The 42,283-nt window shown below is 33.9% G+C and carries 32 protein-coding genes (1 of these 32 running past the window's edge); 22 read left to right on the plus strand and 10 right to left on the minus strand.

Annotation, left to right across the window (positions count from 1 at the left end):
• The 6 genes in view from IPZ78_RS09085 to IPZ78_RS09110 are tightly spaced (at most 46 nt apart) and all read left to right on the plus strand, a layout consistent with a single transcriptional unit that may run on beyond the window.
• Positions 1-768: the 3' portion of an MFS transporter gene (locus tag IPZ78_RS09085; RefSeq protein ID WP_225552903.1), read on the plus strand. The gene continues 459 nt to the left of window position 1, outside the view; only the last 768 of its 1,227 coding nucleotides appear in the window; its start codon lies beyond the left edge, outside the window; its stop codon occupies positions 766-768.
• Positions 752-2,824, plus strand: a complete 2,073-nt coding sequence (locus IPZ78_RS09090) for a GDSL-type esterase/lipase family protein (protein ID WP_225552905.1) — start codon at positions 752-754, stop codon at positions 2,822-2,824. The genes IPZ78_RS09085 and IPZ78_RS09090 overlap by 17 nt, the downstream gene beginning before the upstream one ends.
• A 1-nt stretch (position 2,825) precedes the next feature.
• A complete protein-coding gene (locus IPZ78_RS09095; protein WP_225552907.1) occupies positions 2,826-4,070 on the plus strand; it encodes an AGE family epimerase/isomerase in 1,245 nt (414 codons plus the stop codon).
• Positions 4,006-5,961, plus strand: coding sequence for a family 20 glycosylhydrolase (locus tag IPZ78_RS09100; protein ID WP_225552909.1), 1,956 nt, complete (start codon positions 4,006-4,008; stop codon positions 5,959-5,961). The genes IPZ78_RS09095 and IPZ78_RS09100 overlap by 65 nt, the downstream gene beginning before the upstream one ends.
• 30 nt (positions 5,962-5,991) lie before the next feature.
• Positions 5,992-7,152 (plus strand): sialidase family protein, encoded by a 1,161-nt coding sequence (locus IPZ78_RS09105; RefSeq protein WP_225552910.1) that lies wholly within the window; start codon positions 5,992-5,994, stop codon positions 7,150-7,152.
• Positions 7,153-7,198: 46 nt separating this feature from the next.
• The gene (locus tag IPZ78_RS09110; RefSeq protein WP_225552912.1) at positions 7,199-8,029 is read left to right on the plus strand and encodes an energy transducer TonB; all 831 of its coding nucleotides are present in this window, start codon (positions 7,199-7,201) and stop codon (positions 8,027-8,029) included.
• Positions 8,030-8,077: 48 nt separating this feature from the next.
• Here the strand turns inward: IPZ78_RS09110 and IPZ78_RS09115 are convergent, their stop codons facing one another.
• Positions 8,078-9,469, minus strand: coding sequence for an arginine decarboxylase (locus IPZ78_RS09115; RefSeq protein ID WP_225552914.1), 1,392 nt, complete (start codon positions 9,467-9,469; stop codon positions 8,078-8,080).
• Positions 9,470-9,577: 108 nt separating this feature from the next.
• Between IPZ78_RS09115 and argS the strand changes: the two genes are divergently transcribed.
• The 8 genes from argS (at position 9,578) to IPZ78_RS09155 (ending at position 19,792) form a co-directional block, all read left to right on the plus strand.
• Positions 9,578-11,362, plus strand: a complete 1,785-nt coding sequence (gene argS, locus IPZ78_RS09120) for an arginine--tRNA ligase (RefSeq protein ID WP_225552916.1) — start codon at positions 9,578-9,580, stop codon at positions 11,360-11,362.
• A gap of 112 nt (positions 11,363-11,474) precedes the next feature.
• Positions 11,475-12,557 (plus strand): Gfo/Idh/MocA family oxidoreductase, encoded by a 1,083-nt coding sequence (locus tag IPZ78_RS09125; RefSeq protein ID WP_225552918.1) that lies wholly within the window; start codon positions 11,475-11,477, stop codon positions 12,555-12,557.
• Positions 12,558-12,617: 60 nt separating this feature from the next.
• Positions 12,618-13,856, plus strand: coding sequence for a BaiN/RdsA family NAD(P)/FAD-dependent oxidoreductase (locus IPZ78_RS09130; RefSeq protein WP_317197576.1), 1,239 nt, complete (start codon positions 12,618-12,620; stop codon positions 13,854-13,856).
• A gap of 281 nt (positions 13,857-14,137) precedes the next feature.
• Entirely contained in the window at positions 14,138-14,548 is a 411-nt protein-coding gene (locus tag IPZ78_RS09135; protein ID WP_225552921.1) for a response regulator, read from the plus strand.
• 68 nt (positions 14,549-14,616) lie between these two features.
• Positions 14,617-15,429, plus strand: coding sequence for a hypothetical protein (locus IPZ78_RS09140; RefSeq protein WP_225552923.1), 813 nt, complete (start codon positions 14,617-14,619; stop codon positions 15,427-15,429).
• Positions 15,430-15,444: 15 nt separating this feature from the next.
• Entirely contained in the window at positions 15,445-16,533 is a 1,089-nt protein-coding gene (locus IPZ78_RS09145) for a ThiF family adenylyltransferase (RefSeq protein WP_225552925.1), read from the plus strand.
• A 15-nt stretch (positions 16,534-16,548) separates the two neighbouring features.
• Positions 16,549-18,708 carry a sensor histidine kinase gene (locus IPZ78_RS09150; RefSeq protein ID WP_225552926.1) on the plus strand — a complete coding sequence of 720 codons (2,160 nt, stop codon included), beginning with the start codon at positions 16,549-16,551 and terminating at the stop codon, positions 18,706-18,708.
• Between the two features lies 1 nt (position 18,709).
• Positions 18,710-19,792, plus strand: coding sequence for a sensor histidine kinase (locus tag IPZ78_RS09155; RefSeq protein WP_225552928.1), 1,083 nt, complete (start codon positions 18,710-18,712; stop codon positions 19,790-19,792).
• Between the two features lie 5 nt (positions 19,793-19,797).
• Here IPZ78_RS09155 and IPZ78_RS09160 read toward each other — a convergent pair whose 3' ends face one another.
• From IPZ78_RS09160 to IPZ78_RS09180, 5 genes are all read right to left on the minus strand, one after another.
• Positions 19,798-20,256 (minus strand): response regulator, encoded by a 459-nt coding sequence (locus IPZ78_RS09160; RefSeq protein WP_225552930.1) that lies wholly within the window; start codon positions 20,254-20,256, stop codon positions 19,798-19,800.
• A gap of 395 nt (positions 20,257-20,651) precedes the next feature.
• Complete coding sequence (locus tag IPZ78_RS09165; RefSeq protein WP_225552932.1) at positions 20,652-21,173, minus strand: MCP four helix bundle domain-containing protein; 522 nt, start codon at positions 21,171-21,173, stop codon at positions 20,652-20,654.
• Between the two features lie 252 nt (positions 21,174-21,425).
• Positions 21,426-21,983 carry a DUF4256 domain-containing protein gene (locus IPZ78_RS09170; protein WP_225552933.1) on the minus strand — a complete coding sequence of 186 codons (558 nt, stop codon included), beginning with the start codon at positions 21,981-21,983 and terminating at the stop codon, positions 21,426-21,428.
• Positions 21,984-22,008: 25 nt separating this feature from the next.
• Entirely contained in the window at positions 22,009-22,716 is a 708-nt protein-coding gene (locus IPZ78_RS09175) for a class I SAM-dependent methyltransferase (protein WP_225552935.1), read from the minus strand.
• Between the two features lie 4 nt (positions 22,717-22,720).
• The gene (locus IPZ78_RS09180; RefSeq protein ID WP_225552937.1) at positions 22,721-23,152 is read right to left on the minus strand and encodes a hypothetical protein; all 432 of its coding nucleotides are present in this window, start codon (positions 23,150-23,152) and stop codon (positions 22,721-22,723) included.
• 345 nt (positions 23,153-23,497) lie between these two features.
• Here IPZ78_RS09180 and IPZ78_RS09185 point away from each other — a divergent pair, with 345 nt between their 5' ends.
• The 5 genes from IPZ78_RS09185 to IPZ78_RS09205 are packed head-to-tail and all read left to right on the plus strand — an operon-like array spanning position 23,498 to position 32,280.
• On the plus strand, positions 23,498-26,902 hold the full coding sequence (locus tag IPZ78_RS09185; protein WP_225552939.1) for a SusC/RagA family TonB-linked outer membrane protein: 3,405 nt from the start codon (positions 23,498-23,500) through the stop codon (positions 26,900-26,902).
• 4 nt (positions 26,903-26,906) lie between these two features.
• Complete coding sequence (locus IPZ78_RS09190; RefSeq protein WP_225552941.1) at positions 26,907-28,478, plus strand: SusD/RagB family nutrient-binding outer membrane lipoprotein; 1,572 nt, start codon at positions 26,907-26,909, stop codon at positions 28,476-28,478.
• Positions 28,479-28,498: 20 nt separating this feature from the next.
• The gene (locus IPZ78_RS09195; protein ID WP_225552942.1) at positions 28,499-29,599 is read left to right on the plus strand and encodes a glycoside hydrolase family 18; all 1,101 of its coding nucleotides are present in this window, start codon (positions 28,499-28,501) and stop codon (positions 29,597-29,599) included.
• Between the two features lie 24 nt (positions 29,600-29,623).
• The gene (locus tag IPZ78_RS09200; protein ID WP_225552944.1) at positions 29,624-30,817 is read left to right on the plus strand and encodes a DUF1735 and LamG domain-containing protein; all 1,194 of its coding nucleotides are present in this window, start codon (positions 29,624-29,626) and stop codon (positions 30,815-30,817) included.
• 14 nt (positions 30,818-30,831) lie between these two features.
• Positions 30,832-32,280 (plus strand): BT_3987 domain-containing protein, encoded by a 1,449-nt coding sequence (locus IPZ78_RS09205; RefSeq protein ID WP_225552945.1) that lies wholly within the window; start codon positions 30,832-30,834, stop codon positions 32,278-32,280.
• Positions 32,281-32,347: 67 nt separating this feature from the next.
• On the opposite strand, the gene IPZ78_RS09210 is transcribed toward IPZ78_RS09205, so the two are convergent.
• From IPZ78_RS09210 to IPZ78_RS09220, 3 genes are read right to left on the minus strand one after another with little or no spacing between them, the layout of a single operon-like run.
• On the minus strand, positions 32,348-32,725 hold the full coding sequence (locus IPZ78_RS09210) for a DUF423 domain-containing protein (RefSeq protein ID WP_225552947.1): 378 nt from the start codon (positions 32,723-32,725) through the stop codon (positions 32,348-32,350).
• 1 nt (position 32,726) lies between these two features.
• Positions 32,727-33,491, minus strand: a complete 765-nt coding sequence (locus tag IPZ78_RS09215; protein ID WP_225552948.1) for a thioredoxin domain-containing protein — start codon at positions 33,489-33,491, stop codon at positions 32,727-32,729.
• On the minus strand, positions 33,457-35,619 hold the full coding sequence (locus IPZ78_RS09220; protein ID WP_225552950.1) for a S46 family peptidase: 2,163 nt from the start codon (positions 35,617-35,619) through the stop codon (positions 33,457-33,459). The genes IPZ78_RS09215 and IPZ78_RS09220 overlap by 35 nt, the downstream gene beginning before the upstream one ends.
• Positions 35,620-35,749: 130 nt before the next feature.
• Between IPZ78_RS09220 and IPZ78_RS09225 the strand changes: the two genes are divergently transcribed.
• Positions 35,750-36,691: a hydrogen peroxide-inducible genes activator gene (locus tag IPZ78_RS09225; protein ID WP_225552952.1), complete on the plus strand. Its 942-nt coding sequence runs from the start codon at positions 35,750-35,752 to the stop codon at positions 36,689-36,691.
• 8 nt (positions 36,692-36,699) lie between these two features.
• Positions 36,700-38,487: a chloride channel protein gene (locus IPZ78_RS09230; protein ID WP_225552954.1), complete on the plus strand. Its 1,788-nt coding sequence runs from the start codon at positions 36,700-36,702 to the stop codon at positions 38,485-38,487.
• 13 nt (positions 38,488-38,500) lie between these two features.
• Here IPZ78_RS09230 and IPZ78_RS09235 read toward each other — a convergent pair whose 3' ends face one another.
• On the minus strand, positions 38,501-39,091 hold the full coding sequence (locus IPZ78_RS09235; protein WP_225552956.1) for a riboflavin synthase: 591 nt from the start codon (positions 39,089-39,091) through the stop codon (positions 38,501-38,503).
• A 491-nt stretch (positions 39,092-39,582) separates the two neighbouring features.
• On the opposite strand from IPZ78_RS09235, the gene IPZ78_RS09240 reads away from it, so the two are divergent.
• Positions 39,583-41,427: a glycoside hydrolase family 2 protein gene (locus IPZ78_RS09240; RefSeq protein ID WP_225552958.1), complete on the plus strand. Its 1,845-nt coding sequence runs from the start codon at positions 39,583-39,585 to the stop codon at positions 41,425-41,427.
• The last annotated feature ends 856 nt before the right edge of the window (positions 41,428-42,283 follow it).

Raw genomic sequence — 42,283 nt, forward strand, 5'->3', positions numbered from 1 at the left:
TTCGGAGCTACAGTTGCATCGAGTTACTCTTGGCAAAATACATTTATTCTATTCGGATTAATAGGGATAGTGTATGCGTTAATCTTGATTTTTACACTTTTTGAAACGGAATCACGTGTAAAACCAATTGAAGATGTAGGAGAAAAAACTTCTGTATTAAAGGGTATACCTATCTTATTTAGCAACATTGCTTTTTGGGTTATCCTCTTATACTTCGCTGTACCAAGTCTCCCAGGATGGGCTACTAAGAATTGGTTACCTACATTATTTGCGGACAATTTAAATATCCCGATGGAGAAAGCTGGTCCCTTGTCGACTATAACCATTGCATTCTCATCTTTTATAGGTGTAATCTTTGGCGGTATACTATCCGATAAATGGGTGCAAAAAAATATTAGAGGCCGTATATACACCAGTGCGATAGGTTTGGCGCTAACTATTCCAGCAGTTTTTCTAATAGGCTATGGTACGACGATTTGGGCTATTGTGGGAGCAGGATTAATGTTTGGATTTGGATTCGGCATGTTTGATGCCAACAATATGCCTATACTATGTCAATTTGTGTCTGCAAAATATCGTGCTACCGCATATGGTATTATGAACATGGTTGGAGTATTTGCAGGGGCATATATAACCAATTTATTGGGTGCATCTGCAGATGAAGGCAGTCTCGGTTCTGATTTTGCGATGTTGGCTATCATTGTGTTGGTGGTTTTGATTATTCAATTGTCTGTTTTAAGACCTAAACATAATGAACAGCCTGTCTAAAATTGTATTAATTATAGTTAGCTTAATTGCTATTGCTTTTCAATCTTTTGCGCAGAAGAGGATAGCTTGTATTGGTGATTCTGTGACCGAAGGTTATGGAATTAGTGATTCCAGTCAAAGCTACCCTGCTCAATTGCAAAAGCTTTTAGGTACAGAATTTAAAATAGGTAATTTTGGGCATTCTGGCTCGACTCTCTTACGAAACGGGCATAATCCTTACCACAAAACCAAAGCATATAAAGAGGCTTTATTATTTAAACCTAATGCAATTGTAATCGCTTTAGGGCTGAATGATACGGATCCTAGAAATTGGCCAAACTTTAAAAATGAATTTTTAGGTGACTATAGCCAATTGATAAATGATTTCAAGAAAGTAAATCCAAAGGTTGAAGTATTCATCTGTACAATGACACCGATCTTCAGTGGGCATAGAAGATTTTTATCTGGAACGCGTGAATGGTTTGACCAAATTCAATCTTTAATTCCAGAAATTGCAAAAGTACATGGAGCAACGGTAATTGATAATCATTCGATGCTGGCCCCACGTATTGATTTATTTGCTGATTATCTGCATCCAAATAGTAGAGGTGCAGAATTGATAGCTCATAATGTGGCAATATATTTAAAACCAATCGTACAACCTCTTTCTGTAGATGAGACCTTTGGAAATGATATGGTTTTACAGCGTGGAGTTACAAATAAATTAATGGGCAAATCTTCATCAAATGAAAAGGTGTCTGTAGTATTCAAAAACAAAACTTATTCTACGACTGCAGCTCGAAATGGGAATTGGGAAATTGATATTCCTACGCAGGCTGCAGGAGGTCCATATCGTTTAGATATTTCTTCAAAAGACTCAAAAATAACTTTAACTAATGTATTGTTTGGTGATGTTTACTTGTCATCAGGTCAGTCCAATATGGCTTTTAAATTTCGTGATGCTTTAGATTCAGATTTGTTGTTAGATCAAGTTGATTCGTTTGATAAAATACGCGTTTTCAAGAATAAAAATTTAGCTGAAACTTCAAATGTACAATGGGATGAATCTACGTTGAATAAAGTAAATGAGTTGCAATATTTCTCTGGTAAATGGCAAAAAACAAGTAGAGAGACGATTGCGGAATTTTCAGCTATAGCTTATATGACTGCTGTAGAACTTTACAAATCTCAACATGTTCCAATAGGTATTATTGATATTTCAGTAGGGGGTTCTAATACTGAATCATGGATTTCAAGATACGTTTTGGAACATGATAATTTGCTGGCTACATACATTCATAATTGGAAATCTTCGGATTTCATACAAGACTTTTGTCGCGAACGCGGAACAAAAAATATTGAACTAGCAAAAGTAAAACATCAGCGTCATCCGTATGATCCAGCTTACAATTTTGAAGCGGGTATTTCCAAATGGACAAATACAAAACTTAAGGGTGTACTGTGGTATCAAGGAGAGAGTAATGCGCACAATATTGAGCATCACGAATACCTTTTCAAGAAAATGATTATTTCTTGGCGTCAGGCTTTTAAGAATGAAAATTTACCCTTTTATTTTGTTCAATTATCTGGTATAAATAGACCTTCATGGGGAGATTTCAGAGATTCGCAGCGAAAACTTTCGAATACAATTAAGAATACTTTCATGGCTGTTTCATCCGATGTTGGGCATCCTACAGATGTGCATCCGAAGGATAAATTTGTAATTGGTAAAAGATTGGCAAATTTAATTAGACAGCACATGTATCATGAAGATTTGATGGCTGATTCGCCACAACCAGTATCTTATAAAAAAATAAATGGCGAAATAAGAGTTGAGTTTAGTCATTGTAAAGAACTAAAAATCAAAGATTCTCATTCAATAAAAGATTTGCAAGTCGTAACGACCAATGGTCAAATCTTGAAGAATATAGAAGCAAGAATTGATAAAAATTTATTAATCATACCTACCCAACAGGAAATTAGAAGTGTACAGTATGGCTATACACCATTTACGAATGGGAATTTAATAAGTGATACAGATGTACCTGTATCCACATTTAACTTGAAAATAAATTAGCATGAAATATACGGATGAACATTTACGGGATTTGGCAAAATTTTACCAAACCCATTTATTAGAAGATACAGTCCCTTTTTGGTTTCCACGCTCCTATGATTTGGCGAATGGGGGCTATCTACTTATGCGTGACGCCGATGGGACTTTAATCGATACAGACAAAGCTGTATGGATTCAAGGACGTGCATGTTGGTTGCTCTCGACATTATACAATACTATAGAGCCCAAAAAGGAATGGTTGGATGGTGCTAAACTTGGTTATGATTTTTTAAAAAATAAGTGTTTTGACGCTAAAGGTAAAATGTATTTCCATGTAGATCAAGAAGGAAATCCAATACGAATGCGTCGTTATTTCTTTTCAGAAACATTTGCTGTCATTGCATTCGCAGCATATGCTAAAGCATCGGGTGATGTGGAAGCTGGAAAGTTAGCTCGAGAAATTTTTGGAACTTGTTTAGAATATCTATATGGTGAAAAAGAAGTAGAACCAAAATTTGAGTCAACTAGGCCATCTCAAGGAATTGGAATTCCGATGATCATGATGAATACAGCACAGCAATTGAGAGAAACTATAGGTGATGAACGATGTGATGAAACCATTACTCATTGTATTAATATCATTGAAAAAAACTTTGTGAAGGATGATATTCGCTGCGTGATGGAACAAGTAGCCTTAGATGGATCTATTATCGATCACATTGATGGTCGTACGCTGAACCCAGGGCATGCTATAGAGGGGGCATGGTTTATTCTTCACGAAGCAAACCACCGAGATAATGATCCTAAATTAATTGACCTAGGCTGCCGTATGTTAGATTATATGTGGGAAAGAGGCTGGGACAAGGAGCATGGAGGAATATTGTATTTTAAAGATGTATATGATAAACCTGTACAAGAGTATTGGCAGGATATGAAATTTTGGTGGCCACAAAATGAAACCATTATTGCGACTTTGCTGGCTTTTGAATTGACAAAGAATGAAAAGTATGCTAGCATGCATGACAAAATTCATCAATATGCATATTCTCATTTTCATGATAAAGAAAATGGTGAGTGGTATGGCTATTTGCATCGTGATGGTACCATTGCGCAAACTGCTAAAGGTAATTTATTTAAAGGACCATTTCACTTGCCTCGTCAAGAATGGTATTGTTATACTTTGTTAAAGAAATATTTAGATAATGGGAATAATAGTGAAGTCGGTAGTACTACTTGCGGTTTGGATATCCACTATAACTATAGCTAATGCGCAAAATAATCTTATTCCAACACCCTCGCAATTGGTTCTGGGTAATGGTAATTTAGATTTAAGTCAGGGTATTTTTATTAAAATCACTAATAAATCGCTAAAGCATGAATACGGTTTGTTAACTGATATTTTCAAATCTTGGGGTGTTGGATCTGTTAAAGAAACACGAGCTAAGCTAATCCCGACAGTAATTTTAAGTGTTCAACCTAATTTTCAAGGTAAAGATGAAGCTTACAATTTATTAATAAACAGTAATGAAATAAATATTACTGCACGAACTAATAAGGGCCTTTTTTACGGTCTTCAAACGCTAAAACAATTTACAGTAAAAGACAAACAGATTCAATATGCTAGTATTCAAGATGAGCCTGCGTTTTCCTGGCGCGCTTATCTTATCGATGTTGGACGTAATTTTCAATCTGTCGATATGATCAAAGAGCAAATCGATGTCATGGCGCAATACAAATTGAATGTGTTGCATTTTCATTTCACAGAAGATATTGCATGGCGATTGCAAAGTGATAAATATCCTGGATTGACAGATGCATCAGTAATGACGCGCTGGAAAGGAGATTATTATACAAAGAATGATTTGAAGGATTTAATCCAATATTGTAAAGAGCGTCACATCACATTCTTGCCTGAGATTGATATGCCTGGGCATAGTGCTGCTTTCAAAAGGTTCTTTGGTGTAGATATGCAATCAGATTCTGGAATGATGTACATCAAAGAATTGTTATCGGAATTTAGACAAAATTTTCCTGAATTGGATATATTTCATATCGGTGGTGATGAAGTGAAAATCACTAATAAAAACTTCATGCCAGAGATAACTAAATTTGTGGAAGGACTAGGCTACAAAAAAACAATTGGTTGGGATCCAGGTAGCAATTTGGAACCACAAACTATTCGCCAAATGTGGATGGGAGGACCTAAGTTGATAGAAGAAAAAGGGAATTTTGTTTACATAGAATCGAAACATCTGTACATCAATCATATGGATCCGTTGGAGACGGTAACGACACTTTTTCATCGTAAAATAGGTGAAGTGGATAATGAACATAAAAATTTGATAGGCGCTACATTGTGCTCATGGCCAGATAGAGCTGTAGGTAAGTCTATAGATATGTTTTCTCATAGCGCGATATATCCAGCAATACTGACTTTTGCCGAACGTATTTGGCAAGGTGGTGGGCGTGCAGGTTGGGTCGCGAATATCGTTTCGGAAGATGAAGAGAATTATAACGATTTTGTTGCCTTTGAGCAGCGACTTCTTAATCATAAGAAATTGTATTTTGCAGACAAGCCATTTCCATATGTTTCACAATTGGGAACAAAATGGGAATTGATAGGTCCATTTGAAAATATGGGTGATGTAAATAAAAGTTTTGAAATCGAAAAAAATCCTTTTGCGCAGCTAGAGATTTCAAAAATTGTAGAAGGAGGAACCGTTGTTTTGAAGCATTGGTTTGGAGATATCATCGAGGGAGCAATAAAGAACCCAACAAAAAATACAACCTATTACGCGAGAACAAAGATATGGTCAGATACCGATGCGGTAAAACCGTTCTGGGTTGACTTTAATAATTTGTCCAGATCGTATTTGACAGATACTCCAGAATTAGATACTTGGGATAACAAGGGCAGCCAAGCTTATGTGAATGGTGTCCGTATTGTACCCCCTAATTGGAAAAATGCAGGTCAACAAGGTCAATCACAAGTTCCTTTAGTAGACGAGGGTTACTCTTATCGAGCGCCTACCATGATTAAGCTCAAAAAGGGTTGGAACGAAGTGTTATTAAAACTTCCAGTAGCTGAATTTAGAGGTAGGACTTGGGAGAATCCATCGAAATGGATATTTACATTTGTGCCTGTTGCAGAGAATTGAGAGAAATAAAATACAAATATTATAAATACTATGAAGAAACTATTTTTAAGCCTATGTGCAATTACTGCTTCTTTTGTCCTGATCGCTCAAGAAGTTACGGTATTCAAATCTGGGGAGGATGGATATGCTAGTTATCGAATTCCAGCAATAGTAAAAGGTAAATCTGGGGATTTAATTGCTTTTTCAGAAGGTCGTGTAGATCATGCAGGTGATTTTGGAAATGTAGACATCGTTTACAAAGTCAGTAAAGATGGTGGTAAGACTTGGGGAGCATTGCAAGTAGCTGTTGATTATGACAAATTACAAGCTGGTAATCCAGCGCCTGTTGTGGATTTGTTGGATCCGGCATATCCGCAGGGTAGACTATTTTTATTTTACAATACGGGAAATGACCATGAAGGGGATGTACGTAAAGGAAAAGGTTTACGTGAGGTTTGGTACATTGCATCTGTAGATGGTGGAAAGACGTGGTCAGAATCTGTAAATATTACGACGCAAGCACATCGACCAAAGCAACCACAAATAAATCCAGCTTATAATTTTCAAGAAGATTGGCGGACTTATGCTAATACACCAGGTCATGGTTTTCAGTTTGTGTCTGGACCTAATAAAGGAAGAATTTATATAGCAGGTAATCACAATGCAGGTGATCCTCAACCGAAGAATAAAGATTGGAATGCGCATGCATATTATTCTGACGATCATGGAAAGACATTTAAATTAAGTGAAAAAGTGCCTTATCCTGGAACAAATGAGTCTTTAGCGGCTCAAATTGGAGATAATTCGGTTTATATGACATCCAGAAACCAACAATTAACACCAAAGCAACGTGTAATCTCAGTTTCTCACGATGGCGGTCAGACCTGGGTATCATCAGCTCCAGATGCTAATCTTCCTGATCCAATTAATCAAGGCGCTGTTCTTTCTTGGAAAAAAGGTAAAAAGTTTGTTTTGGCACATATCAATGCGGCAGATCAAAATAAAAGAGATAATTTAACTCTTCGTTTATCCAAAGATCAAGGAAAGACCTGGTATTTTAATAAAGTAATAGCAAAAAGTCCTGAAGGCTACAAAGGTGGTGCTTGGTCAGCATACAGCGATATCGTATTGTTGAAGAAAAACTCAATCGGTGTATTGTATGAGAAAGATGGGTATAATGAGATTGTATTTGTACCTATAGCGATTAAATAAATTGCATATATTTATATAAGAATCTATTACTTAATATAATTGTTTTATGAGAATTATTGCAATGTTATTTTTGCTTATTAATACAAGTGTTTCCTATGGGCAAGAAATTAATTTTGAGAATTTATTGAATCTTTATGTAAATAATAAGAATTATTCAGACAAAGTTTTAATAGGAATGGGGTATAAGTTATCTAATGGAATTACTGATACTACCGCTATATATAGTTCAAAGGATAATAATTCTATTTTAATAAAGAGTTTTGGACTTAAAAGTCAAAATAATTACTTGTGTTATATTTTCAAAAACAATTTGCAAGCAAATAAAATTATTGATTATTTAAATTCAGATTCTTATAAGATTTTAGATAAAAAAGAAAATTTATTTGAATTTACAGCTTTTAATCCCAATATCTATATTACTGCAAAATATATTACTAATGGACAATATCAGGGATATAATTTTCTAAAAATTGAATCCCGTCAAAATAAAGGTTCTATGTATATGGTTGGTCAAAAAGGTGGTAAAACAATAGCGAAAGAAAGCCTTCCTGGTACAAAAGGATTAATAGAAGTTGATGTAAATCCAGAGCCACCGGGTGGCATAGGAGTATTTAGACAATGGATTGCAGATAATTATTTTTATCCAAAGGAAGCTATTGATAACAAAGTCTCTGGTACTGTTGTCGCATCTTTTGATGTAGACTTAGATGGTCGTTTAAACAATATTAAAATAATACGTGACATAGGCTATGGTACAGGTCAAGCATTTATTAATGTGCTGAAAAAATCTCCTAAATGGAAGCCAGCTACTATTAAAAATAAACCAGTTGTAACGTCTTTTAGTTTACCTTTAAAATTAGATTTAAGTGGGCTCTAGAAAACAAGAAACGCTGTTCAATTTGAACAGCGTTTCTTGTTTATGTTTTTATTGGTAGCCCAATAATTTCATTACTTGTTTTGAATTTTGCTCTTCTCCGAAAACTTCATAGTTGAAAGTTTCGTCTCTATTGCGGCGTATCAATACGTGCTTAGGAGAAGGTAACAGACAGTGGTGGATACCACCATAGCCTGACAATACATCTTGGTAAGCCCCCGTATGGAAGAATCCCAAATACTGTACTTTACGTGTTTTAGGCATGAAAACCGAGTTCATGTGCGCTTCTTGATTGTAATAATCTTGACCATCACATGTGATACCGCCTAAGTTTACACGTTCGTATTCCGAATCCCAGTTATTAATTGGTAACAAAATATATTTTTGGTTCAATGCCCACACATCTGGTAAATTTGTGATGAATGAACCATCAATCATAAACCATTTTTCACGGTCATTTTGTTGTTTACGACCCAAAACTTTGTATAGAATACCTGAAGCTTCTGCCACCGTATATTTACCAAATTCGGTAATAATATCTGGTTCCATTACTTCGTGGTGCGCACAGATTTGTTTGATGCGGTTTACGATTTCGTTAACCATGTATTCATAATCAAAATCATGAACCAATGAATCTTTGAAAGGCATACCACCACCGATATCTAATGTATCTAAGTCTGGATTGATTTTCTTGAATTTACAGTAGAGTGTTACATATTTTTCCAACTCGTTCCAATAGTATGGTGTATCCGAAATACCAGAATTGATGAAAAAATGTAATAATTTCACTTTAAAGTTCGGATTATCTGCAATCTTGTTGTTATAAAATTCAATAACATCTTCTTGACGAATACCTAAACGCGAAGTATAAAATTGTGAATCAGGCTGTTCTTCAGATGCTATACGAACGCCCAATGCGCATGGTTCTTCTAGCTCTATCTCATCATCATACAAGTTGAATTCCTCTTTGTTATCCAACACAGGAATGATATTCTTGTATCCATCATGAATCATATCAATGATGTATTGTTTGTATTGATACGTTTTGAAACCATTACAAATTACCGTAATATCTTTTGTTACAGTACCCTGACGCTCCAAAGAATCGATCATCGGCATATCAAATGCAGATGAAGTCTCCAAGTGGATATCATTTTTCAACGCTTCTTCTACGATATGTTTGAAGTGCGATGATTTGGTACAATAACAGTATTTATACGAACCGCGGTAGTTGTGTTTCAAAATCGCGGTTTGAAACAATATCTTCGCTTGTTGTATTTTTTTACTGACAATCGGTAAGTACGTAAAACGCAATGGCGTGCCATACGTCTCAATCATTTCCATCAAGTTCAAATCGTGGAAATACAATTCGTCGTCGATGATTTCGAATCCGTCTTGGGGAAAACCAACACTTAAGTCAAGAAATTCCTGATAGCTCTGCATTTTTTATTATTTTTGCAAAGATATACTTTCATAATGAATACCTAAATACCTAAGGTGTTATTTTTCTCATTCATTATCAGAAAGATAGAATTATTACGCAATATTTACATGGCTAATTCGATACAAGATACACTAGTTCAACAAACTGTTGCCGCTGTCAAGGCACTTTATGGTGCTGATATTCCAGAAACACAGATTTCTCTACAAGAGACAAGAAAGGAATTTGAAGGACAAATCACTGTCGTTACTTTTCCAGTAACTCGTTTTTCAAAAAAATCACCAGAACAAACTGGTACGGAGATAGGTGAGTATTTACAACAAAATATTCAAGAGATTTCATCTTTCAATGTAATCAAAGGATTTTTAAATATTTCTTTGTCGGATTCGTATTGGATTGCTTTGTTGAATAATACGATTGCTGCTCAAGATTTTGGAAAGTTTCCTGCTAATGGTAAAAAGTTAATGGTGGAATATTCATCGCCAAATACGAATAAACCATTGCACTTAGGACATATTCGTAACAACTTATTAGGCTATTCTGTTGCAGAGATATTGAAAGCTTATGGTTACGATATTATCAAAGCGAACTTGGTAAATGACCGTGGTGTCCATATCTGTAAATCGATGTTAGCATGGCAGAAATTTGGAAATGGTGAAACACCAGAATCTTCAGGCTTGAAAGGTGATCACTTGGTAGGTAAATACTATGTGGTATTTGATAAAGAATACAAAAAAGAAATCGAAGCATTAAAAGAAGCAGGTCAAACAGAAGATGAGGCTAAGAAAAACGCTCCATTAATGCTGGAAACCCAAGAGATGTTACGTCAATGGGAAGCAGGCAATGAAGAAGTGATTGCGCTTTGGTCAAAAATGAACGGTTGGGTGTATGCAGGTTTTGAGAAGACATATAAACAATTAGGTGTCGATTTCGATAAATTTTATTACGAATCAAATACCTATTTATTAGGTAAAGATATTATTCAAGAAGGTCTAAATAGCGGTGTTTTCTTCAAAAAAGAAGACAACTCGGTGTGGATTGATTTGACAGATGAAGGTTTAGATCAAAAATTGGTATTGAGAGGAGATGGAACTTCTGTTTACATCACACAAGATTTGGGTACCGCACAATTGAAATATGACGAATTCGGTATGAGTGAGTCTATTTATGTGGTCGGTAATGAGCAAGATTATCACTTCAAAGTGTTGTTTTCTATTCTGAAAAAATTAGGTAAATCTTGGGCTGATGGTTTATTCCATTTATCATACGGCATGGTAGATCTACCTTCTGGTAAGATGAAATCTCGCGAAGGAACAGTGGTGGATGCCGATGATTTGATGGCTGAAATGATTGAGACAGCTAAATCACGTACAGAAGAATTAGGTAAAACTGAAGGATTCACTGAGGAAGAAAAATCAGAACTATACGATACTATTGGTATGGGTGCGCTGAAATATTTTCTATTGAAAGTAGATCCTAAAAAACGCTTATTGTTTGACCCGAATGAATCTGTCGATTTTCAAGGGCATACAGGTCCTTTTATTCAATACACACATGCACGTATCAAATCGGTATTACGTAAAGCAGAATTTTCAACTAATGCTGTGGTAACAGTACCTGCTACTATTTCTTCTTATGAGCGTGATTTGATTCAGGTTCTTGGTGAATTCCCTAATGAAATCGAAATTTCCGCTAAGGAATTTAGTCCAGCACAATTGGCAAATTATGTGTATGATGTGGCTAAGTTTTATAATAAATTTTATCACGAAGAGACCATTTTGAAAGCTGAGGATATGGATGTGAAAACTTTCCGTCTACATTTGTCAGCTTCAGCTGCTAAAGTAATAGCAAAAGGAATGAAATTGCTAGGAATACAAGTTCCTGAAAGAATGTAATTAATATTTCATTTATCATAATATTAAATAATCTAATCATATTTTGGTTAGATTATTTTTTTTGAGGAATGAGCTGACTATATTTGGCATCTTATATGCACCATATAAAATTATGAAAAGATATAAAGTAGGATTAATAGGTTTTTCAATAGGTGGACATGTATTTCATGCACCATTTATTGCTAGTAATCCAGATTTAGAACTATATAAAGTAACTGCGCGCAAAGAAGAGCAGCAAAAAATGTTGGCTGAACGTTATCCAGATGCTATTGGTGTCCTATCGTCGGATGATATCATCAATGATCCAGAAGTGGATATCGTCGTGGTAGCTACTTCCAATGATGTACATTATAGCTTAACTAAGCAAGCTTTAGAAGCAGGAAAGCATGTTGTCGTTGAAAAGCCTTTTACGAATACGACAGTAGAGGCAGACGAATTGATTGCATTGGCAAAAGAAAAAAGATTGTTATTATCCGTACATCATAATGCTCGTTTTCATTCGGATTTTAAAACGGTAAAACGTGTTTTGGCGGAAGGCAGATTGGGTCGAGTAGTCAGTTATGAGGGACGTTTTGATCGTTTCCGTAATTTTTTGAGAGATGGAGCTTGGCGAGAACAAGATTTACCTGGTTCTGGTATTCATTATGATTTAGGAGCACACTTAATAGATCAAGCATTGCAATTATTTGGTCATCCAGAGTTTGTTTTTGCAGACCTGAGAGCGCAACGTGATGGTGCAACAGTTGTTGATGATTTTGAATATATATTATCTTACCCTCGCCTGAAAGTAACCTTGAAAGGTCAGATGTTAGCAAAAGAACCAACACCTCGTTTCGCAATATATGGTATTAATGGTTCGTTTGTAAAGAAAGGCGTAGATCCGCAAGAAAACTTATTGAGAGCTGGTATTCGTCCAGAATCTAAACCAGATTGGGGGGTGGAATCTGCTAATATACAGGGGTCGCTTTCATTGCTTGAAAATAGTGAAGATGTACACGAATATGTCTTAAGTGAGGTTGGTGCAGGACAAGATTTTTATAGAAATATTGTAGCTACGTTAAAAGGTGAAGAGTCATTATTGATAAAGCCGGAGGAAGCAAGAGACGTAATTCGTATTCTAGAGTTGGGTGATATCTCTTGGAGAGAACGAAGAACGGTGCCGGTTGAAGGTGAGTTGATTTCGTCAAAATATTAAATGAAAAATTCCACAATTATTCTTTGTGGGATTTTTCATTTAATATAATACTTGTCATATATCCAAAGACGACCTATCTTTGGCATTCTAATTAGTAAGATAGTGGTAAACTACGATGCAATAATTATTGGTGCTGGAGCTTGTGGATTAATGTGTGCGGCGCAGGCAGGTTTGTTAGGTAAGAAAACGCTCGTTCTCGAACGCAATGATAAACCAGGTGCTAAAATTTTAATCTCTGGAGGAGGTCGTTGTAATTATACTAACTTAGGTACTTCCATTGAAAATTTTGTATCAGAAAATCCTAGATTTTTGAATACTGTCTTTTCACAATGGACAGTAGATGATACCATTCAATTTTTTGAGAATTTCGGAGGTATAAAGCCGCAAGAGAAAACTTTAGGACAATTATTTCCAACTACTAATAAGGCTAAAGATATTGTCTCAACATTTACGAAAATACTCTTTGAGACAGGGCAAGATTTGTGGTTGAATACCTTGGTGAAATCAATTGACAAAGTCGAAAATGATTATCTTATTCAAATAGAGCGAGAAGGAAAGGAGCAAAGGTTATTTACTTCCAAAATTGTTTTTGCTTCAGGAGGTCTACCGGTGCAAAAACTTGGAGCTTCTGATTTCGCAATCCGTGTTGCACGCCAGTTCGATATGGAAATCATACAAACTGCTCCTGCATTAGTTCCGATGACTATTACTGGGAAAGATGCAGATTGGTATGCTTCTTTATCTGGAAATTCCGTTTTTGCACGCGTATACAACGACAAGAATTCATTTGAGGAGAATATTCTTTTTACGCACTGGGGACTTAGTGGACCTGCGATTTTGCAAATTTCTTCGTATTGGAAGGCAGGAGAAATCTTTACGATTGATTTACTCCCAAAATTTAAATTAGAAGACATTATTAAGCAAGAACGAAATAATGGCGGCAAAAGACTCGTGGGACAGATACTCAATGACTTTTTTACAAAAAAAATGGTTGATGCTTTAGGGAAATTTCTGCCTTTGGATATTAAAATTGCTTCCTTAAGCAAAGCTGATGCACACTTGATTGTAGATACAATTCACAAATTCAAAGTTAAACCCGCAGGCGACAAAGGTTACGATAAAGCTGAGGTCATGCGTGGTGGAATTGCTACTGCTGAATTAAACCCAAAAACATTAGAGTCCAAGAAAAATCCAGGACTGTACTTTGGTGGCGAAGCGGTGGATATTACGGGCTGGCTTGGTGGATATAACTTTCAATGGGCATGGGCGGCTGGTTATGCAATGGCACAAGATCTTTAATTTAAAATTGTTGTTTCATAAAAAATAAATCAAAGGTACTTGTGGATACAAAAGTTTTTGTAAATTGCAGGGAACTATATAGTATGTCTACATAGTATATAGTTTAGAAATATGAAAAACAATAATGCATTTTTAAAATAATCTCCGAACCTACAGTCTATTAGCGGTATAAGTGTGTTGTTTATTTACGTATACCATGTTGGGAAATAGCTTGTTGATGCTTTTTTCTCTTCATTTTTATGTTAATCCGATTGTAAAGGGTGGTTTTAACCTGTGAATTCATGCGTGTAACGCTTGTTGAAGATAATGCTATCTTCTGTTTTCTTTTTGAAAAATTTTTAGAAGATTATCCTTCTAAAAAAATTGAAATTCAGCTTTTTTCTGATGGTAAGAAGGCTTGGGATCATTTTGTTTCAATTAAAAATGAACCAAATTTATTCCCTGATATCTTATTTTTAGATATTAATATGCCTATTATGAACGGCTGGGAGTTATTGGAGAATTTATTAGTAAATGATTTTGATTTTATTCGTGAAAATCCAATCTATATTGTGAGTTCATCAAAAAGTTCTTTAGATACATCGAAGTGTGAAGAGTATAGCTTTATAACTGATTATATAACTAAACCTATACAGAGAGAGGGGATTTATAAAATATTAGATGAATATCTCAACCAAAAACTAAATCCGTAGATGTTTTAAATCTCTAATAGTTACCATACTTAAGAATTATTTATTTACAATTTTAATGGCTTTTTAAAGTGGCATTAGTATTTAAAGAAGGGCGACCTGTAGTCAGATTAAGAGCTTTTAGAGCCATAGATGACCCGAAAACTTGTGAACGTTTTATTGCAGGACATGAACATGTTCTCACAGCGATAGGTGTTAAAAAAGTTACTTCTTCCAAAAACGATTGGATGTATAATCCAGCTGCATTTGTACTTATTGTAGAATCGTTAGATGGAGAGAATGTGTATGGTGGCGCACGTATACATGTCGCTGGGGGTACACAACCACTTCCAATTGAAGAGGCCACAGGAAAAATGGATCCTTCGATTTTTGACCTTGTTTGGGATTATGCGCAAGATGGAACTGGTGAAGGCTGCGGTCTATGGAATTCTAGAGAAATAGCAGGATATGGTATTGGAAGTATTTTTTTAACCCGAGCGGCAATAGCTATTGCACCGCAGATCGGCATTAAGTCTTTGTTTGCTTTATGTGCACCTTATACTATTAATCTTACCAAATGTGTTGGTTATAGGCAAGAAACTAGTGTCGGTAATAATGGAACATTTTATTATCCAAAATTAGATCTTTTGGCCACAACGATGATCCTTGATAACGTATCGACAATGAGTTTAGCTTCGGAAGACGATAAAAATGCAATTATCGCTTTACGTGATAATCTAAATTGTACTAGGATAGAAGTGTTGCGATCGAAAGAGATTGAAATTCAATATCAATTGGGGTTAGACTTTAAAGGAACATGGAATCTAAGTGAAATCATTGCAAATGCTTCTAAGAGAACTAAGTTGGATAAGGATTTGGAAGAGAATGAAATTCAGATTATGTAATTATTCCCTAAACTTATGATAAATTCTTTGGAAAATAAATTTTTGTACAAACCTATATTCTTCCGTAATACAAACAGTGAAGAGAAACGACTCTTGGAAGAGTTGATGAAAGGCGATGATGTAGCATTCGTTTTTGATGAAATAGAGCGGCAGATAGCGGAACTAATTCGTTGTAGATTTCCTATGGGTGTTAGTGATGATAAAGCTGAAGACTTACGAAAAAATATTTTGGGAGATAGGAATGTAAACGAATTTGGAGTTTGGGTATATTATCCTTGGAGAAAAACAGTAGTTCATATTTTAGATGAACAGGAATTTATAGAGGTAAGGACGAATCGCAATCAGCTTAAAATATCAATTGAAGAACGTCAAAAGTTAGCATCTAAAAAAATAGGAATCATAGGATTGTCTGTAGGTCAGTCTATTGCTTTGACTATTGCTATGGAGCGAATATGTGGGGGATTAAGATTAGCTGATTTTGATACACTTGATCTGAGCAATATGAATAGACTTCGTACAGGATTATTTAATCTTTCTGTTCCAAAAGTAGTGATTTCAGCAAGAGAAATTGCTGAAATTGATCCTTTTTTAGATGTTGATATTTACCCTGACGGTGTTGATGAATCTAATTTTGACGAATTTTTAAATGGGCGTGGAGGTATAGATGTTTTAGTAGAGGTATGCGATAGTTTTGAAGTAAAGATCAAAAGTAGATTGCATGCTCGTAAGGCTAAGATTCCTGTAGTAATGGATACGAATGATAGAGGTATGTTAGATATTGAGCGCTTTGATTTAGAGCCCAATAGACCGCTATTGCATGGGTTGGCAGATGGGCTTACCGAAGAGAATCTAATTCATCTTTCTAAAGAAGAAAAGATGGGGTATCTAATGAAAATTGTAGATGCAGGTAATCTATCAGAAAGGATGAAAATGTCAATTCCTGAGATAAATCGCACTTTAGCTTCTTGGCCACAATTGGCTTCTGAAGTTTTTCTGGGTGGTGCCATTACAACTACAGTGTGCCGTGAAATATTACTCGGTCATTCAATTAAATCAGGCAGACATTATATGGATGTAGAAAAATTGATCAAAAGTGATAAATAATATATTTTATATCAGATGAATTTTAGAATTATTCTTATAGGTTTATATTTATTAACATCATTTTTTTCTTTATCGGCTAAGGAGCCTGTAATTTTTAGTAAGGACGATACAGGTGAATATATAGGTAAAAATATATCTATTCTTAAAGACCCGACGCGCAGCCTATCATTTGAAGAAATAATCAAACAAAAGGATAAATTTCTCGATAGTTATCAAGATGTGCCTAATTTGGGAGTAGAGGGAACTAATAATTGGCTACGTTTTACTGTTAGAAATAATTCTGACAAGCAGAATCTGGTTGTAAATCTCTCTCAGACTAATATAGACGAGGTTGTTTTTTATTGGATTCGTAATGGTGTTGTCGATAGTATAGTGACTAATGGAGGAGACCGAAGCAAGAACTTCGAATTTGACCATCAATTTTATTTTTTCGAAATTCCAGCAAATACGGGTGAAGAAATTGAGTGTTATTTTAAACTCTTTAGTTATACACAACTTTCAGCCCCAATATCCATTCATAGCCCCAAAGGATTATATCATACAATTTTTAAGTCTGATATCTTTTCAGCTATTTATATAGGGTTAATGCTATCTATGCTACTATATAATATTTTCTTGTATATCTCAACTCGTGAAACACATTATTTTTCTTATGTAAATTATATATTTTGGGTTGTGGTAGCGCAGCTGGCTATTTTAGGATTGTTGGAACCTCTTATACCACTCCAGAATAGTTGGATTACAAGTCGACTACTAACATTTACTGGAGCTATATCAGGATTAGCAACTATTTTCTTTGTAAAATCATTTTTGCAAACGGCACAGGATTCTCCAAAGTTTCATAAACTACTAAATATATTTATTATAGGATATGTAATTTCAATAGCATTATTACTTATTGGAATAATTACGCCAGCTTATAAAATGGTAAATTTTGTTGCTGGAGGGGGCTCGACTATAGTTTTAATCTTAGCGTTCAGATTATATAAAGAAAAATATCGACAAACAAAGTATTTCCTTTTCGCTTGGTGTATATTTTTAGTCAGTGTCTTGATTTATGTACTTAAGGATTATAATATATTACCTTATAATTTTTTCACCTTACGTTCTGTTCAGATTGGTTCATTTATAGAAGCGATAGTTCTTTCATTTGCATTAGGAGATAAAATTAATTTATATCGAAAGGAGAAGGAAGTATCACAAGCAAAGGCAATGAAAATTCTCCTTGAAAATGAGCGATTAATTCGAGTGCAGAATATTGAATTGGAGAATAAAGTTACAGAGCGTACAATAGATCTAACGAAGGCCAATGAATCTTTGACAGCTACGTTACGACATTTAAAGGATACACAGAGTCAATTAGTAGAAGCTGAAAAAATGGCTTCTCTTGGTCAGTTAACAGCTGGTGTAGCTCATGAAATAAATAATCCAATTAATTTTGTGACTTCGAATGTGACGCCATTAAGGCGTGATATTGAGATGATGTGGGCTGCAATAGATGAATTTGAACAAATAGCACTTCGAGATAATTTATCAGTGGAAGAGAAAAGTGCTTGCATTTCTAAGTATAAACAGGATTTAGATATTGATTATATTAAAACTGAAGTCAATTTTTTACTTAAAGGAATGCATGAAGGTGCTAGCCGAACAGCTGAAATAGTCAAAAGTTTGCGTGTGTTCTCTCGTGTAGATGAAGATACACTCAAATATGCTGATTTGAATGAAGGTGTTGAATCTACAATGATTATTTTGAATAGCTTATTAAAGGATAAGATTCAAGTTGAAAAAAGATATGGAGAAATACCCCCTATTGAATGTTACGCAGGTAAAATGAATCAAGTTTTTCTTAATATTCTCTCCAATGCTATATACGCGATAGATAAGAAGTATAAAGATAGTTTGGGTGGACATTTAGTTATTGAAACTGGGTTAAATGCTGATCAATCATCTGTCTTTATACGAGTAAAAGATAATGGTATTGGTATACCTGATATTATTAAAGATAAAATTTTTGATCCATTCTTTACGACTAAAGATGTCGGTGAGGGTACAGGACTTGGTATGTCGATAGCTTATAAGACTGTTGATAAGCATAATGGTAAAATTTCAGTTGATTCAACAGTTGATGTGGGAACTACTTTTGAGGTCATTATTCCAGTAAAACAATCTGCTTAATATGGAAAAAATAGAAATATTATATGTGGATGATGAGGAAAATAATTTATTGAGCTTTAAAGCTAATTTAAGGTATAATTATATTATTCATCTAGCATCGGATACAGCAGCTGCTGAAAAAATATTAGCTGAAAATTCTAATATTAGAATCATATTTTGTGATCATCGTATGCCCAATGAGCTTGGAGTAGATTTTCTGGGAAGAATAAAAATGACATACCCGAGACCTATACGGATCCTTCTTACAGCGTATGCTGACATGAGTGTAGTTATATCTGCTATTAACAAAGGTAATATATTTAAATTTGTACGTAAGCCTTGGATGACAGAGGAGATAATATCATCTATAGAAGAAGCTAATAAATTTTATATAGCAACATCTATGTTAGATATTAAAAATGAAGAGCTACAGAAAGCTTATGACGAATTAGATAAGTTCGCTTATAGTATTAGTCATGATTTGAGAGATCCATTGACAGGGGTGTTGTCGGCTATTAGCTATGCTCTAGGCTATGACAAAGTTAAACCTATTCATGAATTGTTGTTACTTATGCAGGGGTCGGTATTAAAACTTGATCAGTACATAGACAGTTTGAGAGATTATTATTTGCTTCGTCGGGGAGAATTATTAATTCAAGAAATTAATTTTTCTCAAGTCGGAAATACGATACAAGAGTTTTATAATATTTCTGTCGAAAAGAATAATGTTAATTTTTCGATTGAAGTCGAACAAAATAGCTTATTCAAAAGTGACTTATCACTAATAGAATTGATATTACATAATTTGTTAAGTAATGCATTTAAATACCAAAATATTAAAAATGAGTATAAATCTATCGCATTACAATTTAAAGTAAGCAAGGGGCTTGCTACCATATCCATTGAGGATAATGGGATAGGTATTGCTAATGAATTTATTGATGATATCTTTAGATTATTTTATAGAGGTACTGATCAAGCGCAAGGAATGGGGTTTGGACTCTATAATGTAAAAAGTGCGATGGTGAAAATTAATGGTAAAATAGAAGTAGAGTCGTCATTAGGTCATGGGACTAAATTTATACTCTACATTCCAAGTAAGTAGTCTTTTTATGATAAAAGCTTTTGTCTAAGGAGGAATTCTAATTGTTCATTAGATACCTCCAAATGTGAAAACTTTTCTAAAGTTGATTTTCTATCAGCATAGATTTCATAAGCTTTTTGAATAGTATCTTCCAGCTGATTTTCATTCCACGGCTTCGTAAGATAATGATATATTTTACCTTTATTGACTGCATCTATTACAGCGCTCATATCCGTATACCCTGTCAGTAGTATGCGCATTGGCTCAGCATTTATTTCTATCACTTTTTCCAAAAATTCGACACCTGTCATTTCTGGCATTCTTTGGTCAGTAATGATTATTTCTATAGGTGTATTTTTAATAATATCAATTGCTTCTTTTCCACTGATTGCAGTGTAAACATTGTATTTCATTCTAAAAGTCGCTTTGAATGAAAATAAATTATTTTCCTCGTCATCAACGTACAAAACAGAAATTTTACTCATATAATTATTTAAAATAGATAGAATTTTTCCAAGGTTTTATCGTTGGGTTTGACAATTCCTCGATACCAATATACGTAAAATGTGTAGTTATTGAAAAAAAATATAAAAAATGCTGATATTATTAATAAATTATTGAATTGATTGTGAATTAATTTAAACACCAACCTTGAATTGCCTATTGTTTGGTTTGACTGTGTTTTTTATAAATAGACTGCTTTGTGTTTGTGCTTGACAAGGCAATAATATGGACAGAAATGAAATTGGTATAACTAGGTTAGTAAAGTTTTTCATAAGTATAAACTTATTAATTTTATTCCAAAAATGAGAAGAATAAATAGAAAAAATATATGTTGAAGTAAGTATGGAATGGGTAAGTTTATTTGAGCTGTTATCGTTTAATTTAGTTGGTGATTGTCTTTCGGATTTTTGATGACTATCGGTTTTGTTGATAAGACAATTTTTTGGATTAAGACAGATATGACTATGATAATTACAATTTCAAGATAGGACAAAAAGCTACGTGTACTCGTCATATTCAAAACTTCATCAAGTTTGTTCTTTCCTTCCTCGACTTGTATGGAAGAAAGAATACGAAGTACTTTTTCTGCTTCAAGGCTTTTTGCAAATGCTGTCGAATATGCTGAATTTGCCAGATGCTCTTTTATTTGTTCTATATCGTCAATTAATTTTTTGAAACTTATTTTTTCTTTTTCTGTTAAGTAAGTTTTATCATAAGCGATATTAATAGTATCAATATGCGCTAATGTAGCTTGTATTTTATGTGTATTGTAAGTAACATTTGATTTGAGTAATTGGGATATTTCTTCTATATAATTCGATAGCTGTAGGATGTAATTGCCAACTACAACTCTATCTTCATACAAAGAAGTTACACTTTCGTTTACATGTTTTATCATTAATCTCTCTTGTATATTAGTCAACAGGATTAGACAAAGTATAGAAAAGATTAAAGTTGTCGTTTTAATCTTGTTTTGAGTAGTAAAACTTAGATTTTTGAATATCATTATCAGTTTATAGATTAGTAGCTGGTACTTAAGGGAAGTATAATGAAAATATTATTATAACAGTCTCACTAACCAATACTGTCTTAAATTACTGAAAATTTATGATTTATGGTTTATATTTATTGTAAATAAACAAGGTAATTATCAGCTTAGTTCTAAAATCCCTCTAAATCCTCTGGCTCCATAATAAGAATCAGCACCATTATGGTATATAAATACACGACCAAATCGCTTGTCACCAAAAAGCGCGCCTCCATTTTTACGCACATCAACAGATGTTTTTATCCAGCTGGATGTTTTCAAATCAAAATCTCCAAACTTTTGAAGTTGAAAGTATTGATCTTCATTCAATAAATCAATGCCCATTTCATTAGCCATATTTACGGCAGAGTCCTCTGGTTTATATTGCTTTCTTGATTCTAAAGCTTCGTGATCATAACATATACTACGTCTCCCTTTTGGGCTTTCGGATGAGCAATCAATAAAAAATATCTTCCCCTCGGAATTACTTAATTCCACGACATCCGGTTCACCAATGGTCTCTTCCATTTGAAATAAATTGTATAATGCATTATCATTATTTATCAATTTATTTAACACATCATCCCATTGTATATTCGGATGCCTAGTTGGATTTTTTTTGAATCTTTGTTCAAGTATGTTCAGCAATTCATTTTGTTCTTCTTGTGATAACTTTTTCATAGTTTTTATATATAATAGATATTGTTCATTTGTATCCGATTAGTCCAGTAGCACAGCCATAAAAATAAGATTTGTTATCTACATGTAATCCTGCTTTTTGAAAGATTAATTTTGCTTTGTTACAGTCCATAAAGTTTACCGTATATAGCCAGAGCATGCGATAATCAGTTGGATTTCCTAAGAAAAGCGTTCCCAGTATTGGAATTACTTTAGATAAATATAATTTATATAAAAATTGAAGTGTACGATTAGGAGGGACAGATATCTCTATGAAGGTAAATTTTCCTCCTAATTTTAGAGATTTAAAGACTTTTTCTGCAAGTTGTTGAATTTGTTCTTCGTTGAAAGTCTTTAGCCCAAATGCGCAAGTAATAACGTCAAAATGCTCTTTCGGTAACTCTTTATTCAGAATATCATGATGTATAATTTCGAACCTATTATCTAATCGTTTTGTGTTTTTAAGTTGGCTAGACTCAACCATTTTTTCTGAAAAATCAATAGCAGAAAAGATCCCGTTGGGAAATCTTTTTATTAATAATTTCCAATTTTCGCCTAATCCCGATAATAAGTCAAGTACATGTACCTCATTTTTATCGGGAGAGATCGACTGAATAAATTGTTTGCGCCAAATAAATGAGAACCCCAGTGATGTTATATAATTCATTCTTTCGTACGATGTAGACATACGATTGAATAATTTTTTTACATAAGCAGGGTCATATATGTTTAGCATGTTATTATTCTGACTTATAAGCTATCTTATCATTGATTGATAAATCCTTTGTCTTTTTGTTATACTTAAACTGATTATGGCTAAATACATCATCAGCTTGTTTGTTTAATATAACAGTTTCTTCATTGTCTGCTAAGAATAATTCAAAAGCAGATGAATCAGTATTAGGAACGACAAAGGCGCTAATGATTGCTTCTGTAGAATCAATTGCTACTGGATTTAATCGTATTCCAACTGAAAACACTTGTATACAATCATTTTTTATTTGACTCCAAGTTTGACCTGCTGATGATAAACATCCGTGCTTGTCTTTATTACCGCCAATTGATGGCATTTCTTGCGATATAGAATCATTGACTTGTGTTTGTTGTTTTGTGGAATTTTGGCAAGACGCTAGTATTGCAAATACACTTCCAAGTAAAATAATTTTCTTCATATAGTTTTATATTGTAGAATAAAGTTGAAATATAAGAAAAAAAATATCATTATATTTTAGCTTATTAATAAATATATCTATATTGCGATAATAAAATAAGATAATCAGTTAGTTTTGAGTTATAAATTTTAGTTTTAACAGAATTTTGTGTTTTTTTAAATCATATAGCTAAAACGATTTAGTTTGTTGATTTTTTAGTATTATGCGTGGTAGTGATACTATTTTTTTTTAACCCGTTTAGCTAAAACGATTTATCAAATTTTTATTATAAATAACCAATTTTTCAAATTGTAATATAATTATCAATAAACCAATATTTATTTATCAATTAAATGTATAAACTTTATGATGAAAAGTAATTCATTTAAGAAGGTTAGAAATGTAGGAGCATTAATGCTTTTGCTGCAATTTTCTTCTGCTTCTGAAGTAAATAATGTTGTCAATATTTCAAGACAACATATAACTGCCTCAGAGCTTATTAAGGAAATTAAAAAGCAAACAGGCTATAATGTTTTTTATGCTAATCAGCTTATCAACGGGGGAAAAACTTTTTCGGTGAATTTCAAAAATGAAACCTTAGAAAATGTTTTAAACACAATGAAATCTAATTTGGATATTTCGTTCGAAATTAGTGACAAAACAATTATGCTAGTTGGTGATTTGGATAAATCTAAGTCTTCAAACAATGCAAAAATTCAACAATCAATTCGCGGGAAAATATCAGATAGCAATGGTCAACCACTACAAGGAGCATCCGTGTCTATTCAAGGTACTTCCAATGCAACATCTACAGATGTTAGCGGTTCATTTAGCCTGAATAATGTAAAGGTAGGTGATAAGCTTGTTGTTAAATACATTGGATATGTAGAACAGGTGGTTGCAATTACAAATCTTGCTACGCCAATAAATCTGAGTTTATCTTCAGAAGACAATGTTATTGAGGATGTCGTTGTAACTGCATTAGGTATCAAAAGACAAGAAAAGGCGCTTAGTTACAATGTTCAGCAAGTTAAATCAGATGATTTGACCAATGTAAAGAGCACCAACTTTACAAATAACCTCGTAGGTAAAGTTGCTGGATTAACAGTTAATAGTTCATCAAGTGGTCCAGGTAGTGCGACTAAAGTCGTGATGAGAGGTGTCAAATCAATTGAACAAAGTAGTGGAGCATTGTATGTAATAGATGGTGTTCCTTTGATGTCAATGACGAATACACAAGGCGAGGGTAGATTTGACTCTAAAGGAACTACTGAAGGCATTGCAGATATAAACCCAGAAGATATTGAGTCAATATCTGTGTTGACTGGTGCGGCTGCTGCAGCATTATATGGATCTGCTGCATCAAATGGTGCGGTATTAATTAATACAAAAAAAGGGAGTGCAGGAAGAGTAAATGTAACATTATCTACAGGAGCTGAGTATGGTAATCCATTTGTTTTACCTCAATTTCAAAATAAATATGGTAATGATGGTAGGATTAGTTCATGGGGAGCATTATTACCAGAATCAGCAGAGAAATATGAGGTTAAAGACTTTTTTGAAACTGCTTCCACCTATAATAATTCAGTAACATTTTCTGGAGGATCGGATCGAAATCAAACGTATTTTTCAGCTTCTTCAGTTAATGGTAAAGGTATTGTCCCCAATAACGCATATAATAGATATAATTTTACTTTTCGTAATACATCCACATTCTTTGATGATAAGTTAAAAGTTGATGGTAGCGCCAGCTATATCATCCAAAATCATAATAATATGATTAATCAAGGGGAGTATATGAATCCTTTGACAAGTGCATATTTATTACCTAGAGGAGATGGTTTAGCTAAAACTAAAATTTTCGAAATTTTCGATCCTAACATACAAAGTTATGTTCAGAATTGGGGTGATTTCACAAGTGCGAATGGATTGTATAATGGTATGTACGCTGGTGAATTCACTTTACAAAATCCTTATTGGGTTGCCTATAGAAATTTGAGACCGAGCAATCGCAATCGTTATATGTTATCATTAGGAGCTACATATGAATTGAAAAAGTGGTCTAATACAGAGAAATGGGATGTGTCAGCACGTATTCGTACAGATCAGACAAACTATACCAACGAAGATAAGCGATATGCATCCACTATTTCAGTGCTCAATATGAGTAAAACGGGGTATTACAATACATCTAATGGTAAAGAATCTCAAACTTACATGGATGTAATTACCAATTTTGTGAAGAATCTAGGTGAAAACAAAGAATATTCATTGAATGTCAATTTGGGAGCTTCACGTCAAATGTTAAAAATGGATGAATTATCTTATGGTGGTCCTTTGAGAGAAAATGGGGTTCCAAATGTTTTCAGTGCTTTTAATATTGATCAATCAGCTCAAAAAACTAACGCAATACCAGCTGGTTGGGCTGAGACTTTACCAGCGGTATTTGGTAGTGCAGAGTTAGGTTATAAGAATTATTTGTTTTTAACAGTAACAGGTAGAAATGAATGGGCTTCACAGTTGTATGGTGAGAACTATAAAGGTAAAAATTCTTATTTCTATCCATCTGTAGGTGCAACAGCGGTTATTACAGATATGATGTCTTCCGAAGCAAGAGATAATATTAAAGCATTATCATTCTTAAAACTTCGCTCGGCATATACAAAGGTATCTACACCGTTCCAACGTTGGTTGGTGAACCCAACCTATACATTTGATTTAGATACCAAATCTTATAGAACGACTTCATATTACCCAGTTTCAAATATGCAGCCTGAGTCAACACTTTCGTTTGAAGCAGGTTTGAGCTCAAGGTGGTTCAATAATAAGTTATCTTTTGATTTGACCTATTATAAAACAAATACTAAAAATCAAACAACTAGTACTTCAATATCAGCAAGTTCTGGATATGACAGGTTATATATTCAATCAGGTGATGTGCAAAACTCCGGTATTGAACTAGGTTTAGGATATGATCTTAAAAGTCAAGGTGATTTGAAATATAATACTTATTTCACTTTAGGATATAACAAGAATATTATAAAATCATTAGCTGAAAATTTCTTGAATCCAATTACTGGCGAATTAGAAACAATTCCATATTTGGTTAAACAATCATTTGGTTCTTTAAACTACTTGCTGAAAGAAGGGGGATCAATGGGAGACATTTATACGAATTCAGATTTCATGCGCAATAGTGATGGTAACATTTACATCAATGAAGATGGCAATATGACCTTTTCTAATTTTGATGTTGAGAAGGGCTATATGGGAAGTATTTTACCTAAGTATAATCTGGGTTGGAAAAATGAATTTGGATACAAAGGATTTAGTATAGGAGCTACATTGACAGCTCGTATAGGTGGTGTGGTAAATTCGATGACAGAAGCAGCTTTAGATTATTACGGTGTTTCTCAATCATCCGCTGATGCTAGAGATGCAGGAGGTGTGGAAGTAAACGGATTAATGTATAATACACAATCGTATTATGAGACAAAAGGTAAGAATAGACTAGCGCAATATTATACTTATGATGCTACGAATGTAAGATTGCAAGAAGCTTTTATTTCTTATAAGATTCCAAGACGTGTGTTTAAATCTATTGCAGATGCAACAATTTCTGTAACAGGTAGAAATTTATGGATGATTTATAACAAGGCACCATTTGATCCAGAAGTAATTTCAGGTACAGGAAATTTTGCACAGGGTTTGGACTACTTCATGTTACCGAGTTTGAGAAGTTTTGGTGTTAATTTAAAAGTAAATTTTTAAGCGCATGAAAAGGAGTAAATTAAATATATTAAAATATAGCATTCTAGCATTCGTTGTAATTCATACGACGAGTTGTACTAAAGATTTTGCTGAGGAAAATAGAAATCCTTATGCTGCGACAGAGGAAGAAATGAATAGGCTTCCGAAGGGAGGGGCTCAATTACTTGCTTTGCAAAAGTTGATTGTTCCCGAACAAGAAAATTCTTATCAAATGATTCTTGACTTGGGAATAAATGGATATGCTGGATATACAACACAATGGATGGATTTTAGGTCGGATTATCCAGTATATAACCCACGAAATGCATGGGTTGATTATATATATGATGATACTTTTCCGAAGATTTATAGTTCATATTTTGATATTTATCGTTTAACAAAAGGTGATAAAAAAGAGTTGCCTTTGGCTTTAGCTACAATATTGCGTGTAGCTATATCACATAATTTTACTGATATCTTCGGTCCAGTACCCTACAGTAAAATGAAAGCTGGTAATCTAAATACGGATTATGATAGTCAAGAGGAAGTGTACAAAGCTATGTGTGAAGATTTGAAAGAATCTGTCTTAACTCTGAAAGCTGTTGATATTAATAATAGACAATACGAGTCATTTGATTTGATATATGATGGCGACATGTCTAAATGGGTTAAATACGCTAATTCATTGTTATTGAGAATGAGTATTCGTATGGCGAGCAAACTACCTACTCTTGCAAAAGAGTATGCAGAATTTGCTGTGCAGAATGGGGTTATTACATCGAATAGTGACAATGCGCAATTACCAACTATAGATAATCCTTTATTTAAGGTAACCCATAATTGGGGGAATTCGGCAATTAATGCAGAGATAACAGAATATATGAATGCTTTCTCTGATCCTAGACGTGAGAAGTATTTTACAGCTGTATCTAATAGAACTGCAGGTAGACAGTATTTTGGAGTTAGGAATGGTACTGTAGCTCCTACAACCTACAATTTGGCAAATTATTCAAAGCCAAATATTACGCAGAATTCACCAATTTGTTGGATTACGGCATCCGAAGTTGCTTTTCTTAAAGCTGAAGGTGTTTTGAATGGATGGTCAATGGGGGGGGCTGCTGGAGATTTATACACGCAAGGTGTAAACTTATCATGTGAACAATGGGGAGCTTCTCCAGGTACATATTTGCAAAATACAGCAAAACGTGGAAGTTTAACAGATCAATTAACAACTGCTATGAATGTTAATTTTTCTTCACAAATAACTGTTAGTTGGGCTGATGCTGGAGGTGATAAGGAAAAGCAATTATCTAAAATTATAACACAAAAGTGGATTGCATTATATCCTTATGGAGCAGTAGAAGCATGGTCAGAGTGGAGAAGAACAGGTTACCCTAATATGATTCCAGCTGCGGCAAATAATAGTGGTGGTGCTGTAAGTAATATAACGCAAGTGGGTGGTAAGGATGTAGGAGGTATGCGTAGACTCCCATATTCAACAAAAGAATCTACAACAAGCCCAGCTGTCATGCAGAAGGCATTAACATTATTAGGAGGATCAGATAATGGTGGTACAAATCTTTGGTGGTCTAAATAATAATTTAAAAAGATATTGAAATGAAATTTTTTTTAAAGAATAGAATTTTTGCCGTTAATTATTTAGCAATATGTAGTTTGCTATTCGGTATGGCATCTTGTAATAAAATTACACCAGAGCCAATAGATGTAATTGTTCCAACAAGAAGTATTAATACAAGCCAGTTATTATCTTATAAGTCGAATCTAGCTAATAGAAATATCGCTGTAGGTATTATTTATGATTGGGGGATCAAAGATGGGAGTCAATTGATGCACACCCCTGATAGTTTAGATATGATCATAATCAGGGGAGATGTTTCAAATTTGAGTGAAGTCCAACAGAAAGATCTTGAAAATGTACAGTCAATCAAGGGTACAAAAGTATTGTCTTCTTTTGAAATAGAAGAAGTTAGTGAGGATTTACCTAAAAATACATATCCTACAGATTCGGCAAGTACCAGAAGAGACAAGTTATTGGCAAAATGGGTTGCAGAAAATCCATCAGCTACATTTGCACAACGAAGGGCTCAATCTGATACGATATATAAATATCAATTAATAGATGCTCAAAAAGAATATACAAAACTCTTTGTAGCTACTATTGATAAAAAATTTGAACCGCTAAAGGCTAATCTTGAACAATTGAAAAATTCAACTTTTGACGGAATCAGTATCAAATTACCTTCAATTCGGTCGGGAACTTTGACAGATAAGGATGTAGATAATTTAATAAGTGATCATATCAGTAATATTCAAAATGGATTAGGTAAAAAACTTATTTTGATTATTGAAAACCCTCAAGAAGTCATTAGTAATGCTGCAAAAATTGCAGATTGGTTGATTTATAATCAAAATACGGCAGTAAACTCGTTTGCAAATTTTTCGAACAGTGCACTATTTTTTCCATCTAATAAATTTATTGCATCTGTAGATTTATCAAGCGAAACAGATGAAGAAGGTTTTGCAGACACGGATTATTTTGGTCCCAATGGTATATTATCTCGTTCTCTAGATATCACAAATTGGTCTGCTCCAAACAAGGCAGGTGTGGCATATATACACTTGGAGAAAGACTATCATAATTTGAGTGGAAATCTAACGTATTCAACAGTTAGGTATGGTATTAAAAAAATAAATTAATTCTCACGTTGAAAATATAATGTTATGAAAATTAAAGGATTAATAGTGTGTTTTTTATCGTTGTCAATTCTATCTTGTAAACAAGAAAATGAAATTGATGGTGGTGAAAAATTCGATCAGCAAGCTATATTGTATTCTATTAAGGATAATAATAGAGCAATAGCCGCGTATTCAAAACTGGAAGATTTGACAGGTACTAAGGCTGATTTGAATTCGTTTAAAGAAATGGAATACTCGGTTGGATTGGCTAAACCTAATCCTAATGATGAAATCAATTTGACCTTTAAAGCTTCGCCGGAAGATGTAGCAAATTACAATAAACTTTATGGAACTACATATGAAGTTTTTCCTGATAGTCTTTTCAGTTTTACGTCATCACTTAAAATCGATACAGGTTCAACAAGTTCAAGTAGAGGTAAGTTGAGAGTCAAAATAGTAGATAAGTTAGAGAACAATAAGCCTTATTTATTAGCTATTAAATTGACATCAGCATCTAATTATTCAATTTTGTCAGGAGCAAATACAATTTTTTATAAAATTGAAAAATCAGTTCCAGTAGTTAATACATCTTTGGCTTTGACTCGAGATGTATATATGAAAATTGATAAAAACTTGTCTAAAGTGAATGATATAGGAAGCACATTTACAATAGAGTCATTGTTTTATACGGAGAAATTTAGAAATGCGACAGATGTTGGAGATGTGCAAATTTCTTCATTAATGGGTACTGAAGGTGCCACTTTACTTCGATTTGGTGACGCAGGTGTTGATGGTAATATTTTGAATGGTTATGGCTCTAGAGTTACTACTCCATTTGCAGAAAGGAAATGGTATCATTTAGCATTGGTTGTTACACCTACTTCAAGAAAAGTTTATATCAATGGTGTTCTTAATTCTACAAGTAACGGTGGAGGAGCATTAAATGAATTTTTTATAGGAAGAAGTTATAATGATAACCGTGGTTTTTGGGGTAGAGTTGCTGAAGTGAGGTTGTGGTCTGTTGAGCGATCAGCAAAGGATATCTCAGATGGTATGATGGGAGTAGGTGGAGGCTCTAGCGGTCTTTATGCTTATTGGAAGATGAATGAGGTAAATGGTATGACAATTCCGGATGCTTCTAGTAATGGTCGTGTGTTGACGATGTTTGGTCAAGGGGCAGACAAAAGCCAAAAAAGTATAAAGCTTTATAAAGAGGCTAGCGAAATAACAATTCAATAATAAATATAAATATTATGAAAAAGATCTTATACATAATGTCATTGTCTTTCTTGTTCTTTTCTTGTACACAAGAGATGACATTACCTTCAAAAGATGCAAGTGAATTAGAAATTGCATCTTCAGATGGTGTCACTTTATTAAATAAAATTAATCCGTCTGCTGAGACAACTCTAATTGATCGCGAAGGAGAATATGATTTTGTATTTACATCCAATAAGCCGGCAGCATCAGAGTCTTATTTAACTTTAGCATCAAGGACTGAATTAACAAATCTTGTCACAGAATATAATAGACATCTATTGACTACTGAATATGCTATTCTTCCAGAAACAAATCTTGAGGTTAATGCGGTGAAAATAGAAGCAGGAAAGTCTACTGCTGATGTAAAATTAACAATCAAAAATTTTGATAAATTGGCATTTGGATTCTATTTGGTTCCTTTTAAAGTAAACTTTGAGGGCAAGACAGCGATCCATATGGTTAAAGTGTTTAAGGACGGGGCGTATTCTGCATTATCTCCTAATAGTAAAAAGGCTATGCCTACTTTAGCGAGTAACTGTGTATTACGCACTGAGCCAATGAAAATGATCGGATATATTGAAACTAATGATTGGGATATTCGCAACTTGGCAAATTTTGTATTGAAAGGTAGTAAGAAACCTGTATTTGACTATATAGTCATTTTTGCTGCAAATATGAATTATGATCCCATTAAAAAAAGGAGATACTTACATTTTAATGATAAATTGGAGCCTTTTGTAAAAGATGCTGTACGATATACTAAGCCTTTAAAAGATAGAGGTATTAAATTGATTGTTGATATTCTCCCAAATCATCAAGGGGTCGGTTTTTACAATTTTCAATCCTATAATGAGGCTTTAGATTTTGTAAAAGAGTTGAAAATGTGGGCAGATAAATTAGGTATTGATGGCTTTGATATTGATGAAGAATACGCCAATTATTCTGTTTTACCTAGTTTACCAACAAAGGGCAATCAGTCTGTGTTTTATTTTATGCGTGCATTTAAAGACATCATGCCTGATAAATTACTAACATTATATGATTATGGTCATTCATTATCATCTTTTTCAGAAGATGAAGACACAAAGAAGAAAGTAAATGATTTTATTGATCTAAATTGGTCGGATTATAATATTACTAGCGGTCCAAGGGCAGGGATTTCTAATCATAAATACGGTAATCTATCTGTTGAAGGTAATTTAAGGTCGTATTATTTTTCAAGCCCAACTGTATATGGTCCTACACTGAGGTCTAGGGCACAGTCTAATGTTACTAATTGTTATGGTAATTTTATGATCTTTAATATTAGGGGTACAGAAATTAAACCAAATAACTCTGGTGTTAGTACTGCAGCTCAATCTTTATCATATATTACTCAAGTATTTTATGGTGAAGACGCTGAATTTAATGGTAAATATTATGTAGGCCAGAATGGACTATAGTATCTAGCAAGCATTATATTTGATGAATCGTTAATTTTGAGAGGCTTTCCGAAGAAAGCCTCTCTTTTTATTTTATAAAGGAAACCAATAATGCCCCCCAACCAATAATCATCAATAATCCACCAAGAGGTGTTATTGGACCTAAAAATTTTAAATTCTTTTTCCAATACTCTGCGAATGACAAGAAATATATGCTGCAGGAAAAAAGAATCGTTCCAGAGGTAATGGTATAAACAGCAAGTCTTTCACTGAAAGATTCAAAGTTAAACTGAAAGCCTAAAATTAGAAGTAGCAATGCGGCATACATTTGGTAACGTACACCAACTTCAAAGGAAGCTAATTTTTCGGCTGATATTAATTTTTTAATGGCATGCGCACCAAACGCACCAAGGATTATAGCGGTGCTACCAAATATGGTTGCAATTATTAAAGTGTATGTTGCCATGTTATTTTAATGCTTTTTCAATCGTTTCATAATCGGTGAGACTTGACATCGACCATGATTCTTTTCCCTTTTTATAAATATAAAGTTTTGGAATTCCAGTTATGCCTAGTTGTTTTGTTAATGTGCTGTTTTCGTCAACATTGATTTTTACGACTTTCACTTTGTCTTTGTAAGATTTAGCAATTCTTTCAATCATAGGAGCCATTTCTTTACATGGACCACACCAGTCTGCATAAAAGTCTACTAATACAATAGGGTGGCTATTGATAAGAGATTTATACTTATCTAATTTTAATCCGGATAAGTTTATTTTTGAATCTTCTAAAGGCAAATTATCGGCTTCCCATTGCATGATTCCGCCATCAATTTCAAATACGTTGAATCCTTTCTCCGTTAAATATTGTGCAGCTTTGCTTGAGCGTCCTCCAGACAAGCAATATACATACACTGGTTTCTTCTTGTTTAGTTTACTGGTTTCCTTTTCAAAATTATCCTTACTAATCCAATTTATATTGACAGCGTTTTTTAAATGTTTTTTGCCGTATTCTTCAGTAGTTCTAACATCTAATAGTTGAACCTTTTTATTGCTAGTTTTTTTGAACGCTTCTTGCGTACTAATTTTTGATTGCCCAAAAGATACTAGCGAAGAAAGTAATAGTGTAGTTGCAATAATATGTTTCAAATTTGTCATATAGTCAAAATATAAAGAGGTGCATGAAGCACCTCTTAGTTTATATTCCCATTTCTTTGATGATAAACTGTGCATTGTCGATTTTGTCGGCTATCCACAATACATAGCGAATATCTACACCAATCGAACGACTGTAGCTTTCATTCCACGCAAAATCATTGATAGTTGCATCGTATGAACGGTCAAAATTAACCCCAATTAATTCGCCATAAGCATTCATAATTGGTGAACCTGAATTTCCACCTGTAGTATCCATGTTGTATAGAATATTTACCGGAACGTCGTTTGTACCTTTTCTAGTGTAAGGTCCGAAATTTTTCGCTAACCATGCATCTTTGATAGGTTGTGGATACTTGAATTCAGCATCACCCGAATTTCCTTTTTCAATTAGTCCCTTTACTGTTGTAAACGGGGCCATATATGTTGCATCGGCAGGACTGTAACCTTTGATATTACCATAAGTCAATCGTAATGTTGAGTTTGCATCAGGTATGAAATTTTTCGATTGAAAAACTTCTTTTACAGCAACATAATCACCCATTAGTTGATTCAAAACACCCTCACGACGTTTTAATTCTTCGCTGTATATTATGATTTCACTTCCAAAATCTTTTTGCAAATTCAACAGCTCGTCTGAATAATTAATCAATGAATTGACATTATTCAATACTGATGAATATAAACTTTCGACTGAATTTAATTTAGATTTATCAATAGCCTGTTGAATATATGCAGCAGCCTGTTCCTTTGATGTGAAGTTCTTTTCTTTAATTGTTTGAATGGTATGTTTGTCAGTTAGCGTGATAGCTTCCGAAAACATACGAGCTGCGATGTTTTTATCAGCTGATAAATTATAACTTTCGTAGATAGCATCCAGTTGTTTTTTAACATTGGCAATATTCAAATCAAATATTTTTTGACGATCACTAGTGTTTTGCTGATTGGAAACAGCTGTTTTGAAGGAATTAATTAAGCCAGCAACTTGTAATGTTCGGATTCCAGAGTACAAATTGTTAAACCAAAGTTCTCGGTTGGCATCAGAGAGCACCAATTGATAATGCTTATCAATATCCTGCATCAATGTGCCGTATTTCGCTTTCAGTTCAGGTTTAGAGTTAATATAATTTGCTAAGTCTTGATCTTCTTTTTTCTTAGTTCCGATCAAATCTATATTGCGCAAACCTTTCAATTTACCACGATAATTTTTCATAACGTTAGCATTACGTTTGATACGTGTTGCTAATGCTAGTTCAGTTGATTTATCATTTTTGCCAGCCAAAGCCATTTGTTGATTTTGAAAATCGTACAATTCAGAAGTAAATGGCAGTAAAAATTGTTGCTGGTACTCGATGAATTGAGCTGGTCTATGTCTGAAGGTACGACCAGGATAACCTAAGATAAACACGAAATCATTTTCATCAACACCTTTTGGATTTACTTTAAGGTGTTTTTTTGGTTGGTAAGGTACATTATCTTTGGAATATTTGGCTGGTTTACCATCTTTATCTACATAAGCACGTAAAAAGGAGAAATCACCTGTATGTCGCGGCCATACCCAGTTGTCAGTCTCACCACCGAATTCGCCAATATCTTGACGTGGAATATAGACTAGACGTACATCTTCAATCGTTTTGTAGCGGAAAAGAACGTAGGATTTACCTATAAACATTTCAGATACTTCGGCTTTAATACTTGGATCTTTGGCTTCAGCTTCTTTAGCTATATCTTCACGTAGTTTATTTATTGTATTAATACGTTGGATAGGGTCTGCAATGTTTGCTACATCATTCAATATGCGTACAGATACATCTTCATATGAATCTGTAATTCGAATAGTTAAACCTTTTGCTTCAATTTCTTGTTCTTGAGTACTAGCTACAAAACCATTTTCTAAATAATTATGCTGTGGAGTTGATGCGAATTGAACTGCACTAAATGCACAGTGATGATTCGTAATGATGAGTCCAGAACCTGAAACAAACGATCCTGAACATCCTGAAACTCTTACTAGTGCATCCACTAGACCTATTTGTCCAGGATTATAAATGTCTTTTTCACTGATTTTCAAACCTGCTTTTTTTAGTCCTGCACGGCTTAATTCACTCAATGGAAACATTCCTTCGTCTGGAATTGAGGCAGTAAATACCGCAGCCGAACCTAACAAAAGAGCAAGTAGAATTGATGACTTAAGATTAATTTTCATAAAAAATATAATTTTTTCAAAAATACAAATTCTTTTCTAATGCCTTCTTGGGTATTAGTCAGTGCAAAAAGTTTAATTCTATGTGTTTTATTTATATGTTTCTTATCTTTGTATAAGAATAATTTATAGAATGACTTTAGTTCAATTGGAATACATTGTTGCTGTAGATACATATCGAAGTTTTGTAGCGGCAGCAGAAAAGTGTTTTGTTACACAACCAACACTAAGTATGCAAATCCAAAAGTTGGAAGAATCTCTTGGTGTTAAAATTTTCGATCGTAGTAGACAGCCGGTTGTACCTACAGAAGTGGGGATAAAAATAATCGAGCAAGCACGTGTGGTATTGATGGAAAGCAAAAAAATCAACGAAATCTTGCAAGAAAAAAAAGGGGAGATCGAAGGGGAACTGCGTGTGGGAGTGATACCTACCGTTGCGCCATATCTTTTGCCAGACGTGATTACTGCTTTTTTGAAAAAGTATCCAAAAGTGAAACTGCAAATTTGGGAATATACTACGGAGCGTATTGTGCAGGAGTTGAAGCAAGGGATTTTAGATTGTGGTATACTTTCCACACCATTGACAGATAATAATATTGTAGAGAAGCCAATTTTTTACGAAACTTTTGTGGCCTACGTTTCCGAAAAAAGCGATTTATTTCAAAAGAAGATTTTGAGTACTGAAGATATTGCTGATGAGAAGTTATGGTTGTTGAACGAAGGTCACTGTATGCGAGGTCAGGTGCTTAATATTTGTAATTACAAACACAATTATGGTCTTGAAGGGACTTTTGAGTATAATACCGGTTCTGTAGAGACTTTGAAACGCATGGTGGATATTAATTCAGGAGTGACTATTTTGCCTGAGTTGAGCATTGTTAATTATAATGAAGACGAGTTAAGTCATGTTCGTTATTTTAAATCTCCAGAACCAGTTCGTGAAATTTCTGTGGTGACAACACAAAATTTTGTAAAGAAACAAGCTGTTAGTACACTCATTAATGAAATTTTAGAAATCGTTCCTGAGCGTTTTAAGTCTAAGAAAAAGAAAGAAGTAATGGGTTTTGATGTATAAAATAAATCATGAGTAGGTTTACGGCGACATTGGAGCGATTAAACAAATGGAGAATGCAACGGGTTTCGAATCGAAACTTTATTATCATTCTTGCTTTTGTTGTGGGAATAGTAGGTGGTGTGGCAGCAGCATTACTCAAAGGAATGACTCACTCCATAGCCTCTTTTTTGCAAGATGATATTGAGTGGCAATACAAATACTCTTTGTATCTCGTTTTTCCGTTGATAGGAATATTACTTTCGGTTTTATACTTACGCAAAGTACTACGTGGAAAAAAATTTGAGCATGGCATTACACCCATAATTTATGCGATTTCTCGCAAATCAAGTAAGATAGAATCACATAATATTTATTCACAAATCATCACTTCAGCCCTAACAGTAGGTTTTGGTGGGTCTTCGGGTTTAGAGGCGCCTATAGCACACAGTGGAGCAGCGATTGGTTCTAATATCGGACGGTTTTTTGGGTTGAGTTATAAGGAAGTAACGATGCTGTTAGCTTGCGGAGCTTCTGCAGGTATATCAGGAGCTTTCAATAGTCCACTGGCAGGAATGATTTTTTCAATAGAGATTTTATTGACTGAATTTTCTATTCCAGTATTGATACCATTGTTGATTTCTTCCGCTTTGGCTGCGGTCATTTCAAAGATCTTATATAATGAGCCACTTTTTTATACCAGCGTGACGGATTGGGAAGTTAATGCACTTCTTTTTTATTTGCTGCTAGCAGTTATTGTTGGGCTCTATACCATATATTTTTCTAAACTTTCTCAAGAAGTCAAAAAATGGATGATCAAAATCCATAGTCCCTATATTCGAGTGTGGGTTAGTGGGCTATCGTTAGGTCTATTGATATTTATTTTTCCTGCACTATATGGTGAGGGGTATTTGACTATTCAACAGATATTAGACGGACAGTTTAATTCAGTCGTCCAGAACAGCCTCTTTTCGGATTATCGAGATATAGGCTGGGTAGTTTTAGCTTATACTGTATTAACCTTATTTGCAAAATCTTTGGCTGCATTGATAACTGTAAATAGTGGTGGTAACGGAGGGGTGTTTGGCCCTAGTTTGGTAATGGGAGGGTTATTAGGGTTTGCCTTTGCGTATGGAGTAAATTTGACTGGTCTCGCGACATTGAATGTTCCTAATTTTGTGATGGCTGGTATGGCGGGGGCATTAAGTGGTATTATGCATGCACCACTCACAGGAATATTTTTGATAGCCGAAGTAACAGGTAGCTATACTTTGATGGTTCCATTAATGATTGTGGCTTCTATATCGTATCTGATTAATCGTAATGGTATGAAACACTCCATCTACACTAAAGTGTTGGCAGACTCTGGAGATTTGATTTCTTATGAAGACAAGGATAGGACAGTCTTGAGCATGATGAAGTTACGGTATATTATCGAGACTAATTTTGTAATCTTACGACCTAATGAAAAACCTAGTGATCGTAAATCGGATATAATTCACTCGAAACGAAATATTTTTCCCATCGTTGAATCGGACGGAAAATTCTTAGGTATAATATATAGTGAAAGATTGTTTTCTATTCTACTCGGTGAAGAGGAAGGGGTGAATCGAAATTTTGGAACTTTAGCACAAAAACCAAATGATTTCGTTCGTCTTGATGAAGATATGGATGTGGTAATGAAGAAAATGAATCGTGAGGATGTTTGGATATTACCAGTAATAGATAAAACAGGCAAATACTTAGGTTTTATTTCAAAATCAGCCGTATTTAATAAGTATAGGGCGTTGTTAATGCGACAAGGCAATTACTTAGATTAATGAATAATGGCTCTTATCCTCTAAGAGCCATTATTTTTGAAACATATTTTCCTACGATATCAAACTCTAAGTTAACAGTGTTACCAATATTTACGTTTTTTAGATTGGTGTGTTCGATGGTGTAGGGGATAATTGCTACCGAGAATTGATCAATTTGCGAATTGAATACTGTCAAACTAATTCCATTGACTGTGATAGAACCTTTTTCAACTGTAATATTGTGTAAAGAAGCATCGTATTGGAATGTAAATAACCAACTTCCATCTTGATCTATACGCTCAACACAAACAGCGGTTTGATCCACATGTCCCTGTACTATGTGTCCGTCAAATCGACCATTTGCTTGTGTACATCGCTCTAAATTTACAATATCACCTACTTTTAGATGACCAAGGTTAGTTTTCTTTAGCGTCTCATCAATTGCAGTAACAATGTGTTCATTATCCTGAATTTGAACAACTGTAAGACAAACGCCATTATGAGAAACAGATTGATCAATTTTCAGCTCATTTGATAGTGTTGATTCTATTTCAAAATGTATGTTGGACTGATCGTGTTTGATATTTTTTATTTTTCCTAATGTCTCTATAATTCCAGTAAACATGATTTTTCTTTTTTACAAAAATAAACAAAATATTTTTATTGTTTTTTTTGTGTTTTTTTAATTTTTGTTGTTCTTTTTGTGTCATTTATTTTGTTTTTCGTGTTTTTAAGTGTTGTTTTTTTATTTATTGATCTGTTTTTTTATCAAAAGAATCATTTTTTTAATTATTTGCATTAAAAAATGTATTATAATTATGTTTTTTAATATTATTTGCTATTTTTGTGTATCCTTATTCTAGGTTTATAATTGGTTATCGAAGGTTTTCATTCTCCCCGTTTGAAAACCTTTTTGTTTTTCGATTATTTCTGTGGAAGAATGTAGAATATTTTTTTATTTATGTTTTTGTAGTTACACTTTGTGGCTTATTATGGTGCCAATGAATGGATGGTTTGGTATAATATTATTTATGGTATAGTGTTGTACACTCAATTCATAATTAGTATTATTATATATTATAAGCTTTTAAAAGCTACCATTGTAAAATCATTATTATGAATTTAGGAAAACTCTTTTTACTTTTTTTCTCAATGTCTAGCATGTGTTATCTTAATTATGCACAAGAATGGTCACCTGTAGGAGATCGGATAAAAACACCATGGGCAGAAAAAGTAAACCCAAAACTACCGCACCCTGAATATCCAAGACCGCAGTTGGTACGTGATAATAATTGGAAAAATCTGAATGGACTTTGGTCTTATAAAATAACAGCTAAAGAAGTGAGCGATCTACCTAAGGTATGGGATGGTAAGATCTTGGTTCCATTTTCTGTAGAATCATCATTGTCTGGAGTTGGTAAGCGATTGACAAAAGATGAAGTATTATGGTATCATAATGATATTATTGTTCCTAATTCTATGCGGAAAGGAAGGGTATTGTTGCATTTTGGTGCGGTAGATTGGCGTAGTGAAATCTTTGTGAATGGTAAATTGGTAGAGACTCATGAGGGAGGTTTCAATGCGTTCAATGTTGATATTACGGCTCATTTGGTGAAAGGTACGAAGCAAGAGATAGCAGTAAAGGTTTGGGACCCTACAGATCAGGGGCCTCAGCCTAGAGGAAAGCAGGTAGATAACCCGCATGGTATATGGTATACGCCAGTTTCAGGAATATGGCAGACAGTATGGATTGAGTCTGTTCCTGAGACATATATCCTTAATACGAAACATACACCAGACGTAGACAATAAGCGATTGATATTTAAGGCTGATATTGCAGAAGCTAAACTTGATGATCATTTAGTAATTGAAGCATTGGATGGGAAAGAGATTGTAGCTACGCAGAAAGCAAAGGCAGGGGAGGATGTGTATTTATCTCTCCTGAATGTAGAACTATGGAGTCCATCAAATCCTAAATTGTATGATTTGAAAATAAGGCTTATTCGCAACGGAAAAGTGATAGATCAAGCCAGATCTTATTTTGCAATGCGAAAAATCAGCAAGAAAGCCGATAATCAAGGTGTCATGCGTATGTATTTGAATGATGAGTTTGTGTTTCATTACGGGCCGTTAGATCAAGGATGGTGGCCTGATGGTTTGCATACAGCTCCATCTGACGAAGCATTGAAGTTTGATGTGATTAAGACGAAGGAGATGGGGTTTAATATGATTCGTAAGCATATTAAAGTTGAGCCTGCACGCTGGTACAGGCATTGCGATAGCATAGGTGTATTGGTGTGGCAGGATATGCCGAGTGGTGATTTGGGAGGTAATGTGTGGGATATGCATCCAGGTAAAATAAGTGGAGGTTTATTAGATAAGATTAGGTCTATAGAATCAGAAGCTATTTATCGTAAAGAATGGAAGATAATAATGGATCAATTGCATAATTTTCCGAGTATTGTCGTGTGGGTACCTTTCAATGAAGCGTGGGGGCAGTTCAAAAGTAAAGAAATCGTAGATTGGACAAGTAAATATGATTCATCTAGATTGATTAATGGCGCTAGTGGTGGTAATTATCAAGCGCCAGGTGATATCTTTGATATCCACAATTATCCTGTACCTGTGATGCCTGATCCATCAATATATGGTAAGGATTATGTCTTAGTACTGGGTGAATTTGGAGGATTAGGTCTACCAATTGAAAGTCACACTTGGCAACAAAAGGATAATTGGGGATATCAATCTTTCAAAAATAAAGAGGAATTGAGAGAGAAATATGAAAGCTTTACTAAAACATTGGTAAGTCTAATAGACTTAGGGCTTTCGGGTGCAGTATACACGCAGACCACAGATGTTGAAATAGAAACAAATGGATTAATGACGTACGATCGTAAAGTTATTAAAATACCGAAAGATGAACTATTTAAAATGCATCAAAAGCTTTATAGGGCTAAATAGTTAATTGGTAATTATTTCATAGGCTCTAAAAAACTTTTACTTAGTTTGGATTTTCTAATTGAAATTGACGTCAAGGTTTTGGATGACCTTGACGTTTTTGTTTATACAATTCGGATTAAAATAGGGTAGAATATTTATTGAATTATATGCGTTGAGGTGCATTCTGAGATGAGTTTTAGACTTTTATTAAAAAAAATAAAAAAACACTTGCATATGTGTAAAAAGTACACTATCTTTGTGGTATCATAATTTAGGTTTATAATTGGTTATCGAAGGTTTTCATTCTCCCCGTTTGAAAACCTTTTTTTTATTAATTTTATTTAATTGATAATCAGAATATTAATAAACCATTAGTTAATTGTTTTGTCTTTTTTTTATAAGTGTTTGGAACTTAATAAAATATTTTATTACCTTTGTTAAGGTTTAGGTTGATTTACCTCGAAAGAGGTTTTTTTAAAGCCTAAGGATTCGCTCGAATTTCTTAGGCTTTCTTTTTTTTATGAAATTATAATTTTTTAAGCCTCAATCTTTGTTATTCATTCCTCTCCAAATATTATTTTCGTTAAATTATTTGCATGAAATTTTAATCGGATTCGCTTGATTATTTCTTAAACATAGGTTGTGTAAGGGGGCTTTTGTTAACTGGAGTTTTTTTCTAAAAACTTGATTTAATAAAAATCTATATTCACTTCTATCAATAAACTCTAAATTTTCTTGAAGTAAGTTTTTTCGGATCAAGCTGAATCCTTGGGGGGATAATCATTTTTAAGCATACAATTTCATCACTCTGTATAGGAAAAAGGTAGTATCTCTTACACCTCGAAACATACTCCTGAATGCCTTAAGTTTTGCATTG

The sequence above is a fragment of the Sphingobacterium bovistauri genome, from assembly GCF_020295405.1.
GTDB lineage: Bacteria > Bacteroidota > Bacteroidia > Sphingobacteriales > Sphingobacteriaceae > Sphingobacterium > Sphingobacterium bovistauri.

Coding starts and splice junctions, on each gene's coding strand:
- IPZ78_RS09090 (WP_225552905.1), top strand. CDS start 752: ATGAACAGCCTGTCTAAAATTGTATTAATTATAGTTAGCTTAATTGCT.
- IPZ78_RS09095 (WP_225552907.1), top strand. CDS start 2,826: ATGAAATATACGGATGAACATTTACGGGATTTGGCAAAATTTTACCAA.
- IPZ78_RS09100 (WP_225552909.1), top strand. CDS start 4,006: ATGGGAATAATAGTGAAGTCGGTAGTACTACTTGCGGTTTGGATATCC.
- IPZ78_RS09105 (WP_225552910.1), top strand. CDS start 5,992: ATGAAGAAACTATTTTTAAGCCTATGTGCAATTACTGCTTCTTTTGTC.
- IPZ78_RS09110 (WP_225552912.1), top strand. CDS start 7,199: ATGAGAATTATTGCAATGTTATTTTTGCTTATTAATACAAGTGTTTCC.
- IPZ78_RS09115 (WP_225552914.1), bottom strand. CDS start 9,469: ATGCAGAGCTATCAGGAATTTCTTGACTTAAGTGTTGGTTTTCCCCAA.
- argS (WP_225552916.1), top strand. CDS start 9,578: ATGGCTAATTCGATACAAGATACACTAGTTCAACAAACTGTTGCCGCT.
- IPZ78_RS09125 (WP_225552918.1), top strand. CDS start 11,475: ATGAAAAGATATAAAGTAGGATTAATAGGTTTTTCAATAGGTGGACAT.
- IPZ78_RS09135 (WP_225552921.1), top strand. CDS start 14,138: ATGCGTGTAACGCTTGTTGAAGATAATGCTATCTTCTGTTTTCTTTTT.
- IPZ78_RS09145 (WP_225552925.1), top strand. CDS start 15,445: ATGATAAATTCTTTGGAAAATAAATTTTTGTACAAACCTATATTCTTC.
- IPZ78_RS09150 (WP_225552926.1), top strand. CDS start 16,549: ATGAATTTTAGAATTATTCTTATAGGTTTATATTTATTAACATCATTT.
- IPZ78_RS09155 (WP_225552928.1), top strand. CDS start 18,710: ATGGAAAAAATAGAAATATTATATGTGGATGATGAGGAAAATAATTTA.
- IPZ78_RS09160 (WP_225552930.1), bottom strand. CDS start 20,256: ATGAGTAAAATTTCTGTTTTGTACGTTGATGACGAGGAAAATAATTTA.
- IPZ78_RS09165 (WP_225552932.1), bottom strand. CDS start 21,173: ATGATAAAACATGTAAACGAAAGTGTAACTTCTTTGTATGAAGATAGA.
- IPZ78_RS09170 (WP_225552933.1), bottom strand. CDS start 21,983: ATGAAAAAGTTATCACAAGAAGAACAAAATGAATTGCTGAACATACTT.
- IPZ78_RS09175 (WP_225552935.1), bottom strand. CDS start 22,716: ATGCTAAACATATATGACCCTGCTTATGTAAAAAAATTATTCAATCGT.
- IPZ78_RS09180 (WP_225552937.1), bottom strand. CDS start 23,152: ATGAAGAAAATTATTTTACTTGGAAGTGTATTTGCAATACTAGCGTCT.
- IPZ78_RS09185 (WP_225552939.1), top strand. CDS start 23,498: ATGATGAAAAGTAATTCATTTAAGAAGGTTAGAAATGTAGGAGCATTA.
- IPZ78_RS09190 (WP_225552941.1), top strand. CDS start 26,907: ATGAAAAGGAGTAAATTAAATATATTAAAATATAGCATTCTAGCATTC.
- IPZ78_RS09195 (WP_225552942.1), top strand. CDS start 28,499: ATGAAATTTTTTTTAAAGAATAGAATTTTTGCCGTTAATTATTTAGCA.
- IPZ78_RS09200 (WP_225552944.1), top strand. CDS start 29,624: ATGAAAATTAAAGGATTAATAGTGTGTTTTTTATCGTTGTCAATTCTA.
- IPZ78_RS09205 (WP_225552945.1), top strand. CDS start 30,832: ATGAAAAAGATCTTATACATAATGTCATTGTCTTTCTTGTTCTTTTCT.
- IPZ78_RS09210 (WP_225552947.1), bottom strand. CDS start 32,725: ATGGCAACATACACTTTAATAATTGCAACCATATTTGGTAGCACCGCT.
- IPZ78_RS09215 (WP_225552948.1), bottom strand. CDS start 33,491: ATGCACAGTTTATCATCAAAGAAATGGGAATATAAACTAAGAGGTGCT.
- IPZ78_RS09220 (WP_225552950.1), bottom strand. CDS start 35,619: ATGAAAATTAATCTTAAGTCATCAATTCTACTTGCTCTTTTGTTAGGT.
- IPZ78_RS09225 (WP_225552952.1), top strand. CDS start 35,750: ATGACTTTAGTTCAATTGGAATACATTGTTGCTGTAGATACATATCGA.
- IPZ78_RS09230 (WP_225552954.1), top strand. CDS start 36,700: ATGAGTAGGTTTACGGCGACATTGGAGCGATTAAACAAATGGAGAATG.
- IPZ78_RS09235 (WP_225552956.1), bottom strand. CDS start 39,091: ATGTTTACTGGAATTATAGAGACATTAGGAAAAATAAAAAATATCAAA.
- IPZ78_RS09240 (WP_225552958.1), top strand. CDS start 39,583: ATGAATTTAGGAAAACTCTTTTTACTTTTTTTCTCAATGTCTAGCATG.